Here is a 57,671-nt window from a genome sequence, read left to right as displayed (position 1 = left end):
GTTTCATAAACCATAACTTCATCCAACTTTATCTGGGCTAATTGCAAAGCGTCAGGCAAAACATCTCTTCGAATGTTTCCACAAAAAAATGTAAAACTATTTTTTGAATATTGGTTACAAATTATTGATGCCAATTCAGATGCATAATCGGAATATACTAGAACTTCAAAATTATTTTGCTCTAATAATCCTTTTGTTTTTTCGCCAACACAAAAACATTTTTTTGTTTTAATGTCTGTTATTTTTTCATTTCTAAGAACGCTTTCAACTGCATTTTGACTAGTGAAAATTAAATACTCATTAATTGAATCTATTTCGAAATCCTTGTTTTGAATACTGATAAAATCCTCATCCGATACGGAAAAATTCGCACTCAACAATTGTTGCTTTTGTTTATCAGAAAGCTTTTTTGTTGACACTATGCGAATTGGATTTTGCATTACTTTTTCAATTCATTTTTGATTTTTGTCATCAACTCGGCACCTCCGTTTTCTAAAATTTCCTGAGCCGAATTAAATCCTAATTTTTTCCACTCAGTAATATCCACTTTTTTATCTACTTCCAATTTTTGTTTTCCGTCAATGGATAACAAAACTCCTTTAAAATCTATCGTATCTTCCTCTTCGTTATATTTTGCTAATGCTCCGATAGGCGCTGTACATCCACCTTCAAGTATTCTTAAAAACTGCCGCTCAATGTAAGTGCAAATTTCAGTTTCAATATCATTAAGTTGCGAAACAGCATCGATGGTAAACGTATCGTTTTCCATAGCAACAATAACCATTGCTCCTTGGGCAGGTGCTGGTATCATCCAATCTAAATTGATAAAACTATCTGGTTTCAGGTTAATTCTTTCCAAACCAGCAGCAGCAAAAACGGCTCCTTTCCAATCGTTATCTTTCAGTTTTTGCATTCGGGTATTCACGTTTCCACGTAAATCGACAACCGTATGGTTTGGGTATTTATGCCACCATTGTGCCTGACGACGTAAACTTCCGGTAGCGATGGTTGCTTCGGAATTGAGGAAATCAGTTATTCCTTTGTGAACTAAAATATCCAAGACATTGGCGCGTTCTAAAACGGCAGCTTGAACAATTCCTTTTGGCAATGCTGTAGGAACATCTTTCATGGAATGTACCGCTATATCAACTTTTCCGCTGATCATAGCAATATCTAAAGTCTTTGTAAAAATTCCGGTGATTCCGAGTTCGTAAAGTGGCTTGTCCAAAATAATATCACCATCTGATTTAACAGCGATAATTTCCGTTTTGTATCCTAAATCTTGAAGTTTCTTTTGAACCGTATGTGCTTGCCAAAGTGCCAATTCGCTATCGCGGGTTCCTATGCGTATGGTTTTATCTGCCACTTTGTTTTGGGTTTATTTTGTAGTAATCAGCAATTAAAAGAATGATTTTTCTTGTTCTAATTGGAATACTTTTTCAATCCATTCAATGCCTTCATCAATAGAGTCGCCATCTTTCAGATGATTGACAAAATGATTCGTGATTTTTTGGATGATTCTATTGCTGATTAATTCAGCTTGCTCTTCGTCAAAGTTGGATAATTTTTTTCTTTGAACATTTAATTCACCTTCTTTAATTGAATTTAATTTCTCCTTTAGTGCTTGAATGGTTGGAGCAAATTTTCTGTTTTTAGTCCAAGCCATGAACTCTTCTTTGATATCTTCAATGATGGCTTCAGCGGCTGGAATATGCAATTTTCTGTTTTCTAATGTCTCATCTGTGATTTGAGATAGATGGTCTAAATGAATCAAAGTTACTCCATCCATTTCCTGAACATTTTCATTTACATTTTTTGGAATTGATAAATCTAAAATCAGCAAAGGTTTTTTCAGGTTTAAAATCGTTTTGTCGATAGTTGGATTTTGAGCCCCAGTAGCAACAACGACCACATCCGCTTTTTGCAATTCTAACTGTAGATCGGCATAATCTTTTACCACTAAATCTAATTTCTGAGCCAATTTTTCAGCTTTATCTTTAGTTCTGTTGATTAAGGTGATTTGCTCGTGTTTGGTATGTTTTACTAAATTTTCACAAGTGTTTCTTCCTATTTTGCCGGTGCCAAAAAGAAGAATATTTTTATTGGCAATATCTTCAACGTTTTTGATAATGTATTGAACTGAAGCAAATGAAACCGAAGTTGCTCCAGAAGAAATTTCAGTATCTGTTTTGATTTTTTTACTAGCTTGAATTACAGAATTTACTAATCTTTCCATGAAAGAATTTACGAGTCCGTTTGATTTACTCTCGTTAAAAGCTATTTTGATTTGACTAATGATTTCAAAGTCCCCAAGAATTTGACTATCTAAACCAGTTCCTACACGGAACATATGATTAATAGCTTCTTGATTTTTATAGATATAGGCCACTTCCTGGAATTCCGGAACTGAACCTTGACTGTTTTCACAAAGTAGTTTAATTAACTCATAAGGATGCTTAGCAAAGCCATATATTTCGGTACGGTTACAAGTTGATGTAACTATTAAGGCTTCAATACCTTCTGCTTCGGCTTGCATCAGTAAAGTTGATTTCGCTTTAGCATCTAGACTGAACTTCCCTCTAATTTCAGCATCTGCTTTTTTATAACTTAATCCAACGGCGTAAAAAGAGGTGTGTTTCGTCATATTAAAATTTTCCATAAACTACTTTCCTTAAAAAGTTAAACAAAATTATCATTATACAATTTATAAAAGTAACGCTCAAGGGACTTTTTGTATCGCTATGAGATATTTAGTAAACAAAATATCTTTTTAGCGTTATTTATCATAAATTTGTAATGAAATCAAGTCTTAACAAAATCCCTATGTAGATTGATTCTAAATAAGATTTTTACTTGGCTTCCCAATCATATACGAAAAAATATCGCTATGGGTTCTCAAGAAATAATAACAATTGAAAACGACTTTACCCTAATCCGGTTTCAAAACGATGAAAATGAAAACTTTCACGTGAAAAAACATATACAGCAAGGGCTAATTCAATTTCATTTTGGCATCAAAGGCAAGGCAAAATTTGTCTTCAATCAAGGAAATTATGCTTTAGATTTGAAAGAAGAAAAGTCTTTGTTATTCTACAATCCACAAAAAGAATTGCCTTTGGATTTAGAATTGGCGCCTAATTCTTGGGTGATTTCGGTCATAATTTCTATACAAAAATTCCATTCTTTATTTTCTTCTGAAGCAGACCATATTCCGTTCTTAAGTGCAGAAAACAACGATAAAAAATACTATAAAGAGGAAAATATCAGTCCGTCTATGGCTATTGTTTTGAGCCAAATGTTTCATTACACACTGAATCCTTCCATTAAAAATTTATATTATAAAGGAAAAGGATATGAATTATTGAGTTTGTATTTTAATCGAAATGAAGATCCAAACGCTGAGCAATGTCCGTTTTTAATAGACGAAGATAATGTGATGAAAATCAAAAAAGCCAAAGAAATCATGATTGCCAATATGGCTGAACCCCCTGGATTAGAAGAACTTTCCGAACAAGTTGGCCTAAGTTTGAAAAAACTAAAAATGGGTTTCAAACAAATTTATGGCGACACCGTTTACGGATTTCTATTTGATTACAAAATGGATTATGCCCGAAGATTGTTAGATTCAGGCTCTTATAATGTTAATGAAGTTGGATTAAAAATTGGTTACAGTACAGGAAGTCATTTTATTGCGGCCTTCAAGAAAAAGTTTGCCACCACTCCCAAAAAATATTTAATGTCCATCAATCAAAATACAGCATAGCATCAATCTCGTATATGCGGTTATCAATAAAAAATGTAAGTACAAATCAAGCCAAAAAAGAAGTTTCATTACTTTTATCAAAAATTAAAATTGCCAAAATGAAAGGAGTATTATTAGTTAATTTAGGTTCACCCGAAAGTCCAACAGCAAAAGATGTAAAGCCTTATTTAGATGAATTTTTAATGGATAAATACGTGATTGACGTACCATTTCTATTACGAGCTTTATTAGTTCGTGGCATCATTTTACAAACTCGACCTAAAAAATCGGCAGAAGCTTATTCGAGAATTTGGACTAGTGAAGGTTCTCCTTTGATAGTGATTTCGAAAAAAATGCATAAAAAAGTTGCGGCAAAAGTTGATATTCCTGTAGCTCTAGCGATGCGTTATGGCACGATAACTATTCAAAAAGGATTACAAGAATTGAAAGATAAAGGCGTTACCGAAGTAATGCTTTTGCCTTTGTATCCTCAACATGCTATGGCTTCAACCACAACTATCGTTGTTTTAGCTGAAGAATTGCGTCAAAAGCACTTCCCGGAAATGACTTTTACCAATGTGCCTGCGTTTTACAACAAACCCGACTACATTCAAGCATTAGCTAATTCGATAAAAAAGCATTTGGATGGATTTGATTACGACCATTTGTTATTTTCGTATCACGGAATTCCGAAACGCCATATTCGTAAAACGGATGTAACTAAATCTCATTGTAAAATTGATGGGTCTTGTTGCAACACCCCTTCTCCAGCACATGAGTTTTGCTATCGTCATCAATGTTATGAAACCACAAAACAAGTCGTGAAATTATTAGGAATTCCAGAAGGCAAATACAGTCAAACATTCCAATCTCGACTAGCAGGTGATAAATGGCTAACTCCTTACACCGATGTTGAAATCAATAAAATGCCCGAACAAGGGATTAAAAAATTAGCGGTTGTCACTCCAGCATTTGTTGCTGATTGTCTTGAAACTTTAGAAGAAATTGCCATGGAAGCCAACGAACAGTTTTTACATCATGGTGGTGAAGAATTTATGGCTGTTCCCTGTATGAATGATGAAGACGAATGGTGTGGTGTAGTTGCGAATTGGATTACCGATTGGAGTAAATAAATAGTATGGAATACTACAACTACATAAAATCATTACATCTCATTTTTGTAATCACTTGGTTTGCGGGTTTGTTTTACATTGTTCGCTTATTTGTTTATCAAATTGAAGCCAACGAAAAACCATCTCCAGAGAGAGAAATTCTGCAAAAGCAATACAAAATAATGACGTATCGTTTGTGGTACATCATTACTTGGCCTAGTGCGGTTTTGGCTATTATTTTTGCATTACTATTATTGCATTTAATGCCCGCTTGGTTGCAAATGCCCTGGATGCATGTCAAACTTGGGTTTGTGGTTTTATTGATAGCTTACCAAATTAAATGTCATTTGATTTATAAAGAATTACAAAATGATGTATTCAATTATTCTTCCAACTTCATGCGATTATGGAACGAGGGGGCAACTATCATTCTTTTTGCTGTTGTGTTTTTAGTAATTTTAAAGAATGCTTTCAATTGGATTTATGGCGTAATTGGAATTATTTTATTTTCGGTTTTAATTATGTTGGGCTTCAAATTTTACAAACGAATAAGAGAAAAAAACAAATCCTAAACCATGTTCAACGGATTTAAAATGTCAATGTTGTCCCTCCGAATTAGGATTTTCCTATCGATGATTATATTGATATTAATTGCCTCCATTTTGATGGCTTCGATTTCTATTATTCAGTTTAAAAATGAAGCTAAAGATTACCATCAAAAAAGATTAGACCAAAAAGAATTTGCAATAAAAGAACACATTAATTATGTTCTTGCCAATACAACCTATCCGCTCACGGAAAGAAATCTACCTCTGATTTTCAAAGATAAAATCCATGAATTAGCTGATATTCATAATCTCGAAATCAACATATATGGTTTGAATGGGAAATTATTGAAATCTTCTAAATCCTCATTTTCAGTTGATAAAGTAGCGCAACCGATTCCAAATTATGTTCTGAAACTCGTTCAATCTTCAGTCGAGAAAAGATACGTAGATATTAAAAATGTAAACGGGGTTAAAAACCGCTCCTCTTATAGCCAGATTAAGGATGACAAATTCAAACCTCTTGGAATTTTAAACATTCCTTATGTGGAAGACGATGGGTTTTATGAAAGGGAATTGCGTCAATTTTTAATACGATTGAGTCAAGTTTATTCCTTTATGTTAGTTATTGCTTTTGCTTTGGCCTATTTCCTTTCGAGTTATATTACTAAATCCTTGAAAACCATTTCGGATAAAATCAATGAAACAAGTTTGAACCAAAAGAACGAGAAAATTGTCATTGAAGCCAATAGTAAAGAAATCAATTCGTTGATCAATGCTTATAATCGAATGGTGGATAAACTAGAAGAAAGTGCAGTCAAATTAGCACAAAGCGAACGGGAACAGGCTTGGCGTGAAATGGCAAAACAAGTAGCTCATGAAATTAAAAATCCATTGACACCAATGCGTTTGACAGTACAAAGTTTCCAAAGAAAATTTGACCCGAATGATCCCGAATTGAAACAAAAACTGAATGATTATTCCAAAACTTTAATCCAACAAATTGATACTATGAGTGCTGTAGCTTCTGCCTTTTCTAACTTTGCATCGATGCCGGCACAGCAAAACGAAACACTCAATGTGGTGCAAGTGGTAGAATTAGCTTTGGATATTTTCAACGAAGATTTTATAGTTTTTGAAAGCAATAAAGAATATATCATTTCCAAATTAGACCGAACACAATTGATTCGTATCATAACCAATTTGGTTAAAAATGCTATTCAATCCATACCTGAGGAACAAGTAGAAAAGCGAGTTTTGGTTTTAGTAAATGAAATTGAAAACGATGTTATCATCACGGTTGAAGACAACGGAATTGGTATTGAATCGGATAATATTGAGCATGTTTTTGAACCAAAATTTACTACCAAAACAAGCGGAATGGGATTAGGCTTAGGAATTATAAAAAACATTATAGAAAATTATAAAGGAACCATTACTTTTGAAACAGAAATCGGAAAAGGAACCACTTTTTTTGTGTCACTTCCTATTGTTAAATAAAACTACTTCATATGAACTTTGAAAACATACTAGTAACTATCGAAAACAGCATTGGACAAATCACTATTAACCGTCCATCAAAATTAAATGCTCTCAATGTTGCCACTATCAATGAGCTTCACAATGCATTCGAAAGTTTAGAAAATAATAATGATGTAAGAGTAATTATCATTACTGGCGAAGGAGAAAAGGCTTTTGTTGCAGGCGCAGATATTTCGGAATTTGCTAATTTTTCTGTTGAAGAAGGGGCTCAAATGGCAGCTCAAGGTCATGAATTACTTTTTGATTTTATCGAAAATTTAAAAACTCCAACGATTGCCGCTGTAAACGGTTTTGCACTTGGTGGTGGATTAGAATTAGCCATGGCATGTCATTTCCGAATTGCTTCTGATAATGCCAAAATGGGCTTGCCTGAAGTTTCTCTCGGAGTGATTCCAGGTTATGGTGGAACGCAACGATTACCTCAATTGATTGGAAAAGGTCGCGCCATGGAAATGATTATGACTGCAGGAATGATTTCAGCTGAAGAAGCATTTCGTGCCGGATTAGTAAACCATGTTGTACCACAAGCAGAGCTTTTAGACTTCACCAAAAACATTGCAACTCGCATTATGAGAAACTCGCCTTTTGCGATTAGTAGAGCTATAAAGGCCATTAATGCTAACTTCAAAGATGGTGTCAATGGATATGAAACCGAGATTCGAAATTTTGGAAAATGCTTCGGCACCGAAGATTTTAAAGAAGGAACAACCGCTTTTTTAGAAAAAAGAAAACCAGAGTTTAAAGGAAAATAAATTTTATCGTTCCCCATCCCACTCCGCATAAAACTGCGAAAGGAAATTTTCCATATATAGATGACGTTCTAGTGCAATTTTTTTTCCAGTTTCGGTATTCATTTTATCTTTTAACAAAAGAAGTTTTTCGGAGAAATGATTCAAGGTTGGTGCTTCCGAATTTTTGTATTCTTCCCTGGTCATATTCAAATTTGGCACAATTTCAGGATTGTATAATGCGCGGTTTTTAAATCCGCCATAATTGAATGTTCTAGCAATTCCGATAGCTCCAAGAGCATCCAATCGATCTGCATCTTGAACAATTTCTAATTCTTTGGAATTAAATTTCTTTTCGAAATTTCCGCCTTTGAACGAAATGTTTTCGATGATATTAATCACATGCTGAATAGTGGTTTCATTAACATTTTCATTCTCTAAAAAAGTTCGGGCAATCTTAGGACCAATGGTTTCATCCCCATCATGAAATTTTGCATCTGCAATATCATGAAGTAGGGCACCTAATTGAACAACCTCCAAATTACACTCTTCATTTTGGGCAATTAAAAGCGAATTCTTGTAAACGCGTTCGATGTGAAACCAGTCATGGCCTCCTTCGGCATTTTCTAATTCTTGTTTTACAAAAAGTTTCGTTTTATCTAGTAAAGTCATTATTTCAGAATTAAAAAATCCCTTCAAAATGAAAGGATTTCTATGTTATTTTATCAAAGCAGGTTGTACCCATTTAAAAACATAAGTCTCATCTGGCAATACCAATCGCTCAGAAACTTTTGCCATTCGAGCTGGTAATTTCATCAAATAATCTCTAGCTTTTTCAGCTTCGTCTGTAAGTCCGCCTATTTTGTCTATTTCCCATTTGTCAATCAATTTTTGAAGAATATCCACATAATCATTGGCAGTATAAACCCCAAGTTTTTGAGCTGAATTGGAAAATTCTTCAAATGCTTTGCCGATTTTTTCCCCAGATTCTCTCAAGAAATGAGCTGGCATAGTTATTTTTTGCTTCATCATATATTGAAACGCCAACATCATTTCTGAAGGATCAACCTTAAAAATTTCATTTACAAATTCGCTGTAAGCTGTGTGATGACGCATTTCATCTCCTGCAATTAATTTACAAGCTTTGGCTAATTTTTTATCGCCATACTCTTTGGCTAATTGCGACACTCTATTGTGTGAAACGTAAGTTGCTAGTTCTTGAAAGCTAGTATACACAAAATTCTTGTAGGGATCTTTACCGGTGCCGATATCAAAACCATCATTGATTAAATGTTGTGTTGTAATTTCAACTTCACGCATGTTAATTCTTCCTGATAGGTAAAGATATTTGTTTAATAAATCTCCATGGCGATTTTCTTCACCAGTCCAATGGCGAACCCATTTAGACCAAGCGTTTCTACCATCGTTATCAACACCTTCAACTTCCATAAGCCATGATTCATAGGTAGGAAGAGCTTCTTCTGTTATCGTATCACCAACCATAGCCACCCAAAAATCATAGGGTATATCTTTGGCAATTTCTTGTAGTTCCTTAACCTCTTCAAAAAAAGTTTCACTTTGAGCATCTGGAATTAGGTCTGATGGTTGCCAAATTTTATCAACAGGAATCAAAAACTCGTCAATGAAGCCTTCTACTTTATTTTCTAGAAACTGCATCACTTCTAGACGTATATTTTTTATTGACATTATATCTAAATTAAATTTTAATAGATTGGGTTACTGCTTTTTCTGTTCTCTCCATTATTTCTTCAAATGAATATTCGCTTACTGGAATGGCTTCATGAATTATAAATTGCAAATGATTTCCCAAACCCATTGGAAAAGGGCCAAATTTAACCATTTTCCACGAATTATTAATAGTAATTGGGACAACATATGCTGATGGAGCGTATTTGCATAAGATTTTTAGTCCACTTTGAGCAAATTCTTTTGGTTTACCATTTTTGCTTCTTGTCCCTTCTGGGAAAATGACTGCTGAACGGTTGTGTTTTTCTATATATTCTGATAGCCCTTTAATCAATGGAATAGCTTGTTTTGGGTCTTTTCTATCAATTAAAATAGAACCACCATGTCTGAGGTTATAGGAAACACTTGGGATACCTTTTCCTAATTCTTTTTTACTAACAAATTTGGCATGAAAACGTCTCAAATACCAAATAATTCCAACGATATCATACAAACTTTGATGATTCGCCACAAAAATTATAGGTACATTTTTTGGTATGGTGTCTCTGTTTTCAAAAGTATACCTTGTTCCAAGAATGTTAGTACATTTTGTCAAAAAGAAATTCAAATAATCGACACTCTTTTTGTGAGCCTGATATCCAAAAACATTGAAACAAACCCATTGAATAGGATGGAAAATAACTAATGTCAATCCGAAACACAGATAGTACAAAACGGAAATAGGGTACGAAATAAGTTTTTCCATAACAGTAAGAATAGAGGTCAAAAATAAGTAAATTCAAAGGATCAAATGTAAAAAAGAAACAAAAAACATTTGAAGTTATATTAAAACATACACTTTTTGTGTACCTATATAAAATCAAACTTATCTATCTTTAAAATTAAAATAATTTAGATTTTAAAGAATAAAATATTTTGTTCAAAACTCCTCTACTTTGTATCCTATAACATCAAAAAAAGCATTATTTTTATGCCACAAAATTTATAAAAAATGAGTTCAGAAAAAGAAGCCAAATTAAAAGCATTACAACTAACACTCGATAAATTAGACAAAGCTTACGGAAAAGGAACTGTCATGAAAATGGGAGACAAAGCCGTAGAAGAAGTTGAAGTAATTCCTTCTGGATCTCTTGGTTTAGATTTAGCTTTAGGGGTAAATGGTTATCCAAAAGGTAGAGTGATTGAAATATATGGGCCTGAATCTTCAGGAAAAACAACTTTAACTTTACACGCCATTGCCGAAGCGCAAAAAGCGGGAGGTATTGCTGCATTCATTGATGCTGAGCATGCTTTTGATAGAAACTATGCTGAGAAATTAGGGGTAGATATTGAAAACTTGATCATTTCACAACCTGATAATGGAGAACAAGCTCTAGAAATTGCCGAAAACCTAATTCGCTCTGGAGCTATTGATATTGTAGTAATTGACTCGGTTGCTGCCTTAACGCCAAAAAGTGAAATAGAAGGAGAAATGGGTGATTCCAAAATGGGATTACATGCTCGTTTGATGTCTCAAGCTTTGAGAAAATTAACTGGAACTATTAGTAAAACTAACTGTACTGTTTTCTTCATTAACCAATTGAGAGAGAAAATCGGAGTTATGTTTGGGAATCCAGAAACTACAACTGGAGGAAATGCTTTAAAATTTTATGCATCTGTCCGTTTGGATATTCGCCGTTCCTCTCAAATTAAAGATGGTGAAAATGTAATAGGAAACAGAACCAAAGTGAAAGTGGTAAAAAACAAAGTAGCTCCACCGTTCAAAACTGCTGAATTCGATATAATGTATGGCGAAGGAGTTTCTAAAACTGGTGAAATTCTAGATTTAGCCGTTGAATTTGAAATTATCAAAAAAGCGGGATCATGGTTCAGCTATGGCGACACTAAATTAGGTCAAGGTCGGGATGCGGTCAAAGTTTTAATCAAAGATAATCCAGAATTAGCCGACGAATTAGAACAAAAAATAAAAGACCTCATCAAAGAGAACAATGCTTAACACTACAAACCCGAAAATTTTCGGGTTTTTTTATTACCTTAACGCAACCATTTTTTTAAAATTACATCCTAACAGCAAAATCAATTATAATCATGAAATCGCAGATTCACGAATACCAAAAAAAATATTATACAATGAGTAAAAGAATACTATCTCTTTTAGCTCTATTTTTTTTATTTAATTCTTGTACCCCAGACAGTGACACAAATTATTTATTCGAATTACGACCGATAGAAAGTGTTGATATTCCAGACCATTTTATTTTAGGTCAAACTTATCCAATAAAGGTTCATTACACAAAACCAACGTCTTGTTATTCCTTTAGTTCGTTGTATTATGATAAAGATTTAAATGTAAGAACTGTTGCCATTGAAAATGCCGTAGCACAAAGAAGCGATTGTCATGAATTGAGTACTGCTGATGCGGTTGCAGATTACACTTTTAATTTTTATGTAACTAGTAATGGTTCGTATATTTTTAAATTTTACCAAGGTCAAGATGCTAACGGTCAAGCTATTTTTTTACAATATGAAGTGCCCGTGACAAATTAAATAACGATCAATTTTTGAAAATTGGATTTAAATCAACTCATTAATGATTGCAAAAATAAGGATAGAAAAGCACAAGAACAGTTATACCGATTATACTCGCCAAAACTGTTTGCCGTATGCTTAAAATATTCACGCAATTATACTGAGGCTCAAGACAATTTACAAGATGGTTTTATTTTGATTTTTAATAAAATTGAACAATACTCTTTTAAAGGTTCTTTCGACGGCTGGTTAAAACGCGTGATGATTAATAATGTTTTACAACACTATAGAAATCAATCCTTTTTAAGCTTGGTTAATGAAGACGTAACAGAAGAGTTTGAAATAGAAATTGACAACGACGAAATATCGCTTGATTATTTGTTAAAAATTATTCAGGAATTACCCGATCGTTACCGGTTGGTTTTTAACCTTTATGTTATCGATGATTATTCGCATGCTGAAATTGCTGAAATGCTATCCATCAATATTGGCACCTCAAAATCAAATTTGTTTCGAGCTAAAATGATTTTAAAAGAAAAAATAGAACACTATAAAAACGAAGAACACGAAAGATTTCCTTCTGCAAAATGAGTGAAAGAAAAAATATAGATAGATTATTTCAAGAGAAATTCAAAGATTTTGAAGCCAATCCTTCTGAAGAGGTTTGGGCAAACATTGAAGCAAAACTCGATGAAAAAAAACGAAGAAGAGTTATTCCTTTTTGGTGGAAATTATCTGGAGTAGCAGCAATTTTATTACTTGGTTTCTTGCTTTCGAAATCATTCTCTTCTGGTGAAATTAAAACGGAAAACCCTCTTGTAAATGGAAAAAATTCTAATCCAAGTAACCCACAAAATATTGAAAAAGAAAAAACCCAACCTGATGAATTAAAAAGTAATTCATCTAACCTTAATTCAAATCCTACAGTACAAAATTCGTCCAACGAGTCTTCTGGCGACATTAAAAAGAATACCGTTTCTGAAGAAAAAAAGACTATTAAAAAAACAGTTCCCTATTCAACTTCTAGTGTCGCAGAAGGAGGAATGTCAAATGATCGTTCTTTGAAAAACAAATTCAATTCTAATCAACATAAAATTCCAGCAAGTAAATCTGTTTTTGAAAAAAATTACAATCAAGAAATAGCGCATAATACAAAAAACCGCAAACAATCAATTGCTGAGAAAGACATAAACAATAGCAAGCAAGAGAATCAAATAGTTCAAACAGAAGCTTCTGTAAACAAAAACAAAGAAGAAAATAAAGAATCAATTAAAAAAGCACCCATCAATCTTGATGATTTAAAAGAAAATAATATCTCAAAAATTGCAACAAAAGAAATTGAAAAGAAAGTAAACGACACTGTAAAGAAAAACAGTGTTGCTAACAATGTGTTGGAAGAATTGCTTAATGAAAAAGAAAGCAAAGTAAAGCAGGAATCTAAAAGAAATAGGTGGCAATTAACCTCAAATGTTGCCCCTATTTTTTTAGGTTCTGTTTCCAATGGCTCACCTATTGATTCTACACTTTCTAAAAATTCTAAATCCTACAACACCAATGTTGGTTTTGGTATTGGTGTAAGTTATGCTGTAAATTCAAAGTTTTCAATCCGAACAGGTCTGAATAAACTCAAAATGAATTACAATACCAATGATATTGTTTTCTTTACTGGTATTCAAGCCAAAATGCTTACTAATGTTACCCCTACGTCATCAAGCGCTATGATACATGTACAAAGTGACGCTAATACTATTATTAATACAGCTTCGGAAACGGGATTATTACCTTTTGAAAATTCATTTGTACACGAAAATAAAGGTTCTCTTAAACAAGAAATAGGTTATATAGAAATGCCAGTAGAAATGACTTACGCCATTTTGGATAAAAAATTTGGCTTCAAAATTATTGGTGGTTTTAGCACCCTTTTTCTTCAAGAAAATAGGTTAACGCTTCTATCAGACGATAGAGATACCGTTCTTGGTCAAGCCAATAATTTAAATGATATCCATTTTAGCACCAATCTTGGATTAGGACTAAAATATACTTTTATGAAATCTTTTGAATTCAATATTGAACCAACTGTGAAATATCAGTTAAACACATTCAGCTCAAACGCCGGTAATTTCAAACCTTATCTCTTTGGGATTTACAGCGGAATTAGCTACCGATTCTAGTTAGGTTAGTTTTAAAATTAGTTAAAGGGGTTATTGCTTTCGAGTAATAACAGAAAAGAGTCTCAAAATTCGAGACTCTTTTTTTTATGGGTTGAACTTTTGAAGTTGTTTCAAAATAACCTGCCTTACGTTCTCTTTGAGTGTTTTTTTATAATCAGGATTTTGATTCTTGGTGTCAAAAAAATGATGGATTTTTACTCTCATTTGTCCAGGACTTCCGCTAAAAAAAGTATAAGAAAACCGTTTTTTATTATCCGCGAAAGTTATTGGAACAATTGGTATTTGATGATCAAGAGCTAATCGGAAAGCACCATCTTTAAATTCACTCAACACAATTGATTCATCATCAGGAACTCCTCCTTCTGGAAAAATACAAATACTGAATCCTTGATTTAATCTTTTTTGAGCCCTTTCAAAAACCTCCATACGGCTTTTTGAACTGCTTCTGTCGACCAAGATGCAAGTTCTTTTATAAAAAAATCCAAAAAGAGGAATTTTGGCCAACTCTTTTTTACCCACAAAAACAAATGGATTTTTAACCACCGAAAGCATCAACATAATATCTGTCATAGAAGTATGATTGGAGACAAACATATAACTTTCGCCTTCTTTAATTTCTTCTTCTGTTTCCACTTTGGGGTAAAACCCCATGCCAAACAATATGACTTTAGCCCAAATTCTAGCCATCGCAAAAAAGTAAGGATACCATGTTTCTTTGAGTATGGAAATAACTAAAAAAGGAAACATAATAAGTATTGGAATCGCCATCAAAACGTAAAACCAAATACGATACAATGTCCAAAAAACAATTTTTAATACTCTCATGTTGTCAAATGTAATGAAAGGGATGCAATTTTTAATACAAAGGTTTAACTTTGCGATTAGAAAAAAGTTGAAAATGTCAAAAATATTAACCGGAATTCAAAGCACAGGAACGCCTCATTTAGGAAATCTATTGGGTGCAATTATACCTGCCATAAAACTATCTCAAAATCCAACAAACGAATCATTTCTTTTTATTGCTGATTTACATTCGATTACACAAATAAAAAACGGTGATGAACTTCGTCAAAACACCTATAGCACTGCAGCGGTTTGGCTAGCTTGCGGGTTAGATGTTAATAAAGTAATTTTTTATCGTCAGAGCGATGTGCCTCAAACGGCTGAATTGTCTTGGTATTTGAGCTGCTTTTTCCCTTTTCAACGTTTGACTCTAGCGCATTCCTTCAAAGATAAAGCCGATAGATTAGAAGATGTAAATGCGGGTCTCTTTTCCTATCCAATGCTTATGGCTGCTGATATTTTACTATATGATGCCAATTTTGTTCCTGTTGGTAAAGACCAATTGCAACACATCGAAATCACCCGTGATGTGGCTTCTCGTTTTAATCATCAAATGGGAGAAACCTTTGTCATTCCTGAGGCAAAAATTCAAGAAGATACTATGTATGTTCCAGGAACCGATGGTCAAAAAATGAGTAAATCTCGTGGAAACATCATCAATATTTTCCTTGAGGATAAAGCTTTGCGTAAGCAAATCATGAGTATAGAAACGGATAGTACTCCATTGGAAGAACCTAAAAATCCAGATACTTGTAAAATATTTGGTCTTTATAAATTGATTGCCAATTCAGATCAAATCGCTGAAATGAGAACTAAATATGCCAATATCAACCGAGATTTTGGTTATGGTCATGCCAAACAAGAATTGTTTGAGTTAATCATCGCTAATTTCAAAACAGAAAGAGAGAAATACAATTACTACATGAGTAACCTTCCAGAAGTTGATGCCCTACTTAAACAAGGAGCAACAAAAGCAGGAACAATTGCTAATGGTGTTTTGCAGAAAGTCAGAACAAAATTGGGATTTGAGTAAATTTAAACAGCCTCAAATAATTTACCTGGCAAAGGTCTAACCACGCCCTTTAATTCCATGTTTAATAAAAGTGATGAAATTCTGAAAATAGGGAATTGGCATTCAAGAGCAATAATATCCAATAATTGTTTTCCGTTCTTTTGAAGATAATCATAGATTATTTTTTCATTTTCATCAAGGGTAATGAATAATTGTTTTTGAATAACCTTGTTGTCTTTCTTAGCTTCTGACTGCATCTCCCAATTCAACATATAAACTAAATCTGCTGCAGAAGTTAACACATTAGCACGTTGCGTTTTGATTAAATTATTACAGCCTTGACTATATTTATCCGTAGTTCTTCCTGGTACAGCAAAGACATCTCTGTTATAATCATTCGCCATAGTAGCTGTAATTAATGAGCCTCCTTTTTCAGCACTTTCAATAACTATTGTAGCTTCACACATTCCGGCAACAATCCTATTCCGTCTGACAAAATTTTCTTTTTCTGGATTAGAATTGCTCCAAAACTCGGTTAGAAATCCGCCATTTGATTCCATTTTTGAAATGTATTTCTTGTGTGTTTTGGGATAAATTTGGTTTAAACCATGCGCTAAAACTCCGATAGTTTGTAATTGATAATCTATAGCCGCTTGATGCGCAACAATATCTACACCATAAGCAAAACCGCTAACGATTATCGGGTTGAAAAGAGCTAAATCTTCAATCAGTTTTTTACAAAATTCAGTTCCGTATGATGTAATTTGCCTTGTCCCAACAATGCTAATTACTTTTCTATTTTCAAGATTTATATTTCCCGTTGAAAAAAGCAAAACAGGCGCATCTATACACTGTTTTAATCGTTCTGGATAATTCTCATTTTGAAAATACAAAACCTTTATTTTTTCTTTTTCTATGAAATGTAATTCTTGTTCTGCTTTTTCGAAAACAGTTTTATCTTTTAGTTTTTGAATCAAAATAGCTCCTATTCCATCAATAGATTTTAAATGATTCCCTTTAGCTTTGAAAATATTTTCTGCTGAACCACAATGATTTATAAGTTTTTTGGCCACAATATCGCCAACGCCATCAACCTGTAATAATGCTAAAAGGTGAAAAAGTTCTTCCGAATTCATATCAGTAATTTACTACGCAAATTAGTAATTTTTTCTTGGGATTGTTAATAAATTTTGTGAATAATTTTTTGATACTACTATTGTTTCTCTAAATTTGTTGACATGAAGATTGAACATTACATTTCCCAATTATTATATCGTTATCAATGTGTTACCGTTCCTGGATTTGGTGCTTTTTTAACCGAATTCCAATCGGCGCAGTTGAACGAAAGTTCAAATTCATTTTATCCCCCAAAAAAGTTAATTTCTTTTAATCCTTTCATAAAAAATAATGACGGATTATTAGCAAACCATTTGGCAGAAGCTGAAAAAATACCTTATGAAATTGCTGTAAATGCTATTCAAAATGAGGTGTCGCATTGGAAAACAAAAATTCAAGAATTGGGTAATTACTCCATCAAAAACATTGGAGATTTTTCATTGAATTCAGAAATGAATATCGTTTTTGTTCCGACAGATCAAATCAATTATCATACAGCTTCTTTTGGATTAAGTTCTTTTGTTTCTCCTTCTGTAAAACGAGAAGTTTATAAAGAAGAAATTGAACAACTAGAAGAAAAAGCACCTATTCTTTTCACGCCAGAAAAAAGAAGTAATTATACTGGGCTGAAATATGCTGCTGTTTTCTTAGTAGCAGCTGGAATTGCAGGAACCTTTGGGTACAAATTTTACGAAAATAAAATTGCCGAAGAGACACTTTTAGTTCAAACTAATGTTCAGAAAAAAGTAAATCAAAAAATACAAGAAGCTACTTTCTATATTTCAAATCCATTGCCTTCAGTAACACTGACAGTTCCATCACCATCAGAAAAAATGCCTTATTGCGTTGTTGCTGGTGCCTTTAGAATCGAAAGTAATGCAGAAGAACAATACCAAAGACTTATCAAATTAGGATTTACAAACGCCAAACGATTAGCGCCAAACAAACATGGATTATTCCCAGTACTCTACGGAAGTTATACTAGTTATTCTGAAGCTCATCAAGTGATGAAAGACATTCAAAAATTAGACAATAAAGAGGCTTGGCTTTTGATTCAAGAATAATAAAATTTATCCCGATGACCTCGGGATTTTTTATGGACTGTCATTACCTTTGCAAAAAACTTGTTATGAATCCGAAACACCCGTCAGAATCATTGACCGTATTAACCGATTTGGTTTTACCAAGCGAAACGAATCCTTTAAATAATCTTTTTGGTGGCGAATTACTAGCCCGAATGGACAGAGCAGCAAGCATTGCGGCTCGTAGACATTCTCGTAGAATTACGGTTACCGCATCGGTAAATCATGTGGCTTTTAACCGAGCTATACCATTAGGCAGTGTTGTAACCGTTGAAGCCAAAGTTTCAAGAGCTTTTAATTCTTCTATGGAAATTTACATTGATGTTTGGTTAGAAGATAGAGAATCTGGTATCAGAACTAAAGCTAATGAAGCTATTTACACTTTTGTAGCCGTTGATGAAACAGGAAATCCAGTATCTGTTCCTCCTATAGAACCTGAAACAGAATTAGAAAAACTAAGATTTGACGCTGCCTTACGCCGAAAACAACTTAGTTTAGTTCTGGCAGGAAAAATGAACCCACACGATGCAACCGAATTAAAAGCTTTGTTCATATAACAAAAAAGTCCCGATTAACTCGGGACTTTTTATTACATGTTAAACAGCCAACTCGCTGGATTGTTAGGAGTTATGTTTTGAAGAATTAAAAACTTCAATACTGTTTTTCCTGTATCTCCATTAGTTCTGATTTTGCCTAAAATTTGTTTAGTAGAAACTTTGTCGCCAGCACTAACGTTAACACTACTTAAGTTTTGATAGACCGTAAAATAATCTCCGTGCTGAATAAAAACAGCAATATTTAAAGGTGATAGTTTAATTACCTTAGTCACTTCTCCGCCAAAGACGGCTCTCGCTGAAGCTCCACTTTCTGTAGTAATCTCAACACCGCTGTTCTGAACTATTAATGTTTTAATTACGGGATGTGGATGCTCACCATAAGTTGAAGTAACAACACCTTTTTCAACAGGCCAGGGTAGTTTCCCTTTGTTGGCTCTGAAATTATTAGCTACTAACTGTCCTTCTGGGGTCAATACAATTTTAGCAGAGGATTCAACCGCTTTTGTCGATTCAGCAGTAGTTGTTTTTGGGTTCGCTTTTGCTCTTGCCGCTGCAGTTTTTTTGTTAGCTGCTGCAATGGCTTCACGAAGTAATTTTTGAATCTGAGCATCAATTTTTCTAGTTTCTTGTTGTTTCTTTTTAATCTCTGCTGTAATTTTCCCTTTGTCTTTTTGAATTTGAATCGCTATTTTTTCTTGCTCTTCTTTTTCTTTGACTAGTTCTTTCTTTTCGTTTTCATTTTCAACAATAAGCTTTTCTTTAGCTGTTTTTTGGACAACAATTTTACTAGTATACCCAACTAATTCTTTTGTCTTTGCTTCAATTTCCTGTCCTTGCATTTTTCTATAACTCGCATATTGCTTCATATACTGAGCTCTTTTATAGGCTTGCAAAAAGTTTTCCGACGACAATAAAAACATAGCTCTACTTTGCTCTGAACGGCTTTTATAAGACTTTAGTATCATTGCAGCATAGTCTTTTCTCAATTGCTCTAAATCACGATTTAATTGATTTATTTTTACTTGATTGATATAGATGTCATTGTTCAACAACTTGGTTTGTTTTTCCGTTGTTTTTATCAATTTTTCTTTTAATCCAATTTTTTCTTTTTGAATCATCAATTGATTGACCACTGTTTTTTCTTTGCTCTTCATAGAATTCAACAGCTCTTCTTTTTCGCGTATTTCCATCTGGATTTTGGCTTTACGCTCTTCCAATTGCTCTTGAGTTGGCGGTTGACTCCACATTTGAATTGCGAAGCATAGAAACAAAAAAGTTAAAAAAGATTTTGGCATTTTTTATTTATTTTGATCATCTAAATTAATAAATATTCTGTCGTATCCCTCAGGAACACTATAGGGAAAAGTAAGATCTTCATTAAAAGTAACTGAATTATAGTCTATAGAAATCGTAGTTTCTCCTTTCTTTTGAATCGCCTTAATAAACAACCCTGATGGTAAAATTGCTGAAGCAAAATCCTGAAAATTAGGGTAATTTACTTCTAAATCTCTTTCTTTTTCGGGCTGATTAATTTCTTGTTTTGTTAGAAAGCAATGCGCTTTTTCAAAATAAAATGTTTTAAAAGATTGGTCTTCCATTGTGTTTAATTTATAAGACTCATCTGTTACCGATAAAGTATACTTCCCTTTTGCTAAATCGTCAATGGGTTGCCCTAATAACATATTCTGAATTCTATTAAAGTCTAAATCTGAACCAAGCCATTGGCTTAAAGCTTCATAATCTCCTTCGAAATAAGTTCCGTTTATTTTTTCATAATACTTCACTTGTGTTGGCGTTATCAATGCTTTTGCCATGGTTATACCGAGGAAACGAATACTTACTAAAATCTGCTCGCCTTTTTTTATTTTAATCTCAGCCGAAACATTTTGAGCGTTTTTGTCATCTCTGTATTTAGCGCTGGCTCTTATGTATAACGTCGAAAAATCATTTTTATTATTGTAATGATTTTGAATTATTTTTACAGAAGTTAGCGCACTATCAACTTTTACTATTGCTGGTGGAATTTTTGTGTCAACCAAAACCGCTTTTGATTTGCAAGACACTAAAAAAATAACAACTAGAATACACAATCCTTTTTTCATTATTTTTTTTGTTTTTTTATAAGCTCATTGGCTTTGGTAAAATACATTTCTTTTTTCTTATTATCACCCAATCCACTGTAGGCTTCACCCAATTGAATATTGAAATTGATTTCCAATGCTTCATCATCAACTACAAAATCCAATCCTGATTCTAAAATGGTTGCTGCTTTTTTGAAAGCTCCAAGTTGATTGTTGGCCAAACCCGCGTAATAATAAAATTGAGGTTGTGTTGGAAAAAGTTGTGTTAAATCATCTGCCTTTTTTACTAAAACACTAAACTGCTGCTTTTCGGTATGAGCTTGCATTAGTAAAAGCTGGGTTTCAATATCGTCAGCAGCACTTTTTAAATGCATTTCAAAATATTTAATAGCTCTATCCCAATCCGATTTTGAATAATAAAATTTTCCTATTTCTTTGGCAACATTGATCTCTTTATCATTGTCAAAATAAGAAATGGCTTTGTCTAAATCGGTTTCGAATTTTGGATTGTTTTTAGCAAAAAGCAAAAACTCATTCAACATGCGATGCTTAATTTTAGAATCTATTTTTCTACTTGGAAATACAATGTTCATCGCTTTTACGGCATCATCTCCATTATTATTATTCAAATAAAATTTAAACAAACTCACTTGTGCCCAATCAGAAGTTGGAATAGCTTTTTCCAATTTCTCAGCAATTTCCTGAGCTTTTTCTTCTTGATTACTTTGAGAATAAAGATAAATCAAAGCTATGTAGTTAGATTCTTCTTTGGGGAACTTCTTAATTTGCTCTATCAAATTGTTCTTTTCTACCGATTGGTATTTAGAATCTTTTAGAATAGTGGCTTTATACAATTCACGTTTTTCTGTCTTCCCAAACTTCTCATTCAATTCATTGATAAGGTCTAAGGCTTTGTCAAATTGTTGTGTATTCATGTACAATGAAGTCAAATCTTCTTTGTAATCTTCCTTGAATTCTACTAATTTTTCAACAATAACAATCGCCTGATTGTAATCATGGGTTTCATAACATACGTCATACATCCCCACCCAAGCCCAACGGTTTTTAGGTTCCATTTGGGTAACTTTTTCAAAGTTATCGTAAGCGTCTTTGTATCTCTTTTGAGCTAAATAATTCTTCCCTAATTCAAAATAAACTATCGGGTTTTCGGGCTCAATGGCCTTCCCTTTTTCTAAAGCTTCTATAGCTTTATCATAGTTTTCAATACTTTTTTGCTTTATAGCTTCGTAAAAATAATCTTGAAATCCATCGTCTATAGTGACAACATCATTATTCGGTTCGTTTTGAGCCATGATGATATTGGGAATGAAAAACATTCCAAACAACAAACTATAAATTCCAAGTTTTTTCATTTACTTTTTTTATTCTAAAACGGAATAATCTCCAATACTAATACTAGTAAAATCTCCATCAAAACTAGCATGATTTCCTATCATGGCATTGTCTAAGTGAGCATTTTTGATATGAGAATGATTTTGAATCAAACTATTTTTAATCTGAGCATTTTGAACATGACAACCATCGCCTAAGGAAACATTTGGTCCCACAACGGCATCAATTAAAACCACATCTTTTCCAATATAGCATGGTGGAATGATATTCGAGTTTTCCAATTTCACATCGTAATCAATCAAATGTTCTCCATCATTATGCAAAAAGCCTAACATTCTTGAATTGGTCTCCACGGTCACATCTTTGTTACCACAATCCATCCACTCATCCACTTTTCCTGGAACGAATTTCATGCCTTTGGCCATCATTTGTTTTATTCCATCATTAATTTGATACTCGCCGCCATGAATAATGTTATTATCCAAAACAGATTGCAATTCATTTTTCAGAACCGCTACATCTTTAAAATAATAAATACCAATCACTGCCAAATCAGAAACAAACTCCTTTGGTTTTTCAACTAACTCAATAATTTCATTGGCTTCGTTCAAATTAATTACGCCAAAAGCTTCTGGTTTATCCACTTGTTTTACCCAAATAACACTATCGGCAGTTTTATCTAAATCGAAATCAGCTCGAATTAAAGTATCTGCATAAGCAATAACCGCTGGTCCGCTTAAAGAATCTTTGGCACACATAATTGCATGACCTGTTCCTAATGCTTCATTTTGATAATAAATGGTGCCTTGAGCTCCTAATTTTTGGGCAATAGCAATCAAATCTTCCTCTACTTTTTTACCAAAACTTTCATGGATGATAAATGCTACTTCGTCAATTTTTTGATTTAAAACCCCCGCAATATCTTCCACCAAACGGTGCACTATTGGTTTTCCTGCAATAGGAATTAAAGGTTTTGGTATAGTTAAAGTATGTGGGCGAAGACGTGATCCGCGACCTGCCATTGGAACTATTATTTTCATGCTTTATGTATTGAAACTGTTTATTTTTTATTTTACTCCGGTACTTCCAAAACCTCCTTCGCCTCTCGATGTTTCTGATAATTCTTGAACAGAAATCCATTCCGCTCGTTCGTGTTTGGCAATGATTAATTGGGCTATTCTTTCCCCGTTTTCCACCACAAAATTTTCATGGGATAAATTTACTAAAATCACACCGATTTCTCCTCTATAATCGGCATCAACTGTACCAGGAGAATTCAAAACCGTAATTCCTTTCTTTGCAGCCAAACCACTTCTTGGTCTTACTTGTGCTTCGTATCCAATAGGTAGCTCAATGAACAAACCTGTTTTTATTATGGCTCTATCCAAAGGTTTCAAGGTTACTGGTTCCAATAAATTGGCTCTTAAATCCATTCCTGCTGAAGCAATGGTTTCATAATTAGGCAAATCGTGTTGCGACTTGTTGATGATTTTAATTTGCATAGTTTATTTTCGTTTGGCTATTCTTAATAAGGTTTCTTTTTCGTTACGATAAATGAAATATAAAAACAGCGATAGTAAAACAATTTTTAAAAGATAACTTTCCCTAACATACGGTATGTAAAACGAAAGCGCCGAAAGTACTACAGTCAATCCCAAATAACTGAAAATTTTAGGAAAGTCATACGGTATTGGATATTTCTTTTTCCCCATTTGATAGGAAATAATCATCATACTTCCATAAGCTGCAATCGTAGCAATAGCCGAGCCCGTATAACTCATTATCGGGATTAAAATAAAATTCAATAAAAGTGTTACAGCAGCTCCAACCAAGGAAATATAGGCTCCCACTTTAGTCTTATCAATCAACTTATACCAAACGGAAAGATTCGTATAAATCCCCAAAAAGAAATTCGCTAAAACAATCAGCGGCACGATCTTCATAGCATCCCAATAATCAGGATTAGGAACTAAAACTCTTTTAAACAAATCAGCAAAAACAATAACGAACAAACAAATAAACGAACCAAAAATCACAAAATATTTGGTAATAGTCGCATAGGTTTGCGGTGCGTTTTCATTACTCGCATGACTAAAGAAAAACGGTTCGATACCCAAAGTATAAGCCGTTCGAAACAAAACCATGAACAATCCCAATTTATAACAAGCAGAATAAGCTCCAATATCGGCTTTGCTTACATGCATTTTTTCCAATAAGATTTTATCAAAATGTTCGTTGATGGCAAACGCAATTCCAGCAATTAATATAGGGTAAGCATAATTCAACATTTTCTTCCAAAGTACCTTATCAAACTTCCCTTTGAGTTGAAAATAATCTGGGGATAGCACCAAGAATGTCAACAAACTAGCAATAATATTGGAAATAAAAATATAACCTATTTGAAAGTGATCATAATAAATAGTGCTCCAAAATCCATTCGGATTCCCTTGAGCCAATTTAGGCAAAGCCAATAAGAAAAAGACATTCAAACACAAATTCGTCATCACGTTTCCAATCTTAATCGCCGCATAAACCATCGGTCTTTTGTTGGCTCTAAGCTTTGAAAATGGAATAACAGCCAAAGCATCAAGCACCAAAATCCAAACGGTATAAGTGATAAATTGAGGGTCAATATCAGTCCAATGACCTAATGTTTTTCGGAATAAAAGTCCAAAACCCAAGAACAACAACGACGTCCAAAAAATAGAAATCGTAGCCGTAGAAATCACTTTCTTTTTATCCTCTTCCAAATTATAAAAACGAAAGAAGGCCGTTTCCATTCCATAAGACAAAATCACATTCAAAAAAACCAGATACGCAAAGATGATAGACACTTCTCCAAACTCCCCTTTGGGCAACACTTTTACATACAACGGGTTAAGCAAAAAGCTCAACATCCTCGGCAAAACCGTGGCTAATCCGTAAATGGCAGTTTGTTTGAAAAGATTTTTATATAAACTCAAAGTGTTGAATAAGGGTTTGGAATGGTAACAAAAGTAATTATTTCTTTGGTTTATGTTAGGCCGTTTGCATCTAAAATTTTGACGAAGTGAAAACCTTTAGGGCCAAACCCTTGATTATAGTAAAAACGGTGTGCTGCGAAGTTACTAGTGTATGCATCCAACACAATATTGGTACAACCCAATGCTTTAGCTTTAGACTCGACAAAATCACAAATCATCTTGCCAATTCCTTTAGAACGATGGTCAGGATGCACAATAAAGTTATCTATTTCCAAAGCTTTTCCGCACCAGAGTTTGGTTTGGAACCAAAGTCCGGTAACCCCAAGACATTGGCCATTTTCAAAAACCGCGACCTGTGAATAATGATTGGGAATCATTACTTCTAAAAAGGATTTATACTTTTCAGGTGTCATTTTGGTATACATTAAATGCATCAAATCAAATTGTGGCAACATTTCTTCTAACGAAGTAAGTTCTTTGATTTCCATGAGATATTTTTTATTTAAAAGTAATAAAAAAAGAGCCAACGCTTATTGTCATTGCCAAATGAAAATTCATTTGAAAAAATTACACTGCCTTGACAAAAAAATCAGGCGGCTTCAACAATCCTTCGAAGCTACGTTGATAATTACTCGTGGCTGCCTATTGTTAGAAATCATAACGCGTAATTATAAAATTGCAGTACCATCAATTATGCCCTTTGCTAAGGTGATAATCTTTCGCATGATATTGTTTAATTCGTTTAGCGTCAAACTAAAGAATTCTTGCAACTGCAGTAAAATATTATGACTTATGAAATACCCTTTTACCTAATTACTTTAAAGGAAATTTGTAAAACATCTGCTTTTTGTTACATTTACTTACAATATCTCCTTTTTATGAAAAGAATATCTCTTGTTACTTATTTGTTGTTATTTCCTGTTTTACTTTTTGCTCAAAAATATCCCGTCACTAAAAGTGAAGATAATAAGGTTTCGAAATTTAATATTTCTTATCCCGACAATTATTCCTGGTTGGAAAACATGGATTCTGATGAAGTTAAAAATTGGGCAAATGCTCAAAACGAAACGACTAATCTTCATTTCGAGGAGGTAAAAAAAGAATATGATATTGTTCGGAAAATTAATGAATATGATGCTTTTGCTTCCAATAGTCTTCCAACTAAAAAAGAGGCCTACTTTTATACCAGATATATAGTTGAAAAAGGCAAACCCACCGTATTGTTTTATCGAAAAGAATTAAACGATCAGGCAATTGAGCTTTTTAATCCTTTTAAAATTTACCGAAACACCACCGCTACTTTGATGAATTACAATCCGTCAAAAAACTCAAAATATATGGCTTGTGAGGTAAGTACAGATGGTAGCGACAAACACGAAATTAGATTTGTCCCTTTTGATAAAGCCAATGCTGTAGATGACATTATAAAAAACATTAAGTTTTCAAGAATGTCTTGGAACAAGGACGATGGAATTTTTTATATGCGAAACCGAAATCAAAATACGTTTGCAAAAGATTCAACTTATCAATTATACTATCACAAAATAGGAACCATTCAGGAAAATGATAAATTGGTATTTGATGCTACAAAAACAGGAAACCACTTTACTTATTTTATTAAAAAAGACAGGCTTATCATTATCGAATCTGATTGTAAGAATCCCAATAAAAACTACTATTCTGCTTCTTTAAATGAAGAAGAGTATCATTTGCAAAAGTTCTTAGAATTAGATGATACCATGTTTACTTTTCTAAATTATAATAACAATAAAGTGTATTTCTCGGGTAAAGAATACGATTGGGGTGAAATTAGGGCTTTTGACCTTTCTAACAAAAACGAAGAAACCGTTTTCATACCACAAATCTATAATAATCTTCTTGTGGATGCCGTTTTTACAGAAGGTTATATTTTTTGCAAATACAAAACTAAAAACAAATACTATGTGATTGCTTATGATGAAACTGGTAAGTTTGTTCGGAAATTCGATTCCCCAGAAGGGACAACTTTTGATATAAAATTTTATGATCCTAAAAGTAATAGCCTTTACATAAGTGTTTATTCTTATACCGTGGCACCACAAAATTTTAAATTAAATATAGAGTCTGGTGAGGTTCGCAATTTTTATAACGATTATATCGTTCCAAAAGGCACCCTCTTTTCTTTAGATCATTTTATCACCAAATCAATTGATGTTAAAAGCAGGGACAATAAAGACATTCCTATTACCATTCTCTATAAAAAGGGAACTGAATTAAACGGGAATAACCCAACATTACTTCAGGCTTATGGTGGGTTTGGCGTTGTTAGTGAACCCAATTATGATTCTGCTTTGATGTATTTTTTGGAAAAAGGAGGTGTATTTTGTTTTGCCGAAATTCGAGGTGGTGGGGAAAAAGGATTAAAATGGCACAAGGAAGCAATGAGATTAAAGAAAATGAATTCGTTCAATGACTTCATCGATGTGGCTGAGTATTTGATAAAAGAAAAATATACTTCATCTCAAAAACTAGCAATAAGTGGCGGCTCCTATGGCGGATTAGTGGTAGGTGTAGCGATGACACAACGTCCTGATTTGTTTAAAGTAGTAATCCCTAAAGTTGGGGTTTTTGATATGTTGAAATTTGATCAATATACCGTGGGCCGATATCATTTAGACGAATTTGGCAACCCTGAAACCAAAACTGATTTTGAGAACCTATATTCCTATTCTCCCTATCACAACATTAAAGAAAATGTAAACTATCCAATTACGTTAATCATAACGTCTAAAAACGATGATCGGGTACCGCCTTTTCATTCCTATAAATTTGCCGCTCGATTACAAAATAGGACTGCACAAAAAAACCCAGTATCCCTTGAAACAAGAGATGATTCAGGCCATTATGGAAAAATAAGTACCTATAAAAGTTATCAAGAAGACAAGGCTGATTTTTATGACTTTTTGTTATATCATTTAAATAAATAAGGCGTCTAATTTCTTAAACGCCTTATCATAATTATTTGAATTTTTTATTATCCTTTCAAAGCCTCAGCTCCACCAACAATCTCTAGGATCTCATTAGTAATAGCCGCTTGACGAGCTTTGTTATAAGTTAATTTCAATTGGTTTCTCAATTCCGTTGCGTTATCAGTCGCTTTGTGCATAGCAGTCATACGAGCACCGTGTTCTGCAGCAAAAGAATCACGAATAGATTTATACAATTGTGTTTTTAATGCTTTCGGAATCAAAGTCAATACAATTTCTTCTTTAGAAGGCTCAAAAATATAATCACCCGCTGAAACTGGAACGTCTGATTTAATAGGAGCTAATGGCAAAAATTGCTCGCTTTGAACGATTTGAGTAGCTGCATTTTTAAACTGGTTGTAAACAATTTCAATTTTGTCATACTCCCCAGAAGTAAACTTTTGAGCTAAATCATCTGCAATAGAAGCTACACTATCAAAAGTCAAATCATCATAAACAGTATTATTGTAACCAAGGACATTAATGGTCTTTCTCAAAACATCACCCCCTTTTTTACCAATAGCAAAAACATCTACTTGTTTTCCGGCATAAGCCTCTGCCACCACTTTTACTTGTTTCACAACGTTAGTGTTGAAAGCACCACACAATCCTCTATTCGAAGTAATAGCAACAATCAAAACTTTATTTACTTCACGTTGAGAAGTGAACTCTCCACCAGCATCACTATCTAAAGTGGAGCTAACATTTTGCAAAAGTTCGGTTAATTTTTCGGCATAAGGTCGCATCGCTGTAATAGCATCTTGTGCTTTTTTCAACTTTGCGGCAGAAACCATTTTCATCGCTGATGTAATTTGCATCGTAGATGAAACGGAACTAATTCGATTACGTATTTCCTTTAAGTTTGCCATTTTATTTTAAGTAATTAGTAAGCAGTAACTAGTGACTAGCTTATTACTAATCACTAATTACTATTCACTTTATTAATTATATTTTGCTGAAATTTCTTTAGCTGCTTTTTCTAAAACATCCGTAATGTTATCATCTAATTTACCAGCTTTCAAAGCTTTTAAAGTATCGATATGCTTGTTGTTTAAGTAGCTTAAATAATCTCTTTCAAATTCTTTTACTTTGTTCACAGGAACGTTTCTCAACAAGTTTTTAGAACCTGCGTAGATAATAGCCACCTGATCTTCTACTGTATAAGGATCGTTTACCGCTTGTTTCAAGATTTCAACGTTTCTTTTTCCTTTTTCAATTACGTTCAAAGTAACCGCATCTAAGTCAGAACCAAATTTAGCAAACGCTTCCAATTCACGGAATTGTGCTTGATCCAGTTTCAAAGTACCTGCTACTTTTTTCATCGATTTAATTTGAGCGTTACCTCCAACACGTGATACCGAAATACCTACGTTAATCGCTGGACGAACTCCCGAGTTAAACAAATCTCCATCCAAGAAAATCTGTCCATCAGTAATCGAAATTACGTTGGTTGGGATATAAGCAGAAACGTCACCCGCTTGTGTTTCAATGATTGGTAAAGCTGTTAATGAACCTCCACCTTTAACAATTGGTTTCAAGGCATCTGGTAAGTCATTCATGTCTTTCGCGATATCATCATCCGCAATTACTTTACAAGCTCTTTCTAACAAACGAGAGTGTAAGTAAAATACGTCTCCAGGATAAGCCTCACGACCTGGTGGTCTTCTTAACAACAAAGACACCTCACGGTAAGCCACCGCTTGTTTTGATAAATCATCATAGATAATCAAAGCAGGACGACCTGAATCTCTGAAATACTCTCCGATAGCAGCACCTGCCATTGGAGCATATACTTGCATTGGAGCAGGGTCAGAAGCGTTAGCAGCCACAATAATTGTGTAAGCCATAGCACCTTTTTCTTCTAATGTTTTAGCAATTCCAGCTACTGTTGAAGCTTTTTGCCCAATAGCAACATAGATACAGAATACCGGTTGACCTGCATCATAGAATTCTTTTTGATTCAAAATGGTATCGATACAAACGGTAGTTTTACCCGTTTGACGGTCACCAATAACCAACTCACGTTGTCCTCTACCTACAGGGATCATCGCATCGATAGATTTGATACCTGTTTGTAATGGTTCTGTTACCGGTTGACGGAAAATAACTCCAGGAGCTTTTCTTTCCAATGGCATTTCAAATAGTTCACCACCGATTGGTCCTTTACCATCGATTGGGTTACCCAATGTATCTACAACACGTCCTACGATTTGCTCTCCTACTTTTAAGGAAGCAATACGTTGTGTTCTTTTTACAGTTGACCCTTCTTTGATTCCAGTTGATGGTCCTAAAAGTACCACCCCAACATTGTCTTCTTCTAAGTTCAAAACGATAGCCTCTAACCCGTTATCGAATTGTACTAACTCACCATATTGTGCGTTTGACAAACCGTATACACGAGCGATACCATCACCCACTTGAAGAACAGTTCCTACTTCTTCTAACGTAGCTCCAGATTGAAATCCTTCTACTTGTTTCTTTAATATTGCTGAAATTTCAGCAGCTTTAATTTCCGCCATTTTGATATCTCTTTAATGGTATTAATTACTAAACTCTCTTTTTAATTCTTGCAATCTGTTGGCCACAGAAGCATTGTATTGTTTATCTCCAATTCTCAATATAAATCCTCCAATAATACTAGGATCTACAGTATTTTCAATAGTTATTTTTTTGTCTGAAATCGTAGCCACTTTTGCCAAAACTTTTGCTTCTAGAGCAGCATCCATTGGAAAAGCAGTAGTTACTTTAGCTACCTCAACTCCGTTCATCTCATCAAACTGAGCACTGAATTGAAAAGCAATGTTAACTAAAAGTTCAAATCTTTTGTTTTCTTGTAGCAATCTGAAAAGCGATTTAGTTTCTCCTTGAACTGAACTAAAAACTTCTGTCAAGGCATTCATCTTCAAATCAGAAGCGATGATGGGACTTGCCAAAAATTCATTCAAATCAGCATTAGAACCAACAGTAGTAAAGATACTTTTCATATCTTCATTAACCTGGCTGGCTTTTCCGCTTGAAACCGCCGTTTCTAAAATTGCTTTCGCGTATCTAATCGCAGCTCTTGACATACTAATTAATTTGATTTAACGTCATCCAACATTTTCTCCACCAATTTGGTTTGAGCTCCTTTGTCAGCCAATTCGTTTCTTAATACTTTCTCAGCAATTTCAATAGACAAGCTAGATACTTGAGTTTTCAATTCCGCCATAGCAGCATTTTTTTCGCTATTGATGGCCGCTTTAGCTTGCTCAATCATTTTTCCTGCTTGCACTTGAGCTTCTTCTTTAGCTTCAGAAACAATTTTGTCTTTAATTTCTCTTGCTTCTTTTAGCATCGCGTCTCTTTCAACTCTAGCATCGGCTAATAATTTTTCATTATCCGATTTTAAATTTTGCATTTCTTTTTTAGCATTTTCAGCTGAAAGCAATGCATTCTTAATGCCTTCTTCTCTTTCATTAACCGCATCCAAAATAGGTTTCCATGCGAATTTTTTCAATAAGAAAATCAACAACAAGAAAATTAACGTTTGCCAGAAGAACAATCCGAACGAGAAATCATTTATTAACTTTTCCATAATTTAATTTGTATCTATTATGTAATGTATAGTGTAATTTTTTATTCTTTTAAAGATAAACCAAAGCTACAACCAACCGTTGCAGCTTTTAGTTTATTGTTTTTTTGGATTAAGATACAGCAAATAACGCTGCGAATCCGATACCTTCAATAAGTGCCGCTGCAATAAGCATCACTGTTTGAATTTTTGCTGTAGCTTCTGGTTGACGAGCGATAGCATCTAATGCAGAACCACCGATTCTACCAATACCAATACCTACTCCAATAACTACTAATCCTGCTCCAATAAGGTGAAGATTTCCTTCCATAATGTATATATATTTAATTAAACATTCAATTTAGTGTGCTTCATCATGGTGGTGTTCTTCAACAGCCGCACCAAAATATAAAGCGGTTAACATAGTAAAGATATAAGCTTGTAAAAGCGTTACTAAGATTTCAATTAATGAGATGATGAATGAAAGTCCAAAGGTTAATGGGCTTCCTATCCAGCTTTTGAAAACAAACATCATTCCTATCAAACTCATTATTACAAGGTGACCTGCAAACATATTCGCGTACAAACGAATCATTAAGGAGAAAGGTTTGATAATCGCTCCAATAAGTTCAATTGGTGCTAAAATAAATTTCATTGGAACAGGAACTCCTGGCATCCAGAAGATGTGCATCCAATAGTCTTTCTTAGCTGTAAATGTAGTAATGATGAAAGTTAAAACCGCTAATCCAAAAGTTACCGAAATATTTCCTGTAACATTGATTCCGAATGGTGTCATACCAACCACGTTCAAGAACCAAATGAAGAAAAATACAGTCAATAAATGACTCATGTATTTTTTATAATGTTTCTCTCCAATATTTGGAATCGCAATTTCGTCACGAACAAACAATACAATCGGCTCAAAAAATCTACCAGCACCTGCAGCTACTCCACCATTTTTGGAATAAGAGTTTCCTAAACTTCTAAACAATAAGAACATTAAAAGAGCAATCACTAACATGGAGAAAACTCCTTTTGTGATAGAAAAATCAAGGGGTTTAGCATTAGTTGGATGTTCTCCTTCTCCTGTTAAAGTTCCTGAAGCGTCTGTTTTGTAGATTTTTTCGTGATGTAAAACGTAATAGTTTCCTTTGTCTTCTGCCACTGCTTTACCATCATCGAATTTTGAAGATGAAAAAACATGAAGACCATCAACATCCCAAAGGATGATTGGTAATGGAAATCCGTATTCTTTTCCGGTTTCTTTATCGCCAAAGAAATTAAAACTGTGTGCATCTAAAACGTGATGGTTTTTTACTTCATCAATTTGTTCTCTTATTTCAGCTTTTGGGTCTTGACTTTCTTTAGCAACAGACTCTTTGTTTTCAGATGTTGCCTCAGGTGAATTGGCCAATGTTACTGAAGGTAAAAATGCAATAAAAGCTACTATACTAAAAAGGAATGATTTTTTCGAAAATACCATAACTATGTTTTGTCTAAATTTTATTTCTGAAATTTGGTGCAAAAGTACACTTTTAATTAATATTAAAAAGTATATGTTTTATTTTTTTTGATGGAATTCTTGATTCTAAAACAATTTATTGCTTATTGTTTAAAATTCTGATGGTTAGAATGGTTTCTATTGCCAAAAAGTAAATAAACACAACAAAAAAGTTCATCTTTTCAGTAGGTGTTTTTGGAAGATGGATATGGATGATTGGTCTGAGAAGTAAGTATGCAATAGCCATCTTCAAAGTGGTGAATGCCAAAAAAGCATAGCCTACCGAATTCATCATTACCTCTTTGACCTTCATCAGAATAAAAACTATTACCATAGAAAAGAGCATAAAAAGCAAATATAACAGCGGAGTTGAATAGATAAATTGGTCTTCAAATTCCTTTGGAATAATAAAATACGCAAGGCCTTTGTGAAGTATAAGCCCTACTATTGCTGCAATTAAAACGATAAAAAGGTTGGAGTATTTTTTAAAATTCATTATTCTTATTCTGATTTGTTAATTTCTTTTAATTGGCGAGCTATGTTATAAAAAGCAATAGCCACACCAACTAAAGTTAGTATCTTGACATAGATATTATGTTGGTTATGATATTTGCCATCAAGCCACTGGCCCAATTGAGAAAACAAAAAAACAATAACACCCATTTGAATGGGAATGTTAATGAGTGCTAGCCATTTATTACGACGCTGTTTGTTCTTCTGTTGATTTTCCATCGGTAATCATGTTTTTTACGTGAGGTCTCATTATACAGGAAGCGCTAAACTCTGCTCCAGGTTCAACCGAAAGTTTTCCACAAACTACCTCACCATGAATACTGGCTTTGGATTTTATATTAAGAATTTCTTGGACTTGAATTTTACCTTCGAACTTACCCTCGATGTCGGCATTTTTACATATGATATCTCCTTTTACACTTCCCGCAGGTCCGATAACAATTTTTCCTTTGGATTGAAAATTGCCTATCAAATGGCCGTCCAAACGAAAATCAGCTGGAGAAATGATATCTCCATGTATAGAAGTTCCTTCTACAATTCTATTGGTTTTACCTAAAAGATCTGTATACGATTTTGGACTTTTCTCAAACATCTTTCTATCCTTTTTTATCCGATTTTTCAAAACCTCCTGGTGAAGGTGGTGGGTCAAATTGTTCACCTCCAGATGGATTATCTTTCATTTTCGCACCATTTTTTATATCTTGGGCTTTAGATTGCTCTGTTTGCTCTGAGTTATTATTGTTTTGTACTGGTGGTTTTGGTTGCTGTGGTTGCGTAGCTTTTTCTACCGTTCCGTCCCAATTTGGTTTCGTTGCATTAGCTGGTATATTTCCGGATAAATAATCCGCTAAATTCTTTTTTATTTGTACCACCGTATAATTTTCAGTAGAGATAATTATTGGTGTTTGTTGCACTTTATACTCTTTAAATTCTTTTAAAACTGTAGCTACTCCATTGGCCAAATCTTCTGAAGTCATACCATGTATTACTACAAAATTATCAGTCATAGTGTATATATCCAAAGAAACAGAGAGCTTAGTTAAATTTCTATCGGTAATGAATTTTTGGATTTTATCACGAAGCGTTTTTGTGGGTGCGTCTTCAAAATCTTTAGTACTATAAAGTACTTTCCAATTTTTTGAATTGTCCTTAGACAATTGCAAGGCTTCTAGTTTTGGCAAATCAACCGCAATCATTTTTTCAGCTCTTTTCCCTTCCTCAACATTAGGATAATTCAAGGCAACATAATTTAACGCTGTTTTATAATCAGCAAGACCATTCAATTTACCAGTTAAATTAGCTTTTAATAATTCGAATTTAGGTACAATTTCGTCACCAGCAAATTTGTCAATGGCATTGTTTGTAGCTGTTAAAACCGCTTTATAATCGCCTTTTTGATACTGTTTATAAATGTTCTGATACACTCCAATAGGAGAATCGCTAGACTCTTGAATTTCGCCTGATGGGTTTTTTAAAATTTGAGCATATCTAGAATCTGGATATTGATTGATGATACTTGCTTTCATTGCTTCAGCTTTCTCTTTATCTAAAATCTCATAAAGCTTATACAAATTATACATGGATGGCAAGACCAATCTTTCTTCAGGATTTCCTCCTAATACTTTTTCAAATCGGTTAATGGCTAACTGATATTCTTTGAATTTTTCTTTATAAATAACCCCCAGTTGATAATTAGCAAAGTTTCTTTCTTTACCCAAACTATCTATAACGGTTTGTGAATTAGGGATTTGATTTATATAAAAATCAGGTGTAAATCTTTCCTCAACCTCTTTAGTGTCTTTGGCATCTTTATCTTTTTCCGAATCTGTTGTTTCTGAATCTTTGTCTTTACTATTAATTTTGTCGTTTAGGGAGGCTACTCTCCAATTATCTTGCAACGTTCTTTTGCCCCAAATTTTAGTAAATTCTGTTTTACCAAAAGCAACCGTAGTTGGATTATAAAAGTAAAAAGAACCATCTGCTGCAGAAGCTATATCGTTTTTACCATTAGTCGCCGATTTAGAGTTACTAGTAGTTGAAGATACGCCATCTTTAGAATTGATATCCCCTGCATTGCCGCCGCCTGCATTTCTTTCTTGGTTTTCTTTGATTTGGGCCGCTTTGTCAGCTACTTTTTGTTTTTCTTCTTCTTCTTTTTTAAGTTTTACGATATACTTATCAAAGTAGGCTGTTTTTTCAGAACTTGACATGTTATAAAGCGTAATAATACTATCATTCGCTTGAGCTATTCCTTCATATTTTATAACATCATCTAAGTTTTCTCTTTTCTTTTTAATCAAATTATACTCCCGAGTTCTTGGTTTTAATTGAACCAAAGTACTGTCATAATATTTTCCCGCAGTAACAAATTTTGATTCTATAAAATAGATGTCTGCTAAGTTTCTGAAATTGGACGCTAGAAGATAAGTGTCGGATGATTTCTTTCTTATGGATTTATTGTATTCTTTTACAGCTAATGCTCTGTTGTTTGTTTTTTCACGAAATATAGCCAGCTGGTGATGCAATACATCTAAAAAAGGTCTGTTTTCTCTATCTTTCAACAAGTCATCATATTTTTTTAAAAACGCAATCGTATCTCCTTTTTGATAGTCAAATTGACTAGCTTGTCTAGCATGAGCGTGGATAACATATTGTCTTGCTGCTTTTCTATGCATGTCAATGACCGATTGATAACTAGCATAAGCACTGTCTTTGTATCCTAGTTGTTCATACAATTGTCCTAAAATATAATTGTATCGAGATTCTTCCTCTTTCAACTTAGTAAATTTTTTGGCTATTTTAAGTTTGGCTACAGCACTGTCCTTTTCTTGTAGATTAATGAAAGCTTGTGCTAAAGTTGCATTGGCATCGGCAAAAACTTGATCTTTAAATTTGATTTCCTTTAATAATTTTCTAAGGTTATTTACCGCCAAAGCATCATTATCTAATCGCATGTTGGTTTTTTCTCTCCAAATTTTTACGATATAAATCTTATCGCTTTTTGGAGATTTATTTAACACATAATTGAATGCGTCTAATGCTGGCACAAATCTTTGATCATAATACCTCGCCTTCCCAAGCATTAAGTACGCTTCATCCATTTGTGGGTTTTTTTCAGAACCCTGAATGTTCATAGAGTGCTTTTGAATGGCTTTAGTAGCTTTGGTTTCTGCTCTATCAAAATTGGCATTTTTAGTATTGCCCGGTGCAAGGTTATCCTCAGTGATTTGCATTCTTTCTACTGGAAGGATTTCCCAAAAGTTATCATTATATTGACTTTTTACCTCAGCTATTCCTTTATCTATAGCGATTCCACCATTATACAATATGTTGTCTTTAGTGCTTAAGGCATGTGAATTTCTGGAAAGGAAGGTGTTTCTTTTGGTCGAACATGCTATAAATAAAAGCACTAATACCAAGTAAACGATATTTTTAATTGTATTGGTTTTCAAAGCAAAACGTTTAATGTTATAACGCAAATAAGTCATAAATAGTATAACTAACTGGTAAAAATACGTTTCTTTTTGATATAGCAAAAAATTAGCGGTAAGTTTTTACCTTATTTGATAAATACTTACCGCTATTCTTGATAAACACTAGAATCTACACTGCAAAAAAGGCTTCCAATTCTTTCAAAGTTTCTGGTGATGTTTGAATGTCTTTCACTACTTCTCCTAAATGAAGTGCCACTATCCTATTACAAACCTCAACCGTGTGCACCAAATCGTGGGAAGAAACCAAAACCGTTACTTCCGGGTTATCCGCTAATTCTTTAATAATCTTCTTTAATCGATTTACTGTGGTGGGGTCTAAATTAGCAAACGGTTCGTCTAAAATAATAACCTGAGGATTTCCAATCAAAGCGGCTATAATCCCCACTTTTTTCATATTCCCTTTGGATAAATCTCTTAAGTATTTCTTGCTGTTTAAAATTTCTCCGTTAAAAAACTCATTGTGTTTCTCCAATAAAGCATCGACATCGGCTTTGTTCTGACCTCTTAAATCGCCTATGAAATAAAAGTATTCTTCAGCCGTTAAATAACCAATCAAAAAACTCTCATCAATAAAGGCAGCCGTAAAGGGTTTCCATGCCTCGCTTGTATTTACTTGAACATCGTTGTTAATGATATGCCCAGAACTTGGCTGAATTAAATCTAATAATAAACTGAAAAAAGTAGTTTTCCCAGCCCCGTTATTCCCCACTAATCCAAAGCTTTGTCCTTTTGGAATTTCAAGATTGTTGATGTTTAAAACCGTTGCGTTTAAATTATATCTTTTGGTTAAATTAGTAACTTGTATCATGATGTTAGTCTGTGTTTAAATTTAATTTTTTTGTTTGTAAGCCGCTATTGTAGCATATTTTTCGGTCTTGTAGATTTTCTCAATTTTAGAAAACACTTTGTCTCTTAAAGCAAAGCCTAACACTCCGGCCAAAGCCACCAAAAGAAATCCAACATTAGCTGAAAACAAATAATACCCTGCTGCATATAAAATCATTGGAACTAGTAGTTTTGGAATTGAAATCAGCATCGTTTTCACATTAAATGCTTGCTTATCGCCAAAAGCTTTATTAGCCATAGTCAAATCTATCGGAGTCTTAACAAAAGCTCCACCAAGCAACACCAAATGCGAGTTAACCCCAATATTATAAATAGCACCCACCACAATTAGCATATAAGTTTGCCATCCGAAATACAAATAAAAGGAAGCAATAATGGTAGAGATGATAGTCGCAATAACCATCAGCCACCATTTTGAAGTTAGATATTGTCGGTAACTGATATTTTGACTCATCATCAATTGATAATACGAACTGTCCCAACTCGGTACAAATTGTCCAAACGTGAATAAAAATCCACCCGAAACAAAAATACCCGCAAACACGTGCATCGCCGGATTGTTATAAGCTTCAACCGAGTTAGTAAAGAATAATAATCCATAAAAAATGAAAAGAAAACTCATAAAAACGGTAGTTCTAGAGCGTTTGTTTCTTTTCAAAAGTTTGATGTCATTTTTAAGGAAGGTTCCTAGTGTACCAAACTGATTCAACCATGTAAGGTTTTCGGTTTTAGCTTCATCACTCTTTTTAGCCAAACCAGTATCCAGATTTAAATCTCTTTTAAAACTATCAAAAGCAAAATAATAAGTCAACGCAGCTAAAAACAAAGGCAATAAAAACAAATAATTGGTGCTGTATAATGCTTGAAAGAAGGGTTGTGTGTAGTTGGTAATATCAAAAACATGACAATATTGGGCCGCCCCCAAAGCTACAACAACCGCCAACAAGCTATAAAAAACACTGTCTTTGTTGTTGATTAAAACATTGACAAAATTATTAGTGTAAATCAATCCCGCAATTCCCAAATGCCAAAAAATAACTTGATAGCCATACCCATGAGTGAACAATACAATGGTAAAAGGCAAAAAGAAGAAAACATGCAGGACATTGAAAAAAGAAATGATGGTTTTCCCTAAAGAAAAATGAACAATCGTGTTTCTTTTAATGGGCAAAGTCAATAGAGGTCGAATATTCGTAACCGGCATTTTTTGGAAAAAATAACGAATCACTAAGTCGCCAAACAGATAATAAATCAGATACTTGTTGACGGTTGCCAGAGGTTCCATGTGGAGGTCTTCTTTCAACAAAAAGAAAACGCCAACTCCAGCTGCCACAAAAATGACCATAAAATAGGCTGCCACAAAACCCATTACAATTTTTAAAGCCAAATTAGTGGCGAACGAAGCCGATCGGAAAAAAGCTTTCCATTCTAGCTTGATAAAGTGTTTGAACATAGTTGATGGTTTAGGTTTCGAAATTAGAATATAAATGTAGAAAAAAGTTACAATTATTGCATCATTTCATATTCAGGATAGGTTTGTTGTAAATAACTTGCCGCTTTAGACGGAATTAAAACCAATACTATATATTCGGTTAAAAGCAACAGCACAAACAAGAAGCTAAAGAGCCCTAAAAGCCATTCAGGATAACTAGAATGACTTCCGTTTATAGCAAATTGTACCAAAATATTCATCATCCCAGCTTTTGAACTGTACCCAAAGATTATTTCCTTTAACAACCACTTTTTGCCTGTTTTGGCAGTTTCTTTTTTTCGCATTTGTGATGAAATAAAAAGCCCTATAATAAATATAACTACTAAAATTCCTATCAACCAAGACATGATTTCAAAACTCTCTTGAAAAGACTTTACTACATAATAAACTAGACCTATACCCGAAAAAGTTGCCATGATTTTTGGAATACTAAAAAAAGTTTTTAGTTCCCTCAAAACCATTTTGTTATATTTTTTATTCAAAGCGGCTTGTCGTTTTTCTACCACTTCCATAAAGCCGAAAACACCAAATTTTTTAAACTCTACTCGCAAAGCTTCTTCAAAGGACAATTTGGGATTAACAATCCATTGTTCTTCAATAGCATTTGCTAAATGATCTACTAATTCAGATTGCAAATCATAATATTCTACGTAATGCAGGCGGGTAAAATCGTATAGTTTTTCTATTTGTTCTGCACTTAATTTCATCCTAAATATAATTAAATCGGTGTTGATGGAATTTTATAATAGTTTGGATAAAAAATATAATGTAACCCAAAAATAAGAAACTAAAAATCGTCAAGGTCAAAGGCGAAACAGCGGATTTATCAAAAAAAGGCAAAAAGAATAATTGAAAGTAATACAGCACCGTTAAGATAGTGCCAGTCTTTTCAACCACATAAAATCGTTTCTTTAAATAAAGTTGAAAATATACCCCCTGAAATAAAACTAACGTAATAATTAAAGCTAAGAAAAGATTGTTTAAAGTAAAATCATTTGAAAAATAAATAGTAACATCTACATTCTTAAAAATGAAAAATATCACTACTCCCATAAGCAACATATAGGGCTTAACCAAAAACAGCGAAAATTGATGTAACGTATCCCAAGAAAAACTCCAACGCATTTTGTTGTTCTTCAAGAGCTCTCTTTTATGAATTACCATATAATCTTTGAAAGCATGATAAAAATCTTGCCCATCGGCTTCCATGTTTTGTTCAACTGCTGAAGCTACATGATCTACCATCTCCTGTCTAATATCGCTATAATAAACCTCATTACTTTGCAAATAGGTATCTATAAACCGTATTTCTTCTTTTGATAATTTCATAATCAATACTCTAATTTAGGTTGTACTAAAGTTTGCATGTTTCTAATAAAATCCTCCAGCTCCGCCAATCGATTTACGGTCTCAGTAGTTCCTTTTTCCGTTAGTTTATAATACTTCCGCAAACGGTTATCTACGTTTTCTACTTCTACCTCCAAAACCCCTTCGGCTTCTAATTTGTGTAAAGCGGGGTATAAAGCTCCCTCAGTTATCTTTAATTCTCCTTTAGTAATGTCCTTTACTTTCTGGGTGATTTCATAGCCATACATCCGTCCGTTTTCTTCCAATAGCTTCATCACTATAGTGGTTAAACTTCCCTTATATAATTGTGAATTTTTCATTGCATCTGCCATTTTAAAAAACAAATATACATAAGTTTTTTATATACATAGAATTCTTATGCATGTATTTTTTTAGCATTCTTGTCTAATACACTGTGAATAAACCGCTATTTGGAAGAACAATTCTGTTGCTTTAGTAAAGAAAACAATAAGGTTTTTATCGAGGCTAGTCCATAGCTAGTCCATAGCTAGTCCATAGATTTGTGTGTTTTTATGGACTTGTTATGGATTGAATATGGATTTACTTTGCACTTAGTTCGAAGTAAATACATAAATAGCAATTATAATTTAGGTTTTGACTAAAAAAGGAAGGCTTGCTAAAGTATAGGCAGGAGTATAAAATTCCGGATAATCACCATATTTAAATTTCATGAAACGTTTTAGGTTTAGTAACTTTGCCAAAAATAAACTTCATGTCATCCTTTTATAAATTACAAATCAAAGAAGTAAAACACGAAACGGCCAACGCTATTTCTGTTACTTTTAATATCCCTGCCGAATTAAAATCAGCTTATCAATTTACCGCCGGTCAATACGTAAACTTAAAATTAACCTTAGACGGACAAGAAATTCGTCGGGCTTATTCGATTTGTTCTTCTCCAAATAGTGGGGATTTACGCATTGCTATTAAGTCGGTTAAAAATGGTCATTTTTCTAAATTTGCTAATGACAATTTAAAAGTGGGTGACCTTTTAGAAGTAAGTCAACCTGAAGGACGATTTACTTTTGAACCTTCTTATTCTAACTTAAAAAACTATGCGGGCTTTGTAGCGGGTAGTGGCATTACTCCGGTGATGTCTATCCTAAAGTCGGTGTTGGAAAGTGAGCCAAAAAGTACGTTTGTTTTGGTTTACGGCAATAAAACTCCGGAAGAAACCATTTTTCATAATGAATTACACGAATTGCAATTGCAATATGTAGGGCGCTTTTTTGTGCATTATGTGTTCAGTCAAGCCAAACCTGAGGGTGAGCTTTTTGGACGTATTGACAAATCAACGGTCAACTTTGTTTTGAACAATAAACACAAAGAAAAAGAGTTTGATAAATTCTATTTATGTGGTCCAGAGGAGATGATTAATTTGGTTTCCACCGTATTGAAAGAGCATAATATTGCAGATAAAAATATCAAGTTTGAATTGTTCTCTACTTCAACTGCCAACGAAAATGCTGCTGCCGACAGTCATTCGGGTCACACCAAAATCACGGTGATGGTTGATGATGAAGAAACGACTTTTGAAATGTCGCAAAAGCAAACTGTTCTTGAAGCGGCCTTGAAACAAGGACTGGATGCTCCTTACTCTTGTCAAGGGGGTATTTGCAGTAGCTGTTTGGCTCGAATCACTAACGGTACTGCCGAAATGAAAAAGAATTCCATTTTAACCGATGGTGAAATTGCTGAAGGATTAATTTTAACTTGCCAAGCGCACCCAACTTCTGCTGAGCTATACGTGGATTATGACGATGTGTAAAAACCAAAAGCTAAAATTCCTATTACTAGTATCAACGTTAGGTCTTCTTTTTACGGGTTGTACAAAGGGTACTGAACAATTCATTGTGTCTTCTGATGAAGAAGGGATAATCTGCTCTGCTAAAAGTTCGTTTAACGATACCCTTTTTTACGAGAACCGATTTCCGGATACAACAGTCTATTATTACACCAAACTGACGAAGCCACAAAATGAGGAACTGAAAAAAATAATCCTAAAACTTAAGGAGGAAAAAAGTATTCCAAAATTTGAATTGAGACCAGGTAGTTTTACTTTCGCTTTAGAATCTGATGGTATTAAATGCTATGAAGGAAACTTTTCTATTCCAACGTCAACCACCAGAAAACTCTTGACTTTTTTTAGAAATGAAGCTTCTGTAATGAAGCCTTGTAAAAAAATTGAACACTTTTGGAGCATAGATGGTGTCACTCCTCCAGATAATCCGATTCCATAAAAAAACAAAATAATTATTGAGTAAGGCCTCTCTCTTTTAGACCGATGTTATTTTCTTAATGACACTTTCAGGAGTAATCGTTCTCATAACCTCTTCATAACCTTCCACCTTTTTATTGCCATATACTGAAGTGGGTAATAAAGGAAACTTTTCTCTATCCGAAACCAAACAATTATGCATGGGTTGATAAAAGGGTTTAAATCCTGCATACGGATGTGTTGCTCCCCAAAGTGTTATTACTTTAATACCCAACATAGCTGCAATATGGGCATTCCCAGAATCCATAGAGAGCATTACATCTAAATTGGATATTAAATCGAGTTCTTGTGGTAACTTAAGTTTTCCGGCAACATTGATGACGTTTTCTTTTCCTTTAGCAAACGAATTTAGTATTTCGATTTCTTTATTGCCTCCTCCAAAAAGAAAGAGTTTATTATGGGTATCCGATGCCAATTCATCTATCACTTGTTGCATTAAATCATTCGGATACACTTTGCTTTCGTATTGAGCGAAAGGGGCAATTCCTATCCATTTATCACTTCCTTTTTCTTCTGATATTTTTACAATTTCATTAGATAAAATAGCCTTTTTAGGGAAAGTTGGATTAGATATATCGACCTTAAAGCCTAGCTGGTTGAAGGTATCCACATGTCTATCAACCATTGATTTTACGGGTTCAAAGATTTTGTTTACAGCTCTTGTTAACCCTTTTTTATCGGCTCTCCCTTTATCCGTAAAAGCCACTTTCTTTCCGCTTAAAGCGAATAACGTTCGGATGATTTGAGAGCGCAATACGTTGTGTAAATCGGCTACGGCATCTATATGTAACGCCTTCAAATCGGAGTACAATTTTAGTAAGCCAAAGAAGCCTTTGTGTCTTCCTTTAACATCAACAGCAAAGAAATCCACATTGGGAATGCCTTCAAAAAAAGGTTGGAAAAAAGGTCTGGAAACAACCGTGATTTTTACATTAGGATGTTGTTCTACCAAAGCCCTAATAACAGGCACTGTCATCGCAACGTCGCCCATGGCAGACATTCGGATGACGGCTATATGTTGGATTGGCTTGGACAAAAGATTGTCGGTATTATTTTTTGTTTTGATACAAGACCGGATTCAAATCATCGTCATTGTACATTTTCATTTGCTTGTATACTTTCATGTACTTATCGCCGTTTTCAATATCGGTCAACAAGTCGTTGATAGAAATGAACATATCGCTTTTTTGGTCTAATAAAACGTTGAGTTTCTCTTGACATTTAGCTCTGTGTTCGGGAGTAGCTTCTGCTCGATTGGCTTCTTCACTCATGTGGTAAATTTTCAAAGCCAAAATGGACAAACGATCGATAGCCCAAGCTGGACTTTCGGTATTAATTTTTGCATTCGATTTTACGGGAACGTCTTTATATTTTTGGAGAAAATAACTATCGATATACTCTACCATATCCGTACGAACTTGGTTCGATGCATCGATTTTTCTTTTCAAAACTAAGGCGGCAACTGGGTCAATATTAGGGTCGCGGATGATGTCTTCATAGTGCCATTGCACGGTATCTACCCAGTTTTTGGCATACAATAAATACTCTATAGAGCCTTTAGTATAGGGGTTTAACGTTGGTTGATATACATCGTCTATAACGTGGTACTCTTTAATACTTTGTTCGAAAATAGGAAATGCAAATTGTGAAAACATAAGCTTTAATTTTATTTGCAAAGATAGTTTTTATACATTTACCTAAACATAAATTATTAGATTCATGCATATTCATAATATTTCGGAAAACAACAGTATTCTTAATCATTTTTTGGCACAAATTAGAGACGTCAACATTCAAAAAGACAGTATGCGTTTCCGCAAAAACATGGAGAGAATCGGAGAAATTATGGCGTATGAATTGAGTAAAACATTAGAATATAAAAATATTGATGTTCAAACGCCACTTGGCATCAAACACACCACCACTATTGCAGATCATGTAGTTTTATGTTCCATTCTTCGCGCTGGGTTAGCTTTACATACTGGGTTTATGACGATTTTTGATAATGCTGAAAACGGATTTGTTTCCGCTTATCGCCATCATTATGATAATGATGATAAGTTTGATATTTTAGTGGAATACCAAGCGGCACCATCCTTTGAAAATAAAAATTTAATTCTCATCGACCCTATGCTTGCTACTGGACAATCGATGGTGGCGGTTTTACATAAACTACATTTAGAACAAAAACCAAAAGAAATTCATCTTGCCGTAGTAATTGCAGCACCAGAAGGTATAGAATATCTTCAAAAAAACCTTCCTGATACTTGCCATCTTTGGATAGCAGCTATAGATGAAAAACTTAACGAGAAAAACTACATCGTCCCAGGTCTTGGTGATGCTGGTGATTTGGCTTACGGAAGCAAATTATAATTGTGAAAAGTAGCTAAGAAAACACCCTAAAATTAATAGTAACAACACTATTTCCTGATACATTTTGTTTTGGGAGTATTCAATATTAGTGGTGCACATTACTGATAGTGGCATAAAGGTAAAGAGCAGCATGGCATTGTTTTTCTCTGGCGAAATCAAAAATATTGTTACGCCTATTAAAAAACTAAAGATCATTTTCTTGTAAGAAGCTTGTAGAATCAGTGGCTTATTGGTTAACGAAAACACCAACGAAAAGACAAAATACAAAGCAATCACCACATAAAGTGAGAGCGCCATGTTTTGATAATTATTGGTAAAATAATCCAGCTGAAAATTAGTTTGAGTTTGGCTTAAAATATGAGTAATCCAGGTTTTATCAAAGACCAATGCGGAAACTAAAAAAATTACTGCTGTGGCAAAAAAAGCGACAAAAGGTAAAAGCCAATTCCTATAATCTCGGGAAACATGAAAAAATATAGAGATGTAAACTAATAGTATGAAAAGGATACACCAAAAATGAAATAAAGAAGCAATAAAAATCCACATAGAAGCATCAAATATTTTCTCTTTGGGTGATTTTAAGGTTTGCAATGATATCAATCTTCTTATGGCTAACAACAGAAAAAAGTTGGCAAACAATAAATTATTATCACTTAAAACCGTTGGGAATAGTATTAAAAATAAGAGAAAAAATAGAATGGTGTAACTGCTGTCTTTGGTTAAGTTATTCTTTTTTACTGTAAAATTCACTATGAAAAAAGAAGCACAGAGCAATAGGATGTTGGTTACTTTTTTTGAAAATGTAGGCACAGCATTAGCAGGCAACAAATCGTTTTTTTGATATAAAAAAAAGAAAGACAATAGTAAAAGAGCAATTAAAGTATAATTAACTATTGTAGATTTTTTAAAAACACTTGTTATCATGAGTATATTTTATACATTTGTGCTTGTAAATATAACATTTTATAAAATGAGAGCATTTTTTGAAGGCATACAATCTTTATTTGTAGATTTCTTATTCAAACCACTTGATTTTTTACGTTCTTTAGAATTAAGCAATTGGTGGTTGGCCAACATAGTTAGTTGGACAATGATATGCATTTGTGGTTACTTTATTGTTTACTGGTGCAAAGAATTGGTAAAACACAGAGACAACAACGAAGAAAATCAAGATACTACAGCTCATTCTTTTTTAAAGTAAATCGAGACCAATATCTTTTCTAAAATACATCTTATCGAAATGTAGCTTATCTATATTTTGGTAAGATTTTTTTATGGCTTCTTGAAAATCATTCCCAAAAGAAGTAATTGCTAACACCCTTCCTCCATTCGTAACTACTTTTCCATTTTCTGACTTTGTGCCAGCATGAAAAACAAGGGAGTCTTCAATTTTGTCAAGCCCAAAAATTTCTTTCCCTTTTTCATACTCTTCAGGATAACCTCCAGAAACTAACATCACTGTTGTGGCACTTCTATTGTCAATTTCAAGTGAAACTTCATTTAATTTCTCATTGGCTACAGCCTGAAACAATTCCACTAAATCCGATTGTATTCTAGGAATGACCACCTCGGTTTCTGGATCTCCCATTCTCACGTTGTATTCAATAACTATAGGCTCTCCTTTAACTATTATTAATCCTATAAAAATAAATCCTTTGTATTCAATAGTATCTTTTTGCAATCCTTGAACTGTGGGTTTGACTATTCTGGTTTCTATTTTTTCTAATAAAGTAGCATCAGCAAATGGCACTGGAGAAACAGCACCCATACCACCCGTATTTAAACCTGTATCGCCTTCACCAATTCTTTTATAATCCTTAGCGGTTGGTAATACTTTATAGTTTTTACCATCAGTTAAGACGAAGCAACTTAATTCAATTCCGTCTAAAAACTCTTCAATAACTACCTTGGAACTTGCTGTACCAAATTTAGCATGGATAAGCATATTCCGCAATTCTCTTTGGGCTTCTTCTAGATCATGAAGGATTAAAACTCCCTTCCCTGCTGCCAACCCATCTGCTTTCAAAACATATGGTGGCTGTAATGTTTCTAAAAAAAGGCAACCTTTTTCAACTGTTTCAGAAGTAAAACTATCATAGGCTGCTGTTGGAATATTATGTCTTACTAAAAATTCTTTTGCAAATTCTTTACTGCCTTCTAATTGGGCACCCATTTTGGACGGACCTATGACAGGAATATGATTCAATTCAGAATTCTTTTTAAAAAAGTCGAAAATTCCTAGAACTAAGGGGTCTTCCGGACCTACAATTACCATTTCTACTTTTTCTTGAATTACAAACTTTTTTAGAGCTTCAAAGTCAGTTGGATTAATGGCAATGTTTTTGGCTATTGCTAATGTCCCAGCGTTGCCTGGCGCAACATAAAGTGAAGAACATTTAGAACTTTGAACCAATTTATAAGCTAGTGCATGCTCCCTTCCGCCCGAGCCTAATAGTAAGATTGTCATTTGTCAATAAAATTATATTGGCAAAAATACTTTTTTCTGTATTAAAGATTTATTAATTTTTTATGTTTTTTAAAAAAATGTGTTAGTTTTGTTGTTCATTTTAAAATAAAAAAACATGAAAAAACTATTACTTACTTTTTCTCTAATTGCTTTATCTTCAACTATAAATGCTCAGTGGGTATCTCAAGGAACTGGATTTAGTGTTGCTAGTAGAGGATTGAGTGAAATCAAAATTGTGGATGCTAATACTGTATGGGCATTGGCTTATGATGGCTCTGCTCCAACTCCACCTGCAACTACAAATCCTAGTATTCAAGAAATGACATTAACAACCGATGGTGGTGGGACTTGGAATTCTAAAACTATAAATATTGGTGATCCTCTTCTTGAAATCAATAACATTAGCCCTGTTAGTGGAACTACAGCTTGGTTAAGTGCATTAATTCCTGCTGATGGTAATGGTGTAATTTATAAAACCACCGATGGTGGTGATAATTGGACTCAACAACTAGCTAATGGTTTTCAAACTACTGGAGACTCTTTCTTGAATGGCGTTTATTTTTGGAATGCAAATGAAGGGGTTGCTTATGGAGATCCAACAGGTACGGGGTCAAGTAGAAAATTTGAAATTTACAGAACTACTGACGGCGGTAATAACTGGACTGCAGTTACAGGTGCAAATTTACCTGTTGCTCTAGCAAGTGAATATGGATATAACAATTCACCAATTGTTGTTGGTAATACTATCTGGATGACGACTAGTAAAGGACGTTTATTCAGAAGTAGTGATAAAGGGGCGACTTGGGTGGCTTATCAAACTCCAATTGCAGACTTTGGTGGTTATTCAACGCCAGGAACATCTGGAAATGCTCATTTTAGTGATGTAAATAAAGGATGTTTGTTAAGAGCGGTAGGAACAACAACTCCTGTATATACATTCTATACAACTACAAATGGTGGACAGACTTGGTCTGCAGGTACTACTTTCACAGGTACTCGTAAAATTCTTAATTATATTCCAGGAACAAATACAATTGTTGCTACTTCTCAAGCCACGCCTGTAGGGACTTCTATAAGCACAGATAACGGAACTACTTGGACAGACCTTGAACCAACTGGAGTAACACAAAGAGGAGCATCTGCTTTTTTAAGTGCAAGTATAGGATGGTGTGCAGGTTTTAGTGGTACTGACCCATTTAGTGATGGTATTTTTAAATTAACAGGGCCATTAGCAAATCAAAGTATTACAAAAGCAAAGTTTAGTGTTTACCCTAACCCTGCTTCTTCAAATGTGACTATTGCTGCTACAGATGTTGATTCATTTAATTTATCCGTAACTGATATAACTGGTAAAATAGTTTTAGCTAAATCACTAAATGGAATGGAAAATACAGTAGATATTTCTGCTCTTTCTAGCGGTGCTTATTTCTTTACTTTAAGTTCTGATAACAAAAAAGAAGTGGTAAAAATTCTTAAAAATTAATTCCAAATAAAATAGTATTTTTAAGGGCTAACAAATGTTAGCCCTTTTTTTATAGTTGTATGTTCAATCTTTTCAATTTATCGCTTCGATTAAATGGTTTTCCTATGAAGGGGGCTACTGCTGAGTTTGAAAAAATTAAGTTGATTTCAGAAGGTAAGTACGAAGAATATCTAAACCAAAAGAAAAAAGAAATTGTAGCGTATCATTTGAAAAACAACAAATCCTATCAGGATTTTATTGGTAAAACATCTTATGCAAATTGGGAAGAACTTCCAATAATGACTAAAAAAGAATTTCAAAAACCTCTCTCCGAAAGGCTTTCTGATGGATTTACCATAAAGTCTGTATATGTAAATAAAACATCTGGTTCTAGTGGTGATCCTTTTATATTTGCCAAAGATAAATTTTGCCATGCACTGACTTGGGCTAACATTGTTTCTCGGTTTGATTGGTTTAACATCGATTTTAATTCTTCATTACAAGCTAGGTTTTATGGCATCCCATTGGATTTTATTGGAAATAAAAAAGAACGGATTAAAGATGTATTAAGCAATCGTTATCGATTTACCATATTTGATTTGTCAGATGCTGTTTTAGAAAAAGTATTGATTACATTTCAAAAAAAGAAATTTGATTATATCAATGGTTATACATCGTCAATAGTTCTGTTTGCTAAATTTCTACAGAAAAAAAACATTGTTTTAACCACCGTTTGCCCAACATTAAAATGCTGTATTGTAACTTCAGAAATGCTTTTCGAAGAGGATAAAATACTTCTAGAAAAACAATTTGGAGTTCCTGTTGTTAACGAATATGGTGCTTCTGAACTAGATTTAATTGCTTTTCAAAATCCAAATGATGAATGGCAAGTCAATGCTGAAACTTTATTTGTAGAGATTCTAGATTCCAATAATAATCCTCTACCCAATGGAAAAGAAGGTAGAATTGTAATTACTTCTTTATACAATAAAGCCCATCCATTTATAAGATATGATATTGGTGATATTGGGATTTTGGATGAAAAAAGTACCTTAAAAAAACCTATTCTTAAAAAATTAATTGGAAGAACAAACGATATTGCTATTTTACCTAGTGGTAAAAAATCTCCAGGCTTAACGTTTTATTACGTTACCAAAAGTATTATAGAAGACGATGGAAATGTGAAAGAATTTGTGATAAAACAAACCAAAATTGATACTTTTGGCATTGAATACGTAAGTGAATTGGAATTGACCTTAATTCAAATCCAACAAATTGAAAAAGCCATCGCAACCTATTTAGAAAGTGGTCTAACTTTTACATTCACTCGGAAAGAAAAACTAGAACGCAGTAAAAGCGGAAAACTGAAACAATTTGTTTCATTAGTAAAATAGAAAATGAAAATAACAATAGTAGCTGGTGCAAGACCTAATTTTATTAAAATTGCACCCATCATTAAAGCCATTGAAAAAAAACAAAATGAAGGTGCAAACCTATCATATCGATTAGTTCATACTGGTCAGCACTATGATAAAAATCTAAGTGACACTTTTTTTGAAGAATTAAATATCCCTCATCCAAATGCAAATCTGGAAGTGAAAAGCGGCTCTCAATCAGTGCAAACTGCTGCAATTATGATTGCTTTTGAACAAGAACTTTTGCAAAATCCTTGTGACTTAGTTTTAGTTGTTGGCGATGTGAATTCTACTATGGCATGTGCAATTGTCGCAAAAAAATTAAACATAAAAGTAACGCATGTTGAAGCGGGAATTCGTTCGGGTGATATGACCATGCCCGAGGAAATCAACAGAATTGTTACCGACAGTATTACTGATTATTTCTTTACTACCTCAACTTGGGCGGGTGAAAATTTATTAAAATATGGTGCGGACGCTTCGTCAATCCATTTTGTGGGTAACGTTATGATTGATACATTGTATCAAAATTTAAACAGAATTACAGCTCCCTCCTTTTGGAATGAATTCAAATTAGAAACTGGAAATTATATCATTCTAACATTACACCGACCAGCAAATGTTGATGAAGAAAAATCATTAATTAATTTGTTAGAAGGGATTGATAAAATGGTGGGTGACAAAAAAATTGTCTTTCCTATTCATCCCAGAACAAAAGCCATATTGGGAGAAACCCATTTAGAATTAAAAAATATTCTCTTTGTTGAACCTCAAGGATATTTAAATTTTATGTTTCTAATTAAAAATAGTTTTGCTGTGATAACCGATTCTGGTGGAATTTCAGAAGAAACAACAGTATTAGGAATTCCTTGTTTTACCATGCGAAACAATACTGAAAGACCAGAAACACAAACCATTGGAACCAATACTTTGGTAGGAACTTCTATTGAAAATTTAGAAAAGATATTTGGTGACTTTCTACTAAATGGCCCCAGAAAAGCAGGTATTCCTGAACTTTGGGATGGAAAAGCTTCAGAACGCATAATAGCCATTCTGCTTTCAAAAATATAATGGAGGAAATTCTAATTATATCCAATTACTATCCGCCCGAAAAAGGTGCTGCGGCCAATAGAATTGAGCAATTGGCTTTGAAATTGGATAAAAATAAATACAAGGTTTCTGTAATTTGTCCTCTTGGTAATTATCCGAAAGGTGAATTATTTCCAGAATATAAAGGGAAGTTTTCAGTAACAGAAAATCGTGATAATATAACCGTGAAAAGGCTTTGGATATATCCAAGTGTTAGTAAAAATTTACTCGTCCGAATTATTTCCGTATTATCTTTTTCGTTGAGTCTTTTTTTCTATTTATTGTTCAAGAAAACACCTAAGAAAGTTATCGTTCAATCGCCTCCTTTATTGCTTTCTTTTATTTCTGTTTTTGTGCTTTCGTTAAAAAACAAAAAAATAATTTTAAACATTTCCGATTTGTGGCCATTAGCTGCTATCGAATTAAATGCTTTGAAAGCGAATTCCTTTTCTCATAAATTTTCACTTTTTCTTGAACGCTTTATTTACAAAAAAGCGACTTTAATCTTAGGGCAATCCAATGAAATAATTACGCATATTCATACTATTTATCCTGAGAAAGAATGTTTTTTATACCGCAATTTTCCCGATCATAACATTAGTGAAAGTAATTTAAAAACGGAAGAAAATAAACCTATTAAACTATTTTATGCAGGCTTATTGGGTATTGCACAAGGTGTTCTTGAATTGTGTCAAAATATTGATTTAAAAGGGTTAAATCTCGAGTTGCACCTATTTGGTGATGGCGCCGAAAAATTACAGATAGAAGCCTTGATTTCGAGTCAAAATTCTACTCAACTGTTCTTCCATGGAATGTTAGACCGAAAAGAATTGCATGCTCAATTACAATCATTTGATATTGCCATAGTTCCTTTGAAAACTAGAATTTATGGTTCTGTTCCTTCTAAGATCTTTGAATATGGTTCTCTTGGTTTACCTATTCTGTATTTTGGTGGTGGAGAAGGCGAGAATATTGTTGCTGAAGATAATTTAGGTTGGGTTGCAAAGGTTGGCAACTATTTAGAGCTAAATGAAAAACTTAAAGAAATTGCTTTGCTGAGTAAATCGGAACTAGACGAAATGAAAAAAAGAATTTTTTATACCGCTCAACAAAAATTCAATTTAGATAATCAAATGAATGATTTAATTGAAAAAAATGTTTTTTAATAAGCCTTATCTTCTCCTTTGAAAATATTAAAAACTGTTTGAAAAATGATTTTAACGTCCATTATTAAGGACCAATTTTCGATATAAAAAACATCAAATTTTATTCTGTTTACCATATCTTCTTCGGTTTCTATTTCTCCTCTAAATCCTTTAACTTGGGCTAAACCAGTAATGCCTGGTTTAACATAATGACGAACCATATACTTTTTAATTTTACTAGCATAGGCTTTATTTTGTGACCACAAGTGAGGTCTTGGTCCTACAACCGACATGTCGCCAAGTAAAACATTGAAAAACTGTGGCAATTCGTCCATGCTCGTCTTCCTCATAAATTTTCCCATCTTGGTAACTCTTGGATCATTTTTTGAGGCTTCTTTTTCGGTAAATCCGTTGACCTGCATGGAGCGAAATTTATAACAATAAAATTCTTCTTCATCCATACCTGGTCTTCCTTGTTTAAAAAACACTGGCCCTTTTGACTCTAGCTTAATTAAAAGAGCCAACAATGGTATTAGCCAAGAAAGTAAAAACACAATGACAAATAAAGAAAACACAATGTCAAAAGCTCTTTTAACTCCTTTAATATAGGGGTTATGCAGTTGTGTTTTTTGTAGTGATAATACAGGAAAAAGTTCGTAATAATCTAATCTTAAATTTTTGGAATAAATTTCTTTCGTGTCCGGAATAAACTTTATTACTTTCGAATTTTCATCCACAAATTCAACTAAATCTTTTAGCTTTTCATTAGAGATTTCATTTAAAGAGCAGTAGATTTCATCCACTTTATTAACAGTAACAAACTCTTTTATGTCTTCTATTTTTCCTTTAACTTCTGGATTTTGTTTTTTGTCTGAAAAGAACCCCATGAAACGATACCCATAATCTTTCCTACTCTCAAATACTTCTTTAAGTCGAATAGCTTCTGGTGTATACCCAATAATGACTGCGTTTCTGAAATTACTTCCAGTAACAATTCTGTATTTTTTTAGGTAAAAAAACCAAAAATATTTGAAGGTTACTATAATGCAAAAACTAATGGTCATAAAAATGGCAATGGCTTTTCCGCTGAAAATAACAGTTTTGGCAAAAGGAAAAAAGGCAATAACCACCAATAAAAAAACACTAAATTGTTTTACTAGTTTCGTAACGATTTCTACTGGAGTAGTAAACCTGTAAACTTCATAATACTTTACTAGTATGGCAATTAAAATCCAAGTAAAAGTTTGATAAAAAACATAATAGAACTCATTAAGATTTAATTCTCTGAAGAAATATAAACTTAATGCCGTTATAACGGTTAGATCGAAAAGTATATTAATCGGTCTAATGTATTTTGAGTATCTACCTGTTTGTTGTGCAACCATAAAATACTAGTGGATATATCCTTTAAAGTCTTTATGTTCTTCTTTTAAAAGTTCTTCAGATGAAAGCGATTTGAAATAATCGTAGGTTAATTTCATGCCTTCTTCTCTTGAAACTTTAGCTTCCCATCCTAAAATATTTTTAGCACGAGTAGTATCTGGTTGCCTTTGCATAGGATCATTCATAGGTAACGGATGATAAACTACTTTTTGATTGGTACCAGTCAGTTTAATAATTTCATCCGCAAAATCTTTAATCGTAATTTCATTTGGATTACCAATATTTACTGGTTGCGAATAATCGGAATGAAGTAGTCTAAAAATTCCTTCTACTTGATCTGTTACGTAGCAAAATGAACGTGTTTGACTACCATCTCCAAAAATGGTCAAATCTTCTCCTCTTAGAGCTTGCCCAATAAATGCAGGTATTACACGACCATCATTGAGTCTCATTCTTGGTCCATAAGTATTGAATATTCTAACAATTCTTGTTTCTACACCATGAAAAGTATGATACGCCATAGTAATAGATTCCTGAAAACGCTTGGCTTCGTCATAAACCCCTCTTGGTCCAATGGTATTTACATTACCATAATAATCTTCTGTTTGTGGATGAACTAAAGGATCTCCATAAATTTCTGACGTAGAAGCTATAAGAATTCTTGCTTTTTTTACTCGAGCTAAACCTAGAAGATTGTGTGTTCCTAATGAACCAACTTTCAGCGTTTGAATAGGGATTTTAAGATAATCTATAGGACTTGCAGGAGATGCAAAATGAAGAATATAATCCAATTTTCCCGGAACATGAACAAACTTAGTTACATCATGATGGTAAAACTCAAAATTTTTATCTTTAAATAGATGTTCAATATTCTTTAAATCTCCAGTTATAAGGTTGTCCATCCCAATAACAAAATATCCTTCTGCAATAAAACGATCACAAAGATGCGACCCCAAAAAACCAGCAGCGCCAGTAATTAATATTCTTTTCATATAATTTTATTCAACTTTGGAACTATTTAGAGTCCTAATTCCTGTATTAAAAAGACAATACATCATCGTAAAAAACACAACTCCTCTTTGTCTCCATAAAAATGATTCTGTCAAAAATAAACTTATCATTAGAATTGCGAAAGCAAAATGCACAAAATCTTTCGATTTAATTGCATTTTTAATATTAACAATCAATAGAATTAATAAAAGCACAAAACCAAAAACACCTAATTCAGCAAAATTTTGAATGTACTGGTTATGAAAATTTTTAGATTGATAACCGCTATCTGGGTTGTTTTTTTCTCCCATATAGAGATTGTATTGAATCGCTTTTTCTTTGATTTTAGGGTAAGATGCATTCAGACCAAAACCTGTTAAAAGCACATGGTTTTCACTTATCAATTCTATAAAAATTCTAGCTTGATATACTCTAAAAGCTGTGCCGTTGAAATAATCATTAGGTGTAAAAGTAGGATTTGTCCATGCTTCTTTTATGCTCACATAATGTACACTTGGAGGTATTCCTTCAACAACAGCAGTGCTTAAACTTTTGTTGGTATTGGTTTGAAATTCAACTTTAAATCGGTCTTTTATTCTTCCTATCGAAAAAACTATTACGATTAATAATCCAAAAACTATTAGGTTCCTAAGTCTTAATTTATGGGCTGTCTTTGAAAAAAAGAAAATATGTATTAATGACAAAAATAAAACAACCAGTATGATATTCTTAGAAGAAAGTAAAAGAATAAACCCGAAAAGCAAAACAGAAAAAAATGTGTCAGCTTTAGATTTTATTTCTTTAGTAAAAAAATAGAAAAAAGCTAACGCTATAAAGACAGACATATGAATAGCGTTCAATAATTTTGGAACCAATCCATAATCTTTATCATTTTCGCCATGATAAAAAAACACTCTAGAATCATCCCATAAAAAATAGCGAATTACAGCTCTAACAGAGTAATATATAACAAAGGCAACAATGACATAGCTGTAATATTCAATGATTTTTTTCTTTTGTTCTGAAGTTTGGTTTTTAAAAAGAAGAAAGCCTAAAGGAATCAAAAATAATGGTACTTCTTTGGATAATGCACCAAGTGTTTCTTTTGAATCTATAGACCAAAAATAAGATGCAATCATTAAAAAATAGAGTACAATCGGGAGGACTAACTCTTTTTGAAAACTAAAATTTTGCTTTTTGAAAGTAATAAAAGCAACTAATAAAAAAGCCCCTAAAGCAATATTGTTAAATACAAAAGGTAAAGGAATAGATAAAAGGACTAAAAGTATTGGAATAAAAGAGCTATTCTTTTGGCTTTCTTTTATCAGATTTTGAATAACATTCTTGGAAGAGTTGTAAATATTCTCCATTTATTTTTTCCCAATTAAATTCATTTACAATGGCTTCAAAATTGTTTTGAACTAATCGCAAGTTATCATTTTTTTTGATTGTATTCAGAATATTTTTTACTTCGTTTGGATTGGAAAAATAATAGCTGTTTTCTTTTAAAATTCCTCTATTAAAATCATTGTTGTGGGCAATCACTAAAGCCCTTGAAGCCATAGCTTCTAATAGCGAAGGATTAGTTCCGCCAACGGAATGTCCATGAAAATAAAGGTTTGAATAATAACGAAGATTATTTAAGTGTTCCAAATTGTATATTCCTCCCATAAAAAGAATATTAGCATGGTCTTTGAATTTGTTTTTTAAATATTCTCCATACTTTGTTTGGTGTTTGCCAATAACCAAAATTGGAGTTTTATCTTCATTCATTGCTACGCCTTCAAGAACCATATCTAAATTATTTTCGGGTTCAAACCGAGCCATAATCATATTGTACTTTTCTTTTTCTACATTATATTCTTTTAAAATCGCTTCATTAGGTGTTGAAAAAGGATAAGCTCCATAGGCAATGTATGTAGATTCTTTTTTGTATTTTTCTTTTAGAAATTTTTGAATTCCTAAAGAATCTGAAACTAAGAAATCACTACTGTTAACGGCTAGCTTTTCAGCGAATTTTAAAAATTGTTGCACTGGTTTAGAGTACTTTGTTCGTTTCCATTCCAATCCATCCATATTAGTAATAATGATTGATTTTTTTGGAAGTAAAAAATGCCAGATAGAATTACTGGTGTATCCTAATTGTAAAATGATATCAAAATCTCGTTTGCGAGAATCCATGATACAATTGTAATCATAAATGAATTGCCCAAATGT

General features: G+C 33.4%; 59 protein-coding genes (2 of these 59 cut by a window edge). 21 read left to right on the top strand and 38 right to left on the bottom strand.

Annotation, left to right across the window (positions count from 1 at the left end; translation table 11 throughout):
* The 3 genes in view from OLM53_RS10025 to hemA are tightly spaced (at most 33 nt apart) and all read right to left on the bottom strand, a layout consistent with a single transcriptional unit that may run on beyond the window.
* Positions 1 to 440: the 5' portion of a uroporphyrinogen-III synthase gene (locus tag OLM53_RS10025; RefSeq protein ID WP_264520096.1), read on the bottom strand. It extends 229 nt beyond the left edge of the window; 440 of the gene's 669 nt are visible here — the first part of the coding sequence; its start codon is at positions 438 to 440; its stop codon lies off the left edge, out of view.
* Complete coding sequence (hemC, locus tag OLM53_RS10020) at positions 440 to 1,366, bottom strand: hydroxymethylbilane synthase (RefSeq protein WP_264520095.1); 927 nt, start codon at positions 1,364 to 1,366, stop codon at positions 440 to 442. The genes OLM53_RS10025 and hemC overlap by 1 nt, the downstream gene beginning before the upstream one ends.
* Before the next feature lie 33 nt (positions 1,367 to 1,399).
* Positions 1,400 to 2,659 carry a glutamyl-tRNA reductase gene (gene hemA / locus OLM53_RS10015; RefSeq protein ID WP_264520094.1) on the bottom strand — a complete coding sequence of 420 codons (1,260 nt, stop codon included), beginning with the start codon at positions 2,657 to 2,659 and terminating at the stop codon, positions 1,400 to 1,402.
* Between the two features lie 228 nt (positions 2,660 to 2,887).
* Between hemA and OLM53_RS10010 the strand changes: the two genes are divergently transcribed.
* From OLM53_RS10010 to OLM53_RS09990, 5 genes are all read left to right on the top strand, one after another.
* Positions 2,888 to 3,763 (top strand): AraC family transcriptional regulator, encoded by an 876-nt coding sequence (locus OLM53_RS10010; RefSeq protein WP_264520093.1) that lies wholly within the window; start codon positions 2,888 to 2,890, stop codon positions 3,761 to 3,763.
* A gap of 98 nt (positions 3,764 to 3,861) precedes the next feature.
* Positions 3,862 to 4,875, top strand: coding sequence for a ferrochelatase (gene hemH / locus OLM53_RS10005; protein ID WP_264520092.1), 1,014 nt, complete (start codon positions 3,862 to 3,864; stop codon positions 4,873 to 4,875).
* Positions 4,876 to 4,880: 5 nt separating this feature from the next.
* The gene (locus OLM53_RS10000) at positions 4,881 to 5,426 is read left to right on the top strand and encodes a CopD family protein (RefSeq protein WP_264520091.1); all 546 of its coding nucleotides are present in this window, start codon (positions 4,881 to 4,883) and stop codon (positions 5,424 to 5,426) included.
* A gap of 3 nt (positions 5,427 to 5,429) precedes the next feature.
* Entirely contained in the window at positions 5,430 to 6,899 is a 1,470-nt protein-coding gene (locus OLM53_RS09995) for a sensor histidine kinase (protein ID WP_264520090.1), read from the top strand.
* Between the two features lie 11 nt (positions 6,900 to 6,910).
* A complete protein-coding gene (locus OLM53_RS09990) occupies positions 6,911 to 7,693 on the top strand; it encodes an enoyl-CoA hydratase/isomerase family protein (RefSeq protein ID WP_264520089.1) in 783 nt (260 codons plus the stop codon).
* Between the two features lie 3 nt (positions 7,694 to 7,696).
* On the opposite strand, the gene OLM53_RS09985 is transcribed toward OLM53_RS09990, so the two are convergent.
* Genes OLM53_RS09985 through OLM53_RS09975 form a run of 3 tightly spaced genes read right to left on the bottom strand, consistent with a single transcriptional unit; the run spans position 7,697 to position 10,121 of the window.
* Entirely contained in the window at positions 7,697 to 8,341 is a 645-nt protein-coding gene (locus OLM53_RS09985; RefSeq protein ID WP_264520088.1) for an HD domain-containing protein, read from the bottom strand.
* A 45-nt stretch (positions 8,342 to 8,386) separates the two neighbouring features.
* A complete protein-coding gene (locus tag OLM53_RS09980; protein ID WP_264520087.1) occupies positions 8,387 to 9,376 on the bottom strand; it encodes an acyl-ACP desaturase in 990 nt (329 codons plus the stop codon).
* Between the two features lie 10 nt (positions 9,377 to 9,386).
* A complete protein-coding gene (locus OLM53_RS09975; RefSeq protein ID WP_264520086.1) occupies positions 9,387 to 10,121 on the bottom strand; it encodes a lysophospholipid acyltransferase family protein in 735 nt (244 codons plus the stop codon).
* Between the two features lie 246 nt (positions 10,122 to 10,367).
* Here OLM53_RS09975 and recA point away from each other — a divergent pair, with 246 nt between their 5' ends.
* From recA to OLM53_RS09955, 4 genes are all read left to right on the top strand, one after another.
* Positions 10,368 to 11,372 (top strand): recombinase RecA, encoded by a 1,005-nt coding sequence (recA, locus tag OLM53_RS09970; RefSeq protein WP_162126762.1) that lies wholly within the window; start codon positions 10,368 to 10,370, stop codon positions 11,370 to 11,372.
* Between the two features lie 92 nt (positions 11,373 to 11,464).
* A complete protein-coding gene (locus OLM53_RS09965; protein ID WP_264520085.1) occupies positions 11,465 to 11,923 on the top strand; it encodes a hypothetical protein in 459 nt (152 codons plus the stop codon).
* Positions 11,924 to 11,944: 21 nt separating this feature from the next.
* Positions 11,945 to 12,496 carry an RNA polymerase sigma factor gene (locus tag OLM53_RS09960; RefSeq protein ID WP_264520084.1) on the top strand — a complete coding sequence of 184 codons (552 nt, stop codon included), beginning with the start codon at positions 11,945 to 11,947 and terminating at the stop codon, positions 12,494 to 12,496.
* Positions 12,493 to 14,076: a hypothetical protein gene (locus OLM53_RS09955; protein ID WP_264520083.1), complete on the top strand. Its 1,584-nt coding sequence runs from the start codon at positions 12,493 to 12,495 to the stop codon at positions 14,074 to 14,076. Before OLM53_RS09960 ends, OLM53_RS09955 begins: the two co-directional genes overlap by 4 nt.
* A gap of 84 nt (positions 14,077 to 14,160) precedes the next feature.
* On the opposite strand, the gene OLM53_RS09950 is transcribed toward OLM53_RS09955, so the two are convergent.
* Entirely contained in the window at positions 14,161 to 14,901 is a 741-nt protein-coding gene (locus tag OLM53_RS09950; RefSeq protein WP_264520082.1) for a lysophospholipid acyltransferase family protein, read from the bottom strand.
* Between the two features lie 73 nt (positions 14,902 to 14,974).
* Between OLM53_RS09950 and trpS the strand changes: the two genes are divergently transcribed.
* Entirely contained in the window at positions 14,975 to 15,952 is a 978-nt protein-coding gene (gene trpS, locus OLM53_RS09945; RefSeq protein ID WP_264520081.1) for a tryptophan--tRNA ligase, read from the top strand.
* Between the two features lie 2 nt (positions 15,953 to 15,954).
* Here trpS and dprA read toward each other — a convergent pair whose 3' ends face one another.
* Entirely contained in the window at positions 15,955 to 17,067 is a 1,113-nt protein-coding gene (gene dprA, locus OLM53_RS09940) for a DNA-processing protein DprA (RefSeq protein WP_264520080.1), read from the bottom strand.
* A gap of 102 nt (positions 17,068 to 17,169) precedes the next feature.
* Here dprA and OLM53_RS09935 point away from each other — a divergent pair, with 102 nt between their 5' ends.
* Both OLM53_RS09935 and OLM53_RS09930 read left to right on the top strand, forming a co-directional pair.
* Positions 17,170 to 18,111: an SPOR domain-containing protein gene (locus OLM53_RS09935; protein ID WP_264520079.1), complete on the top strand. Its 942-nt coding sequence runs from the start codon at positions 17,170 to 17,172 to the stop codon at positions 18,109 to 18,111.
* Positions 18,112 to 18,176: 65 nt separating this feature from the next.
* Entirely contained in the window at positions 18,177 to 18,686 is a 510-nt protein-coding gene (locus OLM53_RS09930; RefSeq protein WP_264520078.1) for an acyl-CoA thioesterase, read from the top strand.
* A gap of 32 nt (positions 18,687 to 18,718) precedes the next feature.
* Here the strand turns inward: OLM53_RS09930 and OLM53_RS09925 are convergent, their stop codons facing one another.
* The 7 genes from OLM53_RS09925 to OLM53_RS09895 are packed head-to-tail and all read right to left on the bottom strand — an operon-like array spanning position 18,719 to position 25,571.
* Positions 18,719 to 19,981, bottom strand: a complete 1,263-nt coding sequence (locus OLM53_RS09925; protein WP_264520077.1) for a murein hydrolase activator EnvC family protein — start codon at positions 19,979 to 19,981, stop codon at positions 18,719 to 18,721.
* Positions 19,982 to 19,984: 3 nt separating this feature from the next.
* Positions 19,985 to 20,788 carry a DUF4292 domain-containing protein gene (locus tag OLM53_RS09920; protein ID WP_264520076.1) on the bottom strand — a complete coding sequence of 268 codons (804 nt, stop codon included), beginning with the start codon at positions 20,786 to 20,788 and terminating at the stop codon, positions 19,985 to 19,987.
* Positions 20,788 to 22,140, bottom strand: coding sequence for a tetratricopeptide repeat protein (locus tag OLM53_RS09915; RefSeq protein ID WP_264520075.1), 1,353 nt, complete (start codon positions 22,138 to 22,140; stop codon positions 20,788 to 20,790). The genes OLM53_RS09920 and OLM53_RS09915 overlap by 1 nt, the downstream gene beginning before the upstream one ends.
* 9 nt (positions 22,141 to 22,149) lie before the next feature.
* Positions 22,150 to 23,160 (bottom strand): sugar phosphate nucleotidyltransferase, encoded by a 1,011-nt coding sequence (locus OLM53_RS09910; RefSeq protein ID WP_264520074.1) that lies wholly within the window; start codon positions 23,158 to 23,160, stop codon positions 22,150 to 22,152.
* A gap of 27 nt (positions 23,161 to 23,187) precedes the next feature.
* A complete protein-coding gene (gene dut, locus OLM53_RS09905) occupies positions 23,188 to 23,622 on the bottom strand; it encodes a dUTP diphosphatase (RefSeq protein WP_264520073.1) in 435 nt (144 codons plus the stop codon).
* A 3-nt stretch (positions 23,623 to 23,625) separates the two neighbouring features.
* Entirely contained in the window at positions 23,626 to 25,083 is a 1,458-nt protein-coding gene (locus OLM53_RS09900; protein ID WP_264520072.1) for a lipopolysaccharide biosynthesis protein, read from the bottom strand.
* A gap of 50 nt (positions 25,084 to 25,133) precedes the next feature.
* Complete coding sequence (locus OLM53_RS09895; RefSeq protein WP_264520071.1) at positions 25,134 to 25,571, bottom strand: GNAT family N-acetyltransferase; 438 nt, start codon at positions 25,569 to 25,571, stop codon at positions 25,134 to 25,136.
* A gap of 390 nt (positions 25,572 to 25,961) precedes the next feature.
* Here OLM53_RS09895 and OLM53_RS09890 point away from each other — a divergent pair, with 390 nt between their 5' ends.
* Entirely contained in the window at positions 25,962 to 28,049 is a 2,088-nt protein-coding gene (locus OLM53_RS09890) for a prolyl oligopeptidase family serine peptidase (RefSeq protein ID WP_264520070.1), read from the top strand.
* A gap of 47 nt (positions 28,050 to 28,096) precedes the next feature.
* Here the strand turns inward: OLM53_RS09890 and atpG are convergent, their stop codons facing one another.
* From atpG to OLM53_RS09815, 15 genes are all read right to left on the bottom strand, one after another.
* Positions 28,097 to 28,957, bottom strand: a complete 861-nt coding sequence (gene atpG / locus OLM53_RS09885; RefSeq protein ID WP_264520069.1) for an ATP synthase F1 subunit gamma — start codon at positions 28,955 to 28,957, stop codon at positions 28,097 to 28,099.
* A 72-nt stretch (positions 28,958 to 29,029) separates the two neighbouring features.
* Complete coding sequence (gene atpA, locus OLM53_RS09880; RefSeq protein WP_264520068.1) at positions 29,030 to 30,607, bottom strand: F0F1 ATP synthase subunit alpha; 1,578 nt, start codon at positions 30,605 to 30,607, stop codon at positions 29,030 to 29,032.
* A 21-nt stretch (positions 30,608 to 30,628) separates the two neighbouring features.
* The gene (gene atpH / locus OLM53_RS09875; protein WP_264522443.1) at positions 30,629 to 31,162 is read right to left on the bottom strand and encodes an ATP synthase F1 subunit delta; all 534 of its coding nucleotides are present in this window, start codon (positions 31,160 to 31,162) and stop codon (positions 30,629 to 30,631) included.
* A complete protein-coding gene (locus OLM53_RS09870; RefSeq protein ID WP_264520067.1) occupies positions 31,162 to 31,662 on the bottom strand; it encodes a F0F1 ATP synthase subunit B in 501 nt (166 codons plus the stop codon). The genes atpH and OLM53_RS09870 overlap by 1 nt, the downstream gene beginning before the upstream one ends.
* A 109-nt stretch (positions 31,663 to 31,771) precedes the next feature.
* On the bottom strand, positions 31,772 to 31,969 hold the full coding sequence (atpE, locus tag OLM53_RS09865; protein WP_264520066.1) for an ATP synthase F0 subunit C: 198 nt from the start codon (positions 31,967 to 31,969) through the stop codon (positions 31,772 to 31,774).
* Positions 31,970 to 31,999: 30 nt separating this feature from the next.
* Entirely contained in the window at positions 32,000 to 33,121 is a 1,122-nt protein-coding gene (gene atpB / locus OLM53_RS09860) for a F0F1 ATP synthase subunit A (RefSeq protein WP_264520065.1), read from the bottom strand.
* A gap of 115 nt (positions 33,122 to 33,236) precedes the next feature.
* Complete coding sequence (locus OLM53_RS09855) at positions 33,237 to 33,635, bottom strand: hypothetical protein (protein WP_264520064.1); 399 nt, start codon at positions 33,633 to 33,635, stop codon at positions 33,237 to 33,239.
* Positions 33,636 to 33,640: 5 nt separating this feature from the next.
* Positions 33,641 to 33,871 (bottom strand): AtpZ/AtpI family protein, encoded by a 231-nt coding sequence (locus OLM53_RS09850; RefSeq protein ID WP_264520063.1) that lies wholly within the window; start codon positions 33,869 to 33,871, stop codon positions 33,641 to 33,643.
* On the bottom strand, positions 33,837 to 34,244 hold the full coding sequence (locus OLM53_RS09845; protein WP_264520062.1) for a bactofilin family protein: 408 nt from the start codon (positions 34,242 to 34,244) through the stop codon (positions 33,837 to 33,839). Before OLM53_RS09845 ends, OLM53_RS09850 begins: the two co-directional genes overlap by 35 nt.
* A gap of 4 nt (positions 34,245 to 34,248) precedes the next feature.
* Entirely contained in the window at positions 34,249 to 37,104 is a 2,856-nt protein-coding gene (locus OLM53_RS09840; protein WP_264520061.1) for a tetratricopeptide repeat protein, read from the bottom strand.
* Positions 37,105 to 37,255: 151 nt separating this feature from the next.
* Positions 37,256 to 37,954, bottom strand: coding sequence for an ABC transporter ATP-binding protein (locus OLM53_RS09835; RefSeq protein ID WP_264520060.1), 699 nt, complete (start codon positions 37,952 to 37,954; stop codon positions 37,256 to 37,258).
* Positions 37,955 to 37,975: 21 nt separating this feature from the next.
* Positions 37,976 to 39,445, bottom strand: a complete 1,470-nt coding sequence (locus OLM53_RS09830) for a DUF5687 family protein (protein WP_264520059.1) — start codon at positions 39,443 to 39,445, stop codon at positions 37,976 to 37,978.
* Positions 39,446 to 39,498: 53 nt separating this feature from the next.
* A complete protein-coding gene (locus OLM53_RS09825; protein WP_264520058.1) occupies positions 39,499 to 40,191 on the bottom strand; it encodes a hypothetical protein in 693 nt (230 codons plus the stop codon).
* 1 nt (position 40,192) lies between these two features.
* On the bottom strand, positions 40,193 to 40,813 hold the full coding sequence (locus OLM53_RS09820) for a hypothetical protein (protein ID WP_264520057.1): 621 nt from the start codon (positions 40,811 to 40,813) through the stop codon (positions 40,193 to 40,195).
* Positions 40,814 to 40,815: 2 nt separating this feature from the next.
* Positions 40,816 to 41,151: a PadR family transcriptional regulator gene (locus OLM53_RS09815; RefSeq protein WP_264520056.1), complete on the bottom strand. Its 336-nt coding sequence runs from the start codon at positions 41,149 to 41,151 to the stop codon at positions 40,816 to 40,818.
* A gap of 413 nt (positions 41,152 to 41,564) precedes the next feature.
* On the opposite strand from OLM53_RS09815, the gene OLM53_RS09810 reads away from it, so the two are divergent.
* Both OLM53_RS09810 and OLM53_RS09805 read left to right on the top strand, forming a co-directional pair.
* Positions 41,565 to 42,620, top strand: a complete 1,056-nt coding sequence (locus OLM53_RS09810; RefSeq protein WP_264520055.1) for a ferredoxin--NADP reductase — start codon at positions 41,565 to 41,567, stop codon at positions 42,618 to 42,620.
* Positions 42,607 to 43,092, top strand: a complete 486-nt coding sequence (locus OLM53_RS09805) for a hypothetical protein (protein WP_264520054.1) — start codon at positions 42,607 to 42,609, stop codon at positions 43,090 to 43,092. The genes OLM53_RS09810 and OLM53_RS09805 overlap by 14 nt, the downstream gene beginning before the upstream one ends.
* 36 nt (positions 43,093 to 43,128) lie before the next feature.
* On the opposite strand, the gene OLM53_RS09800 is transcribed toward OLM53_RS09805, so the two are convergent.
* Together OLM53_RS09800 and OLM53_RS09795 are read right to left on the bottom strand one after the other, a co-directional pair.
* Positions 43,129 to 44,121 carry a glycosyltransferase family 9 protein gene (locus OLM53_RS09800; protein ID WP_264522442.1) on the bottom strand — a complete coding sequence of 331 codons (993 nt, stop codon included), beginning with the start codon at positions 44,119 to 44,121 and terminating at the stop codon, positions 43,129 to 43,131.
* 58 nt (positions 44,122 to 44,179) lie between these two features.
* On the bottom strand, positions 44,180 to 44,785 hold the full coding sequence (locus OLM53_RS09795) for a DUF4254 domain-containing protein (RefSeq protein WP_264520053.1): 606 nt from the start codon (positions 44,783 to 44,785) through the stop codon (positions 44,180 to 44,182).
* A gap of 64 nt (positions 44,786 to 44,849) precedes the next feature.
* Here OLM53_RS09795 and upp point away from each other — a divergent pair, with 64 nt between their 5' ends.
* Positions 44,850 to 45,503: a uracil phosphoribosyltransferase gene (upp, locus tag OLM53_RS09790; RefSeq protein WP_264520052.1), complete on the top strand. Its 654-nt coding sequence runs from the start codon at positions 44,850 to 44,852 to the stop codon at positions 45,501 to 45,503.
* On the opposite strand, the gene OLM53_RS09785 is transcribed toward upp, so the two are convergent.
* Positions 45,498 to 46,427 carry a DUF6427 family protein gene (locus OLM53_RS09785; RefSeq protein ID WP_264520051.1) on the bottom strand — a complete coding sequence of 310 codons (930 nt, stop codon included), beginning with the start codon at positions 46,425 to 46,427 and terminating at the stop codon, positions 45,498 to 45,500. The genes upp and OLM53_RS09785 overlap by 6 nt on opposite strands.
* Positions 46,428 to 46,473: 46 nt before the next feature.
* Between OLM53_RS09785 and OLM53_RS09780 the strand changes: the two genes are divergently transcribed.
* On the top strand, positions 46,474 to 46,704 hold the full coding sequence (locus OLM53_RS09780; protein WP_264520050.1) for a DUF6341 family protein: 231 nt from the start codon (positions 46,474 to 46,476) through the stop codon (positions 46,702 to 46,704).
* Here OLM53_RS09780 and purD read toward each other — a convergent pair.
* Complete coding sequence (purD, locus tag OLM53_RS09775; protein ID WP_264520049.1) at positions 46,696 to 47,970, bottom strand: phosphoribosylamine--glycine ligase; 1,275 nt, start codon at positions 47,968 to 47,970, stop codon at positions 46,696 to 46,698. The two genes, OLM53_RS09780 and purD, sit on opposite strands and share 9 nt — an antisense overlap.
* A 115-nt stretch (positions 47,971 to 48,085) precedes the next feature.
* Between purD and OLM53_RS09770 the strand changes: the two genes are divergently transcribed.
* From OLM53_RS09770 to OLM53_RS09755, 4 genes are read left to right on the top strand one after another with little or no spacing between them, the layout of a single operon-like run.
* Positions 48,086 to 49,453 carry a T9SS type A sorting domain-containing protein gene (locus tag OLM53_RS09770; protein WP_264520048.1) on the top strand — a complete coding sequence of 456 codons (1,368 nt, stop codon included), beginning with the start codon at positions 48,086 to 48,088 and terminating at the stop codon, positions 49,451 to 49,453.
* A gap of 59 nt (positions 49,454 to 49,512) precedes the next feature.
* Positions 49,513 to 50,826, top strand: coding sequence for a phenylacetate--CoA ligase family protein (locus OLM53_RS09765; RefSeq protein ID WP_264520047.1), 1,314 nt, complete (start codon positions 49,513 to 49,515; stop codon positions 50,824 to 50,826).
* 3 nt (positions 50,827 to 50,829) lie between these two features.
* Positions 50,830 to 51,918 carry a non-hydrolyzing UDP-N-acetylglucosamine 2-epimerase gene (wecB, locus tag OLM53_RS09760; RefSeq protein ID WP_264520046.1) on the top strand — a complete coding sequence of 363 codons (1,089 nt, stop codon included), beginning with the start codon at positions 50,830 to 50,832 and terminating at the stop codon, positions 51,916 to 51,918.
* Positions 51,918 to 53,102 carry a glycosyltransferase family 4 protein gene (locus OLM53_RS09755; protein WP_264520045.1) on the top strand — a complete coding sequence of 395 codons (1,185 nt, stop codon included), beginning with the start codon at positions 51,918 to 51,920 and terminating at the stop codon, positions 53,100 to 53,102. The genes wecB and OLM53_RS09755 overlap by 1 nt, the downstream gene beginning before the upstream one ends.
* Here the strand turns inward: OLM53_RS09755 and OLM53_RS09750 are convergent.
* The 4 genes in view from OLM53_RS09750 to OLM53_RS09735 are tightly spaced (at most 6 nt apart) and all read right to left on the bottom strand, a layout consistent with a single transcriptional unit that may run on beyond the window.
* The gene (locus tag OLM53_RS09750) at positions 53,099 to 54,466 is read right to left on the bottom strand and encodes an undecaprenyl-phosphate glucose phosphotransferase (RefSeq protein WP_264520044.1); all 1,368 of its coding nucleotides are present in this window, start codon (positions 54,464 to 54,466) and stop codon (positions 53,099 to 53,101) included. The genes OLM53_RS09755 and OLM53_RS09750 overlap by 4 nt on opposite strands.
* Positions 54,467 to 54,472: 6 nt before the next feature.
* On the bottom strand, positions 54,473 to 55,456 hold the full coding sequence (locus OLM53_RS09745; RefSeq protein ID WP_264520043.1) for a UDP-glucuronic acid decarboxylase family protein: 984 nt from the start codon (positions 55,454 to 55,456) through the stop codon (positions 54,473 to 54,475).
* A gap of 6 nt (positions 55,457 to 55,462) precedes the next feature.
* Positions 55,463 to 56,824 carry an O-antigen ligase family protein gene (locus OLM53_RS09740; protein ID WP_264520042.1) on the bottom strand — a complete coding sequence of 454 codons (1,362 nt, stop codon included), beginning with the start codon at positions 56,822 to 56,824 and terminating at the stop codon, positions 55,463 to 55,465.
* On the bottom strand, positions 56,757 to 57,671 hold the 3' portion of the coding sequence (locus OLM53_RS09735) for a DUF1972 domain-containing protein (protein WP_264520041.1). It continues 201 nt past the right edge of the window; only the last 915 of its 1,116 coding nucleotides appear in the window; its start codon lies off the right edge, out of view; the stop codon is at positions 56,757 to 56,759. The genes OLM53_RS09740 and OLM53_RS09735 overlap by 68 nt, the downstream gene beginning before the upstream one ends.

The organism is Flavobacterium sp. N1994 (assembly GCF_025947145.1).
GTDB lineage: Bacteria > Bacteroidota > Bacteroidia > Flavobacteriales > Flavobacteriaceae > Flavobacterium.
This window is presented reverse-complemented; position numbering and strand designations above follow the sequence as displayed.

Bases quoted from the DNA above. Each gene is read 5' to 3' on its own strand.
- OLM53_RS09830 (WP_264520059.1), bottom strand. From the start codon at position 39,445: ATGTTCAAACACTTTATCAAGCTAGAATGGAAAGCTTTTTTCCGATCG.
- OLM53_RS09740 (WP_264520042.1), bottom strand. From the start codon at position 56,824: ATGGAGAATATTTACAACTCTTCCAAGAATGTTATTCAAAATCTGATA.
- hemA (WP_264520094.1), bottom strand. From the start codon at position 2,659: ATGGAAAATTTTAATATGACGAAACACACCTCTTTTTACGCCGTTGGA.
- OLM53_RS09805 (WP_264520054.1), top strand. From the start codon at position 42,607: ATGACGATGTGTAAAAACCAAAAGCTAAAATTCCTATTACTAGTATCA.
- upp (WP_264520052.1), top strand. From the start codon at position 44,850: ATGCATATTCATAATATTTCGGAAAACAACAGTATTCTTAATCATTTT.
- OLM53_RS09995 (WP_264520090.1), top strand. From the start codon at position 5,430: ATGTTCAACGGATTTAAAATGTCAATGTTGTCCCTCCGAATTAGGATT.
- OLM53_RS09780 (WP_264520050.1), top strand. From the start codon at position 46,474: ATGAGAGCATTTTTTGAAGGCATACAATCTTTATTTGTAGATTTCTTA.
- atpE (WP_264520066.1), bottom strand. From the start codon at position 31,969: ATGGAAGGAAATCTTCACCTTATTGGAGCAGGATTAGTAGTTATTGGA.
- trpS (WP_264520081.1), top strand. From the start codon at position 14,975: ATGTCAAAAATATTAACCGGAATTCAAAGCACAGGAACGCCTCATTTA.
- OLM53_RS09935 (WP_264520079.1), top strand. From the start codon at position 17,170: ATGAAGATTGAACATTACATTTCCCAATTATTATATCGTTATCAATGT.
- OLM53_RS09835 (WP_264520060.1), bottom strand. From the start codon at position 37,954: ATGATACAAGTTACTAATTTAACCAAAAGATATAATTTAAACGCAACG.
- OLM53_RS09980 (WP_264520087.1), bottom strand. From the start codon at position 9,376: ATGTCAATAAAAAATATACGTCTAGAAGTGATGCAGTTTCTAGAAAAT.
- wecB (WP_264520046.1), top strand. From the start codon at position 50,830: ATGAAAATAACAATAGTAGCTGGTGCAAGACCTAATTTTATTAAAATT.
- OLM53_RS09810 (WP_264520055.1), top strand. From the start codon at position 41,565: ATGTCATCCTTTTATAAATTACAAATCAAAGAAGTAAAACACGAAACG.
- OLM53_RS09910 (WP_264520074.1), bottom strand. From the start codon at position 23,160: ATGAAAATAATAGTTCCAATGGCAGGTCGCGGATCACGTCTTCGCCCA.
- OLM53_RS09855 (WP_264520064.1), bottom strand. From the start codon at position 33,635: ATGAATTTTAAAAAATACTCCAACCTTTTTATCGTTTTAATTGCAGCA.
- atpG (WP_264520069.1), bottom strand. From the start codon at position 28,957: ATGGCAAACTTAAAGGAAATACGTAATCGAATTAGTTCCGTTTCATCT.
- OLM53_RS09930 (WP_264520078.1), top strand. From the start codon at position 18,177: ATGAATCCGAAACACCCGTCAGAATCATTGACCGTATTAACCGATTTG.
- OLM53_RS09950 (WP_264520082.1), bottom strand. From the start codon at position 14,901: ATGAGAGTATTAAAAATTGTTTTTTGGACATTGTATCGTATTTGGTTT.
- OLM53_RS10010 (WP_264520093.1), top strand. From the start codon at position 2,888: ATGGGTTCTCAAGAAATAATAACAATTGAAAACGACTTTACCCTAATC.
- OLM53_RS09845 (WP_264520062.1), bottom strand. From the start codon at position 34,244: ATGTTTGAGAAAAGTCCAAAATCGTATACAGATCTTTTAGGTAAAACC.
- OLM53_RS09765 (WP_264520047.1), top strand. From the start codon at position 49,513: ATGTTCAATCTTTTCAATTTATCGCTTCGATTAAATGGTTTTCCTATG.
- OLM53_RS09750 (WP_264520044.1), bottom strand. From the start codon at position 54,466: ATGGTTGCACAACAAACAGGTAGATACTCAAAATACATTAGACCGATT.
- OLM53_RS09820 (WP_264520057.1), bottom strand. From the start codon at position 40,813: ATGAAATTATCAAAAGAAGAAATACGGTTTATAGATACCTATTTGCAA.
- OLM53_RS09990 (WP_264520089.1), top strand. From the start codon at position 6,911: ATGAACTTTGAAAACATACTAGTAACTATCGAAAACAGCATTGGACAA.
- OLM53_RS09825 (WP_264520058.1), bottom strand. From the start codon at position 40,191: ATGAAATTAAGTGCAGAACAAATAGAAAAACTATACGATTTTACCCGC.
- OLM53_RS09745 (WP_264520043.1), bottom strand. From the start codon at position 55,456: ATGAAAAGAATATTAATTACTGGCGCTGCTGGTTTTTTGGGGTCGCAT.
- OLM53_RS09785 (WP_264520051.1), bottom strand. From the start codon at position 46,427: ATGATAACAAGTGTTTTTAAAAAATCTACAATAGTTAATTATACTTTA.
- OLM53_RS09770 (WP_264520048.1), top strand. From the start codon at position 48,086: ATGAAAAAACTATTACTTACTTTTTCTCTAATTGCTTTATCTTCAACT.
- dprA (WP_264520080.1), bottom strand. From the start codon at position 17,067: ATGAATTCGGAAGAACTTTTTCACCTTTTAGCATTATTACAGGTTGAT.
- purD (WP_264520049.1), bottom strand. From the start codon at position 47,970: ATGACAATCTTACTATTAGGCTCGGGCGGAAGGGAGCATGCACTAGCT.
- OLM53_RS09800 (WP_264522442.1), bottom strand. From the start codon at position 44,121: ATGGGCGACGTTGCGATGACAGTGCCTGTTATTAGGGCTTTGGTAGAA.
- OLM53_RS09975 (WP_264520086.1), bottom strand. From the start codon at position 10,121: ATGGAAAAACTTATTTCGTACCCTATTTCCGTTTTGTACTATCTGTGT.
- OLM53_RS09915 (WP_264520075.1), bottom strand. From the start codon at position 22,140: ATGAAAAAACTTGGAATTTATAGTTTGTTGTTTGGAATGTTTTTCATT.
- OLM53_RS09795 (WP_264520053.1), bottom strand. From the start codon at position 44,785: ATGTTTTCACAATTTGCATTTCCTATTTTCGAACAAAGTATTAAAGAG.
- OLM53_RS09985 (WP_264520088.1), bottom strand. From the start codon at position 8,341: ATGACTTTACTAGATAAAACGAAACTTTTTGTAAAACAAGAATTAGAA.
- atpB (WP_264520065.1), bottom strand. From the start codon at position 33,121: ATGGTATTTTCGAAAAAATCATTCCTTTTTAGTATAGTAGCTTTTATT.
- OLM53_RS09870 (WP_264520067.1), bottom strand. From the start codon at position 31,662: ATGGAAAAGTTAATAAATGATTTCTCGTTCGGATTGTTCTTCTGGCAA.
- dut (WP_264520073.1), bottom strand. From the start codon at position 23,622: ATGCAAATTAAAATCATCAACAAGTCGCAACACGATTTGCCTAATTAT.
- OLM53_RS09920 (WP_264520076.1), bottom strand. From the start codon at position 20,788: ATGAAAAAAGGATTGTGTATTCTAGTTGTTATTTTTTTAGTGTCTTGC.
- hemH (WP_264520092.1), top strand. From the start codon at position 3,862: ATGAAAGGAGTATTATTAGTTAATTTAGGTTCACCCGAAAGTCCAACA.
- OLM53_RS09895 (WP_264520071.1), bottom strand. From the start codon at position 25,571: ATGGAAATCAAAGAACTTACTTCGTTAGAAGAAATGTTGCCACAATTT.
- atpA (WP_264520068.1), bottom strand. From the start codon at position 30,607: ATGGCGGAAATTAAAGCTGCTGAAATTTCAGCAATATTAAAGAAACAA.
- OLM53_RS10000 (WP_264520091.1), top strand. From the start codon at position 4,881: ATGGAATACTACAACTACATAAAATCATTACATCTCATTTTTGTAATC.
- OLM53_RS09815 (WP_264520056.1), bottom strand. From the start codon at position 41,151: ATGAAAAATTCACAATTATATAAGGGAAGTTTAACCACTATAGTGATG.
- OLM53_RS09890 (WP_264520070.1), top strand. From the start codon at position 25,962: ATGAAAAGAATATCTCTTGTTACTTATTTGTTGTTATTTCCTGTTTTA.
- OLM53_RS09925 (WP_264520077.1), bottom strand. From the start codon at position 19,981: ATGCCAAAATCTTTTTTAACTTTTTTGTTTCTATGCTTCGCAATTCAA.
- recA (WP_162126762.1), top strand. From the start codon at position 10,368: ATGAGTTCAGAAAAAGAAGCCAAATTAAAAGCATTACAACTAACACTC.
- OLM53_RS09955 (WP_264520083.1), top strand. From the start codon at position 12,493: ATGAGTGAAAGAAAAAATATAGATAGATTATTTCAAGAGAAATTCAAA.
- OLM53_RS09850 (WP_264520063.1), bottom strand. From the start codon at position 33,871: ATGGAAAATCAACAGAAGAACAAACAGCGTCGTAATAAATGGCTAGCA.
- OLM53_RS09755 (WP_264520045.1), top strand. From the start codon at position 51,918: ATGGAGGAAATTCTAATTATATCCAATTACTATCCGCCCGAAAAAGGT.
- OLM53_RS09965 (WP_264520085.1), top strand. From the start codon at position 11,465: ATGAAATCGCAGATTCACGAATACCAAAAAAAATATTATACAATGAGT.